The organism is Leptospira fainei serovar Hurstbridge str. BUT 6, assembly GCF_000306235.2.
GTDB classification, from domain to species: domain Bacteria; phylum Spirochaetota; class Leptospiria; order Leptospirales; family Leptospiraceae; genus Leptospira_B; species Leptospira_B fainei.
The window spans coordinates 749240-805964 of sequence record NZ_AKWZ02000010.1 but is presented as its reverse complement, the minus strand read 5'-3'; the positions used below and the strand labels follow the sequence as shown (position 1 = coordinate 805964).

Here is a 56725-nt window from a genome sequence, read left to right as displayed (position 1 = left end):
GTCGGGAGAAACGGAACGTTTTTGCTTCGTGTGAATTAATTCCCCGAATTCGGATTCCAAAACCGTTCGAACATATGTTTCCGTCGGAAGAGTAAGAATAAAATTTAAAGCACCGGATTTTGCGAATATTTCAAAGTCGCCTTCGTACTTTCTTTTATTTGGATCGTTCGATAGAAAGATTTCATAGCTTCCTCCCGATATTCCTAGAAAATCAGTTTTATACTTTTCATTACCGATTACGACGGTTATTTTTTCGGCTTCCGCTTTTACTAGCAAATCGGCATTTATAGGTCCCGATCTTTTTTGATCGATGTCTATTCGGGCGTTTTTTACGGCGATGCGAACGCTTGTCGGGGAACTTTTACCGAGAACTCCGATTCGAAGTCTGGTTGGGGGATTCGTCGCAAAGACCGAACTAAAACATAAAATCGAGATCGAAAAAGCGATTCGAAGCATTTCATTTCACTTAATGATGATTGCTTTAGGAAATGTGGGGCAAGCGGATACGCATTGTCCGCAGCCTACGCAATCCGATGAGAAGGTCGGCTTATTCGACTTAAACTTGACCACGTTCGGAATCGGACATGATAACGCGCACGCGTCGCAAGTTTTCTCCCCCGTCCTTGCATTGATGCAGTGTTGAAACCAACCATTCGCTTTTCCGAATTTAGGATCTTCTTTTTTTTTGTAGGGTAGTAATGCGCCGGTTTCGCAAGCAGCAATGCAAGGATAATCTTTGCAAAGCATACACGCATTTAAATTCACATCCATTCTAGGCAGATGCTTGCCGCGGGCATCGTCCATTACCGGAAATAAAACGGAGTACGGGCAAGCGTAAATGCAATCTCCGCAACCTGTGCATTTGGATAAGAAGCGCTTAGCCGTTTTGTCCACACCCGGAGGATACTGTAAATTTCGGAAGGCTTTAAACTTCTTTCGTTTCGGTAACCTAGTTTGAGGAAGAGCGATTTTTTCCTGCTTAGGCGTTAAACCTTTTTTGTTAAGAGAAGGCGGTGAATCGGCGGGAGATTTTTCTTTCGTTTTTTGTTCCTGGATAACGTGTTTCCAGGCATCCGCAATTTCGTCGGCGCTTTCTTCTACCGCAGCAATCGCCTTAGAAAAGCTTTTGCGGAAGAAGTCCTTACGGTTCATTCTTCCCGAATCCTTTCGATATGAGCTCCTAAGGAACGAAGTCTAGTATCGATTTCTTGAAAGCCTCGATCAACCTGTACAATATTATGGATAAAGCTGGTTCCTTCCGCACATAAGGCGGCTATGATCATAGCCATTCCTGCTCGGATATCCGGACTCGCTACTTTCTGACCATACAATCTAGAATGTCCGATCACGATTGCTCGGTGCGGATCGCAGAGTATGATTTGCGCTCCCATTGAAATGATATTATCCACGAAGAAGAGTCGGGACTCGAACATCTTTTCATGAATTAAAACCGTTCCTTTGCATTGGGTTGCGGTAACGAGAGCGACGGAAGTCATATCCGCGGGAAATCCCGGCCACGGGGAATCATCTATCTTAGGAGTGGCGCCGTGATAATCGGGAATAATTTCCATTTGCTGATCCGAAGGAACTAATATCCCTCCGTCTTGCGGACGAACTTCGATTCCTAACCGCGAATACACCATTCTAATCATTCGAATATCTTCGAGATCTACGTCGGGAATAAAGATTTCTCCGCCGGTAACGGCGGCTAAACTGATAAAACTACCGACTTCCAGATAGTCGGAGCCGATTCGATGCGGTTCGGTCGGTGCAACAAGGGACGTCACCCCTTCGATCGTTAAAATATTTGAACCGATTCCGGAGATTTTTGCACCGGCGGCATTTAAGAATTTGCATAACTGCTGCACATGAGGTTCACTAGCTGCATGACGTATGATAGTCGTTCCGTCGGCCAATGCGGCGGCCATAACAGCGTTCTCGGTAGCCGTTACGGATGCTTCGTCTAAAAGAATATCCGTTCCACGTAGTCGATCGGCTTTGATTTCATACCCATCCGGAAAAACTTCGATCGAGGCGCCTAATGCCTGAAGTGCGAGAAGATGAGTATCCATTCGTCTTCGACCGATTTTATCGCCGCCTGGACGAGGTAAAAAAACTCTTCCAGTGCTAGCAAGAATCGGTCCTGCGAGAGTTACGGCGCCTCTGAGTTTTGAACAAAGTTCGTAAGGAAGATCCGACTTAATATTCCCTTTATTTCGAAATAAGAAAGTTCCTTCTCCTAGATCTTCTATTTCGAGTCCGAGATGTCTAAGAACTTCTAAAAGCATGAGAACGTCGGTTATCAGGGGAATATTCCGGATGGTGACTTCTCCGGGGGTCATGCATATTGCGCCTAAAATAGGAAGAGCCTCGTTCTTATTCCCTTGCGGGGAGACCGTTCCGTGGAGCGGATTTTTACCTGTAATTTTAAAATAAGAGGAACTCATTCGACTACCGACTTTTCAGATAGACTGCCGACCCGCCCCGTTCCGGCAAGCATTTCCGAAAAACCGATTTGCGTAGAGAGAAGATGAGCAAAAGAAATCGGTTCGTAACGATAGGCCGGAACCAAGAATCGATCTGTACGGTCGAAATCGGTTGACGTCAGTCTATTTTTTTCCGAAGAACGTTGGTATCCATGAATTCGTTTTTAAACAACTTTCGAAATTTTCAAAAGACCCGCTGGTTCGACCTTTTCTGTTATCTTTGGACCTCTGTCTTTGCCTTTTTAGCCTTTGCTCCGTTTTATCTAAGTCATTTTGTTTGGATCGCTCCGTTCGGACTTTTTTGGATCGCGCATAAGTATGCGGGACGATACAAGTTATTGCTTTTGCACGGAATTCTGTTCGGTGTTTTCTTCTATGTCGTAGCTTTTCACTGGATTTTCCATATGGCGCAAGTCTTCGGGAATTTTCCGGCTCCGTTGGCGGCTTTAATCTTGATTCTTGCCGGAGTTCTTTTCGGGGCGAAATTTCCGATATTCCTATTGTCCTACGCGTTCTTGACGAAGAAAATCGGAAGGCATAGCGTTTGGGTTGCGGGATTTTGCGGATTGGCCGCCGATATGCTCGGTCCTCAATTGTTTCCTTGGTATTGGGGAAATCTGGCTGCCGGGAATATTCTTCTCGCGCAAACCGTAGAGATAGCCAGCGTTTACGGATTAAGTTTTCTTGTTTTCGTAATTTCCTACACTCTCTTTGAAACGAATCTATTCCATTTACCTGAAATAATAAGATCCAAGGAAAAATCTTTGCACTTCGCGAAGTTTTGGGCCATCCCGTTCGGTCTATTTCTTTTATTTTGGATAGTCGGGATTTCCTTATACTTCAAATGGAAGGACGTGAAACCGAGCAAGACTCTCGAAGTATTGGTGGTTCAACCGGATGCGCCGATGAGCATTCGCGACGATCGGGGTCGTTCTCCGTTGCAAGTTATCGAAGAATTAATGGAGCGAATGGATACGCTTGTCGACGAGGCGGTTCGCAAAGCCGGGAAAAAACCCGATCTAATCGTTCTACCCGAAGCCGGAATTCCGTATTTTTCCGCAAATAAAACTCCGATAACCGAATTAAATCGGATGTATTGGTATCGATTCGAAGCATTGATGATCGCGTTTGCAAATCGATACAAAGCGAATGTTCTTTTTAACGAAATAGACGCGAAGTATAAGACGGTAAGTTCGGGAAAGGAATACTTGCGATATTATAATAATAACGTAATATATGACCCGAATGGAAATCGAAGAGAGGCGTATCAAAAGCAGTATTTGGTTCTTTTCGGAGAAACAATGCCTTTTGAGTTTATGTACGATCTCAGCCCTCAAACCGGGAAATTCGAACCGGGAGAATCGTTCAAATTATTGCCTTACTATTCCGGTATCGGAACGCTCCCGGCAATGCCGGCCCCGATTTACTGGAAGGATACCGAAGAATTGAACGCCGAGGCCACGAGGCGTTACTACGAATCCACTCGGATCGAATTAAAGGAGACCGGTTCGATTCTTCCCTTGATCTGCTATGAAGTGATTGTTCCTGAATTCGTTCGGAAGTTTAGACATTCCGGAAATCCCGAATTTATTGCGAATCTTACGAATGATAAGTGGTACGGCACGACCACTGAAAGCGATCAACATTTCGAATTGGGAAGATTAAGGTCGATAGAATGGAGAAGATGGTTAGTCCGATCCACGAATTCGGGTATTTCAGGATTTGTGGATCATCTTGGTCGGTTTCTTCCCGGAAAATCGACAGGCTTAATGAGGGCGGAGACTACCTGGGAACAAGTGGCGGTTTTCGATTCTCAACCAGGCTTTTATGTTACCTACGGGAACTTGGTTCCTTGGTTGATGTTAATTCTTACTGGAATCTATTACGGGACCTTATTAGTTTCTTCAGGAAAGAAGAATCAGTAATATTACAGAAAAGCTACGGTGGACCTGGACTACCGTGGCTTCTACGATTCAATGACTTGTAGATTTCCTCGATTCGAAGGAATTTTACGGATTAATTAAATAGTAGGAAAAGATACCGTTGAAGCGATGATCTTTGGGCAAATGTCCGAAGCCGTCCGGTGGAACAGGGCATTCGAGCTTCGCTTCCGCTAAATAATAAAGTTGATACGGCTTTGCAAAAAATAGGCGTACGAAGAATCGTAACACTGACGAGATGTTCGATAGTACGTTTATTTTCCCGACAGTTTCCTTTCTTTGAACTAAAAGCGAACAAGAGCCGCTTTCGTTCATGTAAAATTTCTCCTGAACGGGAAGTAGATAATCCGAAAACGGTTCGGTTTCGGATTCCAAAATTTCGGATTTATGCACCTTGGCCGAGAAAAGTAATTTTCCCCCTGCATCGACGGCGCTTATAGTTCGGATTTCTTTATCAGGAAAAGTTTCATTCCCTATAAAGCCGCCGGTATATAATTTTTCACCTTCGCTATTCTGCGCCCTAAATAATTCCCATCTCCGACTATATTTATAAACTTCGTAGTTGGTGAGGAGATGTTCCATACCGCCTCGTCCATCTAAAGGTATTTTTTCGCCGTTAAGAATGATATACCCCCAGGTCGGGACGAAGGAAAAAGCCATGTCGGCCTGGACAAATCGATTTTTTTCAGGCAAATTTATTTTTCCTCCGGATAGAGAAACTGCCTTCCACCATCCTGTCTTGTAAGAAAGGAAGAGCTGAGTGTCTCCAATTTGCATGCGAATCTCCGGCCCTTCTCCTCCTTTTGCAACGGAATTATCGCCGATTTCTAGTTCGATTGCTCCGGGCTCCGCTTTTAGATCGTCCTTTGAAAACTCTTTTGTGAAAAACCTGGTCCCGTTCTCCTTATTATAGACTACCAAACTAATACCGCTATTTCGAGTTCCAGGACCGAGATTACTAACTAAGAAAGTCGCAAAAATATAAAGATGATCGTTCGTAAAAGAATAATTCCAAGCTTGAAAATATCCTTCTTGCGGATACGGATGATATGCCATTTCTCCTTTGCTAGTCTTTCTCGCTCGCAATGCTTTGTCTTCGCTGCTGATTTCACTGGAAAAGAGAAATCCTAACGTAAGTAAAATAACAGACGTTCTTATATATTTTGGAAAGAAAATTCCGTCGGAGAAAAACATGGGTTCCAATTCCTAATCCTTTTTTCTCCGGAGGCAAGTACTTCTTTCACGAATCGCTAAAGAAAATTTATAAAATACTAAGTGATCGTCCGTATAAATAAATCAAGCCTGCGACAATTCTATTTCTTCTAATTCCGAATCGGAGATTTGAACGCAGGAATCCTCATAAATATCGCTGAGACAGCGAATCGAAAATACCGGATGGTCCGTTACATTCTGTCCCGATAGTTCCTCTCGTTCTTGCCGAATTCCGTCGATATGAATCCAAGAATCAAATTCGCTTTTACCTTCGGAAGATATTCGAGCAAAGACTAAGAATTCATATTTACCGAATTTTTTGAAAAAAATTTCCGTGGTATCCGGGTCGGATTCCACCAATCGTTTTCGAAACGAAGTCGGATTGATCTTTTCGGGCCCCTTGATCGAATCATAGTATCGATTTAGGGTTTTAACGATTTTAAGAAATGCCTCCTTCTCTTTTTCCAGTTTCATCCATTTCAATTCGTGATCGATCGATTTAGTTCTTTTCAGTCTCATCAGTTACCTCGTATATCCCGGGTAAAGAGGCCTTGATGTTGCGTAAAAACTTGGAAGAAAAAAAGGACCCGATCGGATATTTCCCGTTCTTAGAGATGCGCGTTTTGAATCGGGATTTTCAAAAAAATCGGTTATAGGTTTTTTTACGGAAAAAAGACAAGAAATTCCTGTTTGAAACGACTTAGAGCAGGATCCTTTTTGGGAGGGGTTGCTATGAATTCTATCGATGACGACACATTTGATTTTGGATTTTTTCCATTTTGGATCATCTTCTTACCTTTTTCCGCGAAATAATTAAAAAAAACCAAGGAATTTTCTGAAGAGACAACTATTGTTTATGAGGAAAAAAAATCACCTTGGTGTCCTTGGATAAAATTTATCGAAGAGAGCGGAATAAGATCCTTGCTTGGGTAAGGTCGAAAGTTTCCGACCCGGAAGAGGCGGAAGATCTGTTACAAGAATCCTTCCTGATCGCGGTGGCGGAGATAGATTCGAACGGGTCCATCGAATACCTTTTGGCGTACATATACGCGGTTCTTCGTAATAAAGTCGGAGACTGGTATCGTAAAAAGAAAACCAGAAGGTATCTTGGCCCTCAGCTGGAAAGCGAATTCGATATCGAAGGAGCGATTCCTGAGCAAAGGATAGGACCTGAACGGGAATTTTATCAAAAACTGGTTTTAGAAGAACTTTCTCTTGCCGTTGAAGAACTTCCTGCCGAGCAAAAATCGGTTTTTATCGCAAATGTTTTAGAAGGAAAAACTTTTCGAAAAATCTCCGAGGAAACCGGCGTCCCGGAAGGAACGCTTTCGGCCAGAAAGGCATACGCAAAGGAATTTCTATCCAAACGGTTGAAAGCGCTAAAGTCACTTTTCCTCGAAGAATTTTAATAAGGAAAAAATTATGAACCATTCATGTTCGCGAAGATCTAGAACTGGCAGAATTTTTGCTTGGATACTTTTTATCCCGCTATTCTTTTTTGCCGCTGCAGCCGTCGTTTGGCAATTATGGAACTGGCTTTTACCCGATCTATTTGCCTGGAAACAGATTACCTATTGGCAAGCTTTAGGAATATTCGTTTTATCTCATTTACTTTTTAAAGGCGGGCATGGCCTCGGAGGCGGTCGCCACAAACGGTATTGGAAGCGTCGGATGAAACGTAGAATGCAACAGTCTATGGATAACCAATCTAGAACGACTAGAGGGGAATGAAATGAAGGAGCTGCGGATGGGTTTTTCGAAATTCCTTCCGTGGCTCCCGACCGATACTCGATCGAATATCTTCGTTCAATTTTGCGCAGCGTAAGAAAAATATGAAGCGGCAATCGTATGCTCCTTTGCAGCGTTCGAGACCCGGCCGATTGATCGGTTGGAAAAAGAACGATTCTTCATTGCAGGACGAATGAAAATCGTTTTTCACGGTCTCAATAAAGCGTACGTCGTTCGTCGGGAAGAGTGCCGTGTCTGAAGTCTTTCAGTGGCGGCCTGCCTGGAAAAGGCGGTTCGTCTCGTCCAGCTTTGCGGATAGAGATTGCCAAAAAAGGGAAACTCAAAAAATGTACCCATACCGCCATGGACACGGAATTATTGAGCCTGTTCTGGATCGAAAAGATCAAGCTCAGCCAATATACAATCCAAATCGTCAAGAATCTGAGCGACGTTCAGCTTGACCACCCGGACACATTGGGTGAAACCGTCCGTCGCTACCTAAATTCGATGGTGGCGTCCGATTTTCTCTTCCGATTATCCCTTCCAGTCTCTATCGGAATCAGTTCGATTCTTCCTATTCCTCGCCAACAAGAGTCTGAAATTGAAAAGGATTTGGTAAGAGTCAGGGATTTATTCGGTTCTCCACCCTTGCCGCCCGGATTAAAAGATATTATTGTCACTTCCGCAGAAGGTCTATATTTCGATGAATGCAATCCGAGTCTCCAGTCGGTTTTTGAGCGTTGGAAAAGGATCCTTATGAGGCTGGAAAAAACCATTCATAATGTGTCTCAAAAAGATTCCTTGAAGTATCGATATTTCTCGGTCCTTGGGATCGTTTCGTTGCCTGTCGCTATTAATTATTTCGGGACTCAGAACCTATATTATCTGAGAAACGGAATCTTAAAAATTAAAGAGAATCCTTCTTTCCCCAAGTCCTAAGGACGGAGAGAATGGACACCAAGCCTAAACTGTAATTTATCTACACAATACAAGGAGAACCCAATGGCTAAGATCAAGGTGAAAACTCCCTTAGTGGAGCTGGACGGGGACGAGATGACCCGCATCATCTGGAAAGAGATCAAGGATCGTTTCATTCATCCCTATCTCGACATCGAACTGGACTATTACGACTTAGGTGTCGAATACAGGGACAAAACAGAAGACAAGGTTACCGTTGATTCAGCCAATGCCATTCTTAAATACGGGGTGGGCGTAAAGTGCGCAACCATCACACCCAACCAAGATCGCGTAAAAGAATACAATTTAAAGAAAGAATGGAAATCTCCGAACGGGACTATTCGTTCCATTTTAGACGGGACCGTTTTTCGGAAACCGATCATCGTCAATAATATCCCTTCCGCAATCAGATCCTGGAAGAAACCCATCGTAGTCGGCAGGCATGCGTTCGGAGATTTATACAAAGACACCGAACTTTATATTCCCGAGGCGGGAAAAGTAGAGATAGTCTTTACTACCAAAGACGGTAAGGAAAAAGAAAGAGTTCTTATCAATGATTTCGACGGTCCCGGCGTCATTATGGGACAATTCAATTTGGATAAGTCTATCGAGAGTTTTGCACAGGCTTGCTTCAATTACGCGATTTCCGAAAAAATCAATATATGGTTTGCGACCAAGGATACCATTTCCAAGAAATATCACGCTAGGTTTAGAACGATCTTCGACCAAGTATCTCACAAGAGAGCGGACGAACTCAAAAAAGCCGGAATCGAATATTCTTATTTCCTAATCGATGATGCGGTCGCTCAAATCGTTAAAAACGAAGGGGGAATGCTCTGGGCGTTAATGAACTATGACGGCGACGTAATGTCGGATATGGTCGCATCCGGTTTCGGATCACTAGGCTTAATGACTTCAGTGCTAGTGTCTCCCGACGGAAAATTCGAGTATGAAGCCGCTCATGGAACTGTGACTCGCCACTACCGCAAATACCAAAAAGGTGAGAGTACTTCCACAAATTCGGTCGCGTCTATTTTTGCCTGGACCGGAGCCCTTGAAAAAAGAGGAGAATTGGACGGCACTCCGGATGTAGTCAATTTTGCGAGAAAATTGGAGAAGGCGGTGATCGACACTATAGAAGGCGGAGAAATGACGAAAGATCTTACCCTCTTAGCGACGAGTCCGAATCCGAAAGAATTGGATACCTTCAAGTTCATGGAGGCGATCCAAAAACGCCTTTAGGAATTTTTGGGATCGTTTTTCCCGTGAAACTTAAAAGAAATATCAGAAGGAGTCTGTACGGACTCCTTCTTTTTTTGCTAGTAGTCGGATCTTTGCCTGCTCAAAAAATTCAGCTTCCAAAAGAACCCACATCACCTACAGAACCCGGTCTCGATGTCCGAGGAGAATCAAAAGGAAATCCCGCCACTTCGAACCCCGCCGAAGGACCGAAGGTCAAAGGCTACTTTTGCGACGGGAGGACGATTGTCGGAACTTGGAAGTCGGCGCCGAAGGAATTCGCATTTAAACATAAACGGGAGAACGTAGTTTATTCAAAAACTTTGAAATACGACGATGTTTCTCGGATTCTGATCAAAAGCTGGAAACTTTTACCCGGAAAACCGAACGCTCAGGGCACGCCATTTAGGGTCGAGCCTTGGGAAGTTCAATATAGAACGAAGGGAAACGAAATCTTCGAACGAACCGGCGACTTAAAAAAGGAGTTCTCGGAAATCAAAATCGAAAACGAGTTAGGGGAAGCAACTCTGTACTTCTATTGGATGGATTTGCAATACGAAGATAAAAACTGGTATTCGAAGCTTCCGAAGCTGGAAGGGGATATTCGCAAGGAATGTTTTCCGGATGTGTTAGTGGGATTAGAATTCCTTACTTCTTAACTATGGTTTATAAATTTTATTATTTGATCAGGATCGTACGGTTTCATAAGAATCTTAACCCCTCAAGGTATTTTTGTCATAGCGAGTTCCGCTTCGTTAGAAGCCGTTATGATCCCCAGTCTTAACTCCGAGAGTCCCGGAATCCCTCGTATTTTTTTGCAGAGCTCGTCCCCGTCCATATTAGGCATATACATGTCGGTTAAAAGAACTCCGTATTGATGCGGGTTTTCGGAAAGTAAACGGAGGGCATGTTCTCCCGAAATTGCCGTCTGTACTTTAATACCGCGGGCTTCCAATAATCTTCTAAAAAGAACTAAATTTAATTCCGAATCGTCAACCAATAAGGAGATTTTTAGATCGGACTCTTTCGGAAATTTAATTTGCTTAACCGTGTTTTGCCGTTCTAACTTTAGATCTTTCAAAATGACGGCGAGTGTTTCCTTGAAGGAAATTAAATCCGAGTTTTTTTCTAAAAATCCGTTGGCGCCGACGTCATGCGCCTTAATTCGGTTCGCATCATTATATTCGGAGGTAACGAAGAGAATTCGAGCATTGAACGATGCGAACGGCTTTTCGTTTATTCTTTCCGTTCGGATTTTTTTACAGAGATCAAAACCGGTTCCGTCCTGGAAATGTACTCCTAAAGTGATAAGGTCAAATTTTTCTGAATATGCGATTTTGGCTGATTCGTCAAGGCTCGAGGTCTCCACGACTTGAAAGTCAGGATCCGCAAATTCGGATACGATTACTTTTCGAGCGACTCTTCCGGAATCGACTACCATGATTTTGAATTTGATCGTTTCCACGTCGTATTAAAGGGAAAGAAATTTCCTCCCGTATATATGATGGACGATTGAAATTCGGGTTCTTCAAGAAAAAAGGTCTAAGCGCTCACGAAAAGTCAGCTGTGAATAAGGCGAAATGGCATTAAAAGAATACTCTTTACTTTAGAATCTCTTTATAAGATCGGATCGCATCCAATATGCCTTCGTATATCGATTCAGGCCCTGTATAAGAAACGCCTTCTAAATCCTGCCAAATTGGTCCTTTTGAGATTTCTTCCCCCAAATTTAGATAGAAAATCGGCTGTCCTTTTCTTCCCCAAGGATCTTCTACAGGGAGTAAAGTTAAGGAGCCGAATCCGGAAAAAATAAGTCGATATTCGTCGGATCGATAGGAGAACTTATAAGATTTAGGCCAATCGCTTTCGCTCGTTTCTTTCCAAATGAAATATGGGGAAAGTTCCCGAACGGTCGCTAGTGTGGAATTTTTCCTGAATGTCATAGGATCGCTGGATTCGATTTTCAATTCGAGTTTAGCTCGATTCCAAATTTCGTCGAGTAGCTCGAGAGGTGTTTCTGAGAATTTCTTTCCTTGCTTGGCGAGTTCTTCTTCGATGAAGTTGATCCTATTCTTAAATTTCAAATTCGTTCGGGTAAGGGCCGACTCGGAAGATATGCCGAGCTTTCTCGCAAGATTGACGATGCTAAAGAAAAAGTCTCCTAATTCGTCTTCAATCCGAACTTGATTGGCCGAAATTTCCGGCGTCGCTTTGATCTCCGTGAGAAACTCGTCGAGTTCCTCGCGTAGTTTTTCTTCTACTCCTTTTAGATCAGGCCAATCAAAGCCGGCCTTGGCCGCTTTCTTCTGGAGTTTTTCCGCTTTTAGCAAGGAAGGAAACGTGTCCGGTACACCGCTGAGAACGGATGATTTCTTATCGAATACGTTATTTCCGTTTTTTCCTCTCGATTGCTTTTCTTTTTCCTTTAAGCTGTCCCAATTTGCGACGACCTCATCGGCAGACTTGAATCTAGAATTTTCAGGATCGAAAACATGCGGATGTCTTAAAACGAGTTTTTCGGAAACATCGTTTGCAACGTCTTCCAAGGTAAAGGCTCCTCTCTCTGAAGCGATTTGCGCATGGAGAACGATTTGGAATAGGAGATCTCCCAATTCTTCCTTTACGTGCTCGTCATTCTCGCTAAGAAGCGCGTCTACAACCTCGTGAGATTCTTCTAAAATGTAAGGCACTAAAGTGAGATGAGTTTGTTCTCGGTCCCAGGGACATCCGTCCGGACTTCTAAGTCTTGCCGTTATGTCGCGGAGATACGCGACAGCATTCGGAAAATCATTCGGATTCGGGGCTTTCATACTAGTCAAGCTTCGATAGTTTATTGGAATTCCTACCCTTTTTCCCGATAGAAAAACATTCTTGAATTGGTTGACGGGGCAGTTTCCGGGTTCACTCTATCCTAAAATCCCGGAAACTATCATGACTCAATCCAGAAATATCGTCGCTGTTGTTCTTCTTACTTTAGCGGTAGTGAGCCGCTTTCTCCCGCATTTACCGAATTTTACTCCTATTTTAGCAATCTCACTTTTTGGGGGAGTATATTTCACGAATCGTTGGGTGGCTCTTCTCTTACCGTTAGGAATTATGTTGGTTAGCGATGCAGTGATCGGCTTTCACTCATTAGTACCTGTGGTTTATGGAATGTTTATTCTTTTCGCTATCGCGGGCCGTCAGCTTCGCGAAAATTTAACGATCGGAAGATTAGCGATCACCGGCTTAGGCGGATCCTTTTCATTCTTTATAGTTACCAATTTTTTCGTATGGCTAACGTCCGGAATGTATCCCGCAGGTTTTTCCGGGCTCGTCGAATGCTATGTTGCGGCGATCCCTTTTTTCCAGAATTCGTTATTGGGTGATTTGGTTTATATACCGGCGCTATTCGGCTCGTTTTATTTAATGGAACGATCCGGAGTTGTTCCCGCTGAACAAGCCGCTTAGATCCAAGATGATCTACTTCGGATTGGAAAGCCTCCGTTTTCGGAGGCTTTTTTATTTCTTTAAAGAAGCAGAGAGGCTCCGAAATAAAATCCGTAGAATTTATCATGTACGTCCTTTTGTAAGGCTTGCATCGAAGACGTTTGATCCAATGTTTTGGAAACTTGATTTAGGAACAATCCGTCACCTGGAGCGCCTGGAAAAACCGATGCGTTATAATTATAACCGCTGACTCGGGATGTCATTTCGGTATACTGAAATCCTAAAGTAAATTTTAACCATCTTGTTCTTAGTAAGGAAATTCCCGCATCGATTTCATATCCCGTCCTTGAGAGTAGATTATCTTTTACGTTACCCGTCGGTCCTGTCGTAAGTAGATATGGATTCCCTCCGATTCCGCTGATCGTTCCTTGGCTATTCCGATCATAATGACCCAATGTCCTAAAATAATCGAATCGGGCATGAATGATCACGTTTGTCGCTAGATTTTTGAAAATTCGGAAACCTGCTTGGGGTCCAAGGCCGGTCGCTTTTTCCGACATAGAGCCGAATCCGTAATTTCCAGGTATATTTCCGTACTCCTTAGAATAAATGTCAACGTTCCGAACTCCGATGGAAGGACCGATTCTCGCGCCGGTCCCCGTTGGAAAATACCAGGCCAGATTTAAAGAGTAGTCCTGGCGTTTGTATTCGACCGAATGAAATTGAACGCCGGGCAAATTGGAAGACGAATGCACTCCATCGAATGTCGTATAAGAAGGCTTCATTCTTACATCTAGATAGTTCACTTCAATTCCAAAGGTTCGATTTTTATTTAGATAAGAAAGTCGAATCGGGTATGCGGTTCTAGTATTTCCCTGCGGGTTGGAGTAAAGAGTCATATTATTATTTAATAGATTCGGATTCGCTCCCAACCCGTTGGCCGCATTCAATGCCGTTTGGTATATTCCGGAATAATTGAGTAGTGCGTTCGTCGTGTTCGCGCCTATATTCTTATTTCGGGCAAGACTTTCCGATTCCCAGGTCGATTGCATTGCGACGGATTGTAATTCGAACGTCGCGGCATCGAACGGCTTGGTTAATTCACGATCCTGAATTGCGTTTCTGGCATCAACAGCTTGCCTACGTTTGTCCACCGCGAGCTGCGCTAACTTTCTTCTTTCTACAGGATTTTGAGAACGACCGGCCTGGTATTCCAGTTCATCCGCTTCCCGTTCTAACGCGTCAGGATCCGGAATTTTATCGTTAGAACCTTGAGCGTAAATAGGAACAAATATAAATATCTCAAGTACCATAAGGAAAACGAGAATAGTTCTTAGGATTGGTTTCAAGAATATGCCTCTTAGGTTTCGGTAATCGGGAAGCGTAAGTTTCTTAGACGAGGAACTCCAATCCTTTTTTGGGTTTGGAAATTAAAAAAAGAAGGATATATCTTCGTAAAGGAAAAGTGTTGGGAGAGAGCAGCATGAACTTTTCCTCGAATCGAATCAAAATCTTTGCGGGCTTATTATCCCTCTTTACGGCCGGATTTTTAGGCGTAATGAAATTTTGGGTGGGTTTTTCGCAGGACTCGCTCGCGGTACTTGCATCCGCATTGGATTCGGGATTAGACTTTCTTACGTCCTCGGTAAATCTTTACGCCTTGTATCAAGCGGCTAGGCCGGCTGATTCGGATCATAGATACGGTTACGGAAAAGCAGAGGCGATTGCGGGTCTATTTCAAAGTCTTTTAGTCGCTGCTTCGGGCGGTTGGATTCTCTTCCATGCGGCAGAACACGTCTTGCATCCTAGGTCGGAAATTCCGGAAATTTCTTCTTTCTACGTTATGTTTGTTTCTCTTACGTTAACCGGTGCATTGGTTCTTTTTCAAAGATCCGTGGTCCGCAAAACGGGATCACTTTTAGTCGCGGCGGACAGCTTGCATTATGTTTCGGATTTATTAGGAAATCTATTGGTACTATTCTCCGTTGCAGTAGCTATGAATACGGGCTGGGGTTGGGTAGATCCTCTGGCGGGCGCTCTTGTCTCCTTGTATCTGCTCAAGGGAGCTTGGAGTATTTTTCGGAATAGTACGGATATTTTAATGGATCGTGATCTTTCCCATGAATATAGGGATTCGATTTTACGGGTTGTGGAAAGCAGAGCTCCTCAAGTTCTTGGATACCATGATCTGAGAACTCGCTCCGCGGGGGAGCGTCGATTCTTGGAATTCCATTTGGAAATGCCTAAGAATTTAACGCTAGAGGACAGTCACAAAATTCTGGATTCGATTTTAGACGAGTTAAAGGAGGAATTCCCGTATACGGAAGTTCTTATTCATCCTGATCCCGTCGAAGTGAACCAAAGCGGTCGGACCTTACTGGATAAGGAGGCGCCTCGCTTTTATTAATCCGGTTGCCAGCTTTTGCAGAATATAAATTCTGTCAGGGTAATGAAGCCTGCCATTTGTGTTTTTTGCGGATCTAGACCCGGCACAGATCCGAAATATCTACAAGCTGCGGAGTTTGTCGGTCACCTACTCGTTTCGGAAGGACTTGATTTGGTGTATGGCGGCGCGACCTCGGGCTTAATGGGAACCGTGGCCGATTCGGTTTTAGAGAAAGGGGGAAAAGTCATCGGTGTTCTTCCGGAATTTCTTTCCAGCAAAGAAATCGCTCATAAGAAAATAACGGAATTGATTTTAGTGCCGACTATGCATGAGCGTAAATTGCTAATGTACGAAAAGTCTGTCGCCTTTATTGCACTACCGGGCGGAATCGGCACGCTAGAAGAGCTTGTGGAAGTAACGTCTTGGAATCAACTAGGTGTCTTATCCAAACCTCTCGGTCTTCTGGACGTGAACGGCTTTTTTCAACCTTTATTAAAACAGCTAGATCATATGGTTTTAGAAGGTTTTTTAGATTCTGAAACAAGAGACGGAATCGAGATCCATTCGGACCCCGACGTATTATTGGAAAGAATTTTGAAAAGAATCCGTCTGCTTTAAGATTCTCCTTCCTCAGGTTCGAGGAATTGCTTAAACACTTGATGCAGCATCGGGCTTTCGGATTTTTCTACGATAGCCAAAGGAGAATTTCCTTCTTTATCCTTGGAATAGGGGGATGCGCCGTTTTTTACAAGCAAGTCCGCTAAGTCCGCTTTTTCGGCTTGAACAGCCAATAATAACGGGGTTCTTCCTTGAGCGTCTCGAATTTCGGCTTCGTATCCATTGCTCAAAATACGTTCGACGATATCCGTTCTGCCTTCCGCCGCCGCTTTAAAGAATAAATTGACGGTCGCGGTATCGATCGTTTTGAGCGTATGATTAAATTTCATTCGATCGGCTTCTTCTTTGGCCGATTTTCCGCTTAAATTTCTAGCAAGAGGATCTGCGCCCCAACGCAGAAGTCTATCCAAACATTCTACGCTATCATACAAGGCGGAAAGTAACAGGGGAGTATTTCCATCCTGATCCCTGTTTTCGAGTAAGGAAAGAACCTCTTGGTTTTCGGAAAATAAATCTAGTATTTCAAAATCATTATGCAGGGCGGTTAAGTGAAGAATTGTCCGACCTTCGGAATTTTTTTTCTTGGGATCGGCGTTTTTATTTAGAAGGTATTCCGCGATTTCATAATTTCCAAGATCTACCGCTAGCAAAAGCGGCGAGTAACCCTCGCCGTTCCTGCCTTCGATATCCGGCACTGAGTCGGGAATTTCAAAAAGCAACTCGACTAATTCCAATCTACCGGAGCTTACCGCCTTGCTTAGCGGAGTATTACCGTCCATATCTCGGAGTTCCGGATCCGCTCCATATTCCAGTATCAGTCTGGCTAAATCCAATTGGTTGGATTCCAATGCAAGCAATAGAGCGGTCTCGCCACGCGAGCTGGTCTCATTCGGATCGGATCCGTATTCCAACAAAAGTTTGGTGGCTTCTTGGTTATCTTCCTTAATAGCCCAGTATAAGAGACCGCATCCGTAGGAATCTCTTAGTTCGGGGAATTCTTCGGCATAGCCGTCCCTGGCGGTCGCCTCCTCTAAAAGCGCGCGGAGGGTTCCGTTATTTCCCGTTTTCACGGCCCGAAAAAGATCGTTCCAATCCACGCCCAATTCTCCAGGAGGTAATACAATCCCATCGTCGTAACAAAAGAAAGCGGTATTCCGATTCCGACTAAGGAAACAGCCAATCTTGGTTTAAGTCCCCATTCGGCAGCAAGAAGACTTCCGGTTATCATTGGGGCCATACCGGCTTCCAAAATAAGGATTTTGAAATCCCGCAAATAGGTAGGCTGCGCTTGACGGAAAGTAGGATCAGTGAAGAAATAATAGCTACCAAAGCAAAACCATACCATAAACGGACCCAATAAGAGTTTATAAACGAGACCCCAAACTAGAGGAGCCGATAACGCTCCCGAAGAATTTTCGGCATCCGCGAGGTTATAATTAACCTTCCCAACTCGCGGAAGCTGATAACCGACCGAAAAAAGGGCCAAAGGGGTGAGCGTATCTCCGATTCGCGAGATTGCCTGTTCTAACGGCGCCGGAAGGGCCAAGGGTCGGCTGGCTAACGCCACTAGTAATCCCCAAAATGGCGGGAAGGAAAACAGCCTTTTTAGAAGATTTACCGATTCCGATTCTTTCTTCAGACTTAGCATAGCCTTAGTCCCGAGGTAAGTGCCCGGAAGAGAAAGGGCTAGAAATGTTCCCAATTGATTGATCACTACCGCTGTAGGAATTCCTTCTTTTCCGTAATACGCTTCGACTAACGGTATTCCTAAGAAAGAGGTATTTCCCAACCCTGCGGAGAGGTAGAGACAGGTCTTTGTAGCATCATCCCAGCCGAATCTTTTTCCCAAGAGGGAAAAGAAGAATATAGAAGTTCCGAACAGAAACCATGGCATCGCGGAGAGAATCAAAAAGTTTCCATCCAAGACAGCGTGGCGCAAAGGGACGAATTCCAAACATGGAAGCGAGATCGTAATGATAAAAGCGTTTAAAGATTTATGCGCGTCTGTCGGAAATTTTCCCCAATGACGTATTATGATACCGGCTAAAAAACAAACTCCTATAATGATGAAATTGGACATCGAGGGTTCCTTGTAACAGATAGGAGCCTATTCGGTCAAGGAAGGATTTGAAAGGTCTTAGTTCCAATATCGATTTCGTTCATTCGAATTTGAATGGAATATTTTCCCTTTATCGTTTGGGGAGGAAATTCCCAAGAAACGGAAGTCACACCAGCAGGTATCTTATCGCTGAACGATAAAGTAGGCTTTCTTTGTCCGGAGACGAAAAGTTCCGCTTCGAATACGTAGGGTCCGTTTTTATAAATGGGCATCGTTACATAGAATTTCCTTTTAAGCGAAACTCTATCTGCGCAGGAAGAATTTACTTCAGCAGTCGGGGCAATTTCACTAAAGCATAACTTATCCAAATCGGTGATCGGAAAACCCGGAAACTTCGGTTCGGTCATTTGCCAGTAAGCGTTTTCTTCCGTAAGATATTCGGCTTCTCCCGATTCGGTTTTAAATAAAGTCGGAAAAGTTTTTTTACGTCGATTTTCTTCCGGACGATATACTTCGAAATGCAAGTGAGGGCCGCTTGAATATCCCGTATTTCCCGAGAAGCCGATTTTTGAACCTGCCACCACTCTATCACCGGGCTTTACAAGTACTCCCTCTTTTTTTAAATGTCCGTAAATAGCAACAGTTCCGTCCGAGTGAGCGATGATAATCCGGTTGGCTTTGTCGATTAGAGTCGGATCAATTTTACCGACTGAAAATCGATCTTCCGTTTCGACAATAGTTCCGTCCCTTGCCGCTAAAACCGTCGTTCCTTCCGGCATGTAAAAGTCCAGAGAATACATGGCATCTCCGCGATGTTCATTTCCGGAATTGTATCCGACGGATATCCAGGATTTTCCTTCATACGGTAAATGATATACGTATGAATCGTCGTGAACCGCATTCAGTTTTCCGAAATAAGAAACGAAATCCACTCTAGGAGTTATCGGTTGAGTCGGGTCGATTTTAATTAGATCGATCGCTTTTTTCCGTTCCGATCCGTGGAGTACGATCGAAACGGGAGTTTTTGGGTCTGTGGAAACGTTCGATCCTGAAACCGCTAGATAGATCGTAAAAAACGCATCGGGTGGAAGTGTCTTCGCCTGAAGAAAAATCGAACCGTCAAAAATGCCGGGTTCAACCGTGTAACACACGTTTTTAGAATCGCAATATTCGCTCGGCTCGCCGATTAACGGAGACCGTAAGAATAAGGAAAATAATAGAATTGGCAGAATTCCGTTTCGCATAAGAGCCCGAAAAAGTTAGACTAACGGACACGACACTATTATACGAAGATTAATATTAAAACTCCAATCATAAATATTCGAATTTAAAGCGATTGGTGCATCATTCCGCCATCCGCATAAAATTCGTCTGACTCGGTTTTTTGGTTGGATTTATCCTAGCATCACGTTTTATGAAAATCTGGTTTTTATATCGGTTGGTAACCTTTCCGAATAATATTTTTCCATTCCGAAGGATAATCTTAATTAAACCGACTTGCCGCCGGTTTCTTCGTTACGTTTTTTCATGCGCCGATTTTTGCAGTTTGGCATCGTTAGCTTTAGCTAGGTGGCATGCTCACTGAAGAAACATGTGAGTAATATAACGGCGACTACGTTTCTCTTCTCTTTGTAAATTAACGCAAAAAGAGAATCAAATACTTGGGTATTCCGTGATAGATTCGAAATAGTTTTCGTTCCAAAGATAAAACGAAAAAAGGGAAGCCCGCTGCCGGAATTGAACCGGCGACCTTTTCATTACGAGGGAAATGCTCTACCCCTGAGCTAAGCGGGCATAATGGCGCGAAAAAACAATAGAATTTTCCGGTAGTCCGGATTTGGTCGAGAGAAAACGGTTTTACTCCGATTCTCGATCTTTTCGAGAGCTACGGAATTCCTTTACCATCATAGCGGTAATGCTGTCAAGAGGTTTCACTTGCTCTTTGAGTTCCGCGGTCTCGTGCCGGGAGGAAAAGCTAAAGCAGGAATTTCGAACTCCTTTATCTTTCATCCACCAATGCCTTCCGATTTCCCGCCTGCTTTTTGCATCAAGAGTGCCGGCATACATACGATACTCATCCAGCTCAGGAGGAAAATTGCGCTCCTTTAAGAAGAAGGCGTAGGCGGAAGAAAAACTTTGCGCCGCGTTCTGTAATAACTCGTTTATATGCAGGCAGCCTGCGGTTTTATCTTCCGGAAATTTGCGCATGATTTTACTGTAAGACATTTCTTCACCGATAAGATACGAATAAGTCTTGATCGCATGCGGACATGTTTCGTAAGGAACTCGATCCTCTTCTACGTCAAGATCGATAATCTTCATATTCGTTAAATTAATCAACATATACAGAGTCATGTCGTGATAGGAGTCTCGTTGGCTGGCCTCGATTAAGCAGGAGGGGGGACTTTCCTCGGGAAACCAGTAGTACCTACTTTCATATCTTCTCTGGAAGCCGCAATCTTTGAATCTGATTTTTTGTTTGAGTTGCGAAAGTGCCATTCTTCCCCCTAATTCAGTTTTTTTAAGACGTTCAAACCCAGAAAGGATTTTACTTTGCTTTTTTAGGAATCTTTCTTATTATTTTCCCTACCGCTGAAAGGCATTTTGAATATGAGTTCGTTTTTCAAAGATAAGGTTTTTCTCGTTACTGGTGCAAGTTCCGGTATTGGGAGATCGATTGCTAAAGAACTTTCAAATGCGGGAGCGGTCGTGGGTGTCATTGCGCGGCGTAAAGATGCTTTGAAAGAATTAAAAACTTCTCTTCCGAATTCCGATCAAATGATTATTCTTCCCGCAGACGTAACCTCGGAGACCGAACTGAAAAAAGCCGTGGAAGAATTTCGCAAAAGAGTGAAGCGTATAGACGGGTTCGTTCACAATGCGGGAGTTTCGATGCGCGCTTTGGCGTCCGAGGCGGATTTTAAGGTCTTTCGAAACCTAATCGAAACGAACTATTATCCGTTGGTATTACTGTATAAACTTTTGGAAAACGATCTTCGACAAACCGACGGTCATGTCGTTGCAGTCTCTTCCATCCAAGGTAAATTCGCGACACAATATCGTTCCGGTTATGCCGCGAGCAAGCATGCAATCCAAGCTTTCATGGATAGTATCCGGTTGGAAAATGCGGAATCGGGCGTGCATGTGTTAACGGTCTCGCCGGGGTTTGTTAAGACGGATATTTCCGTGAAAGCTCTGTCCGCCGACGGTTCTCCTCACGGCATCATGGATGAAGGGCAAAAAAGAGGGATGGAACCGGATGCGGTTGCGAAAATCGTTTTGAAGGGAATTGAAGCAAGAAAGAGGGATATATTCCCCGCCGGTTTTAAAGAAAAGTTCGGCCTATTTTTGAGTCGCTTCGCTCCCAAAACGCTGGATAAGCTTCTCTTAAAAAGTCGAGTGACTTGAATCGTATTTCTTACGGAAATTAACTTTTATTGATATCGGAAGAAGTATTATTTCTTCAACTCCATGATTAAGCGAATTCCCGCTTTTCGGTCCGTGGAAAGATTCGGAATCCCTCCAAAATCTCTCGAATAAGATTTTGCTTCTTCCTTATCCGAACTGAAGGAACCGCCTCGAATAACTCTCAGATGTTTACCGAATTTTACGGACGAAAGTCTGTGGGCTTTATAGGGAAGATAAGGGGAACTAGTCCATTCAGGAGCATTACCGCACATTCCCAAGGCTCCGAAAGGACTTTCTCCTTTTGTAGATAGCTCGAACACGGAAACGGTTTCCTTTTTGCCGCTTTCTTTCGTATTGCAAAGTACCGGGTCGTATTCGTTACCGAATGGATAATCTCGGGGGTTAGAAACGAATTCGTAACTCTCGTCCTTAAGCAGTCTCCAGGAAATTCCCGTTCCCCTTGCCGCTTTTTCCCATTGAAATTCGCTTGGGACCCTCTTACCGGTCCATTTTGCATAAAGCTCCGCTTCTCTGTAAGTAAGATTCACTACAGGGTGATAGTCTTTTCCTTTCGGATAAAAACCGTTTTCCCAATGCGGTGGAGGAGGCGTTCCTGTTTCCTTTAGGAATCTATAATATTCTTTGTTTGTGACTTCATGCTTGTCTATATAAAAGGAGGAAAGTTCCTCCAATGTATCTCGTCTGGGCGAATCGAAAAAAGGATTATAGCTGTCTTCCGAAGGTTCCGAACCCTGGCCAAAAAGGAAATATCCCATTTGTTCGTAAAGAGTCTTGCCGCCGGACTCGTATCCGGAACTTACGAGAACCATTTCTTTGCCGTCCTTAGGATGAAGGAGAATTTTTTTCGGTCTATTTCTGACGACATCGGTTGCATCGAAAGCCGCGGGATCTTGATAAAATTTTTCCTCTCCATAGTGCCCTACTAAAATCCCGGCGGCAACGAGCCGCTCGGGGTTTCCTGGAAGCAACGAAAAGGATCCTCTCATTTCGACGGATACCGGTTTTGTTTTGCGGCCAACTTTTTCGAATTCAATTTCTACATTCTCGATCGAGAAAGAGCCGATTTCCTCGAGCTTCGGTTTTCGGAGCAATGGAAATCGCTTATACATATCTAGAACTGCGCGAATTTCCTCCTCTTCACGATCCGCAAAGAAAGAATTTCGTTCGATTCGAATCTTAACTTTGCCCTTGTTACGGTAAACTCCGAGTATCTCTCCGGTCCAAAGGATCGTTTTTCGAGTATCGAGAGTTTTTACGGTTTCACCGTCTTGTGAATTCCCTTGATACGGCAGGAATAAAATGCAGCAAAGCAGAGCCAATAGATGACGGCTTTTGACAGGTATAACGGAGAAATTTCGCAGCTTCGTTCCGGAAAACATTCTGATAATCCCTTAATATTAATAATCGGCAATTTTTCATCTTGGGACAAATGTATTTTAAATTTGAATCAGGCGAAGATTGAGTTTCCCGCTTTTCGGAGGGCATGAATGAGTTCCTCGAAAACGATTGGTTTTGAAACATAATCGTTCATGCCGGCTCGCAGGCAGATTTCTCGGTCTCCTTGCATTGCAGCCGCCGTCATTGCGATAATGTACGGCTGTTCGTTCTGCGGCCAGGTATTTCGAATTACCTGAGTCGCTTGGATGCCGTCCATTTCCGGCATGTGTACATCCATTAAAATCACGTCGAATTTTCTTTCACGAAGCCGATTTAAAACCTGTTTTCCATTGATCGCAACTTCCGGATTATAACCGAGTTTTTGCATTATTCGCTTAGCTAGAGACAGGTTAATTTCGTTGTCTTCCGCTATCAAGACTTCGAACGGATAAGTTGATTGTAGTAAATCCTTTTGCTTTTCCAAGTAAGAGGCGGATCGATTCGCTTTTCCTTTTCCGGTTCCAGTGACCAGAATTTCCGTCACGATTTGTTCGAGCTCTTTCTTCTTAACGGGCTTATTCAATTGTCCTAGAAAAAGTTGGTCCGCGATTTCCCTTTCCTTCATATCCAATACTGAAGAAGAAAGCAAGATCAACGGAAAGAGGAAATTCTTACGTCTTAATTCTTGTGCGATCTGAACTCCGTTACTTCCGGAAAGATTGTAATCGAGTATTCCTAGCTCGGGCAGAATTCCCAATTCAAGTAAGGATAACGCTTCTTCTTTCGAAGAAGAGGAAAAGGTCATAAGCCCCAATGTTTGAAGCTGATGAGAAAGAATCCGAAGGTTTGTCGCATTATCGTCGATTAATAGAATTTTGCGATTTTCTAATCCGGGAAAATTTATATTTGCCGTAACCTGTTTTTTTTGTTCGACGCTTTCCGCTTGTATTTCGAATGAAAAAGTAGTTCCTTTATTAATTTCACTCTCCAGCCAAATCCGTCCACCCATCATCTTAATTAAACGATACGATATGGATAAACCTAATCCGGTTCCTCCGTATTTTCTAGTCGAGCTCGTATCCGCTTGGTAGAAGGGATTGAAAAGTTGCTTTTGTTTCTCTTTTGGGATTCCTATTCCCGAATCGCGAACGGAAAAGCGAATAGTATAGAAGGATTTATCTTTCTTAGAAACTTCTGCGGATAAAAAAACCTCCCCTTTTTCAGTGAACTTCAACGAATTTCCGAATAAGTTGATCAATACTTGTCTAAGCCTAAGCTTATCTCCGATTATCATTTCGGGGACGTTCGGATCTATATGACATATCAAATCGATCCCTTTTTCCGCTGCGCTTGATCTAAAAAGATCCAACGTTTCCTCCGCAGTTTCAAGAATCGAAAATTCTTTCGATTCCAAACTCAGGGTGCCGGATTCGATCTTCGAATAATCTAAAATATCATTGATGATGCTTAAAAGGCTTTCTCCGCTTTTTTGAATGATCTCAGCGTATTCTCTCTGATCTCCCGCAAGATCGGAATCCAATAGGAGTTCGGTCATTCCGATTACTCCGTTCATCGGTGTTCTAATTTCATGACTCATCATCGCTAAAAAATCCGATTTTGCTTGGTTCGCTTTTTCAGCTTCTTCCTTGGCTCTTTTAAGATCGTCCTCGTAGTTCTTCCGAACGGTGATATCAGTGAAGAGAGCGCAGATAGCATAGACTTCGTTTTCAACGCCTAATAGAGGCAAATTAATGCAATGAAAAGTACGTATCGAATCTTGGGTAGGTAGATCCAATTCATATTCTACCGGCACCGATCCACTGATAGACGTTTCGAGCATTCTCGAAATGTACTTCGTTTTTTCGGGTCCGAAGAGAAGATTCAAATCCAGAAAACTTTCATAGGTCGGGTTGAGGAATTTTTTTGCAAAGACCTGATTGTGAAATAATATTCTCCCTTCCTTATCCAGCATTGCGAATGCCGAAGGAAGTCCGTCAAGTATGGAGAGAAGTCTAGTCTCACTTTGGATTAATCGATCGGTCATCTGCTTTTTTTCACCGATGTCTTTACGAATCGTTTGAATGCTCAATAAGATGACTGATAAGGTTCCTAAAAGCAGAATAGAAATAACGATGAAAGTCATTCGAATCTGCGATTGTCTTTTTGCGCGTCTCTCTTCAAGAAGGAGCAATTCTTCGCCGCGCATCTGAGAAAGAATTTTTTCCACTTGTGTGATTCCGCGTTCTTGCGCGTTATAAACGGTTTTGATTTGGGCTTTTAAATTCTGGATTTCCACGAAAAGGCCGCCCATTTGGACGACCTGCAGTTGGTTATCGTGGATGAGGTCTTGCAAAAGCTTTGCTTCGGTTTCAAGATCCGCGACGATGTTTAAAAGCTCTTTCTGACTTTTGGGGCGAAGGTGGGGAGATGAGAGACGCAAATCCCTCGAGAGAGATTTAACATAATCGATCTTACTGATGACTTCGTATGTATGATGGATCCAGTTTCCGGTTTTTTCCAGTTCTCTGACGGTCCAAAATGATAGCAAAAATCCCGCGAGCATGAGTCCCGCAAGTAAGGTAAAAGCCAAACGAACTTTCCCTTCCAACAGCATGTGATTTTTTTTTCTAAAAAGGAGCATTAAAACCAGCAATTCATACTCCCATTGTGTCACTATAGCGAGCAATAGGGGGATTGACTTTTTTACATTATAGTTAGGGGTATCTCAACCTTTTTTTGGATAGGCTGATTCGTCGGGTCTTGACTTAGAATTCAAGTGAAACAGTTTGGTATTCCCGGCTAAACCTTTTTCTGCTACAATTAGGAAAGGTTAGGAAAACTGTTGTACGAACGGGCCGTCCGCTATAATATGAAATCCGTAATTCACGAAATCTATTTATCAGTTTCCGGAGAGGGCATATCTACGGGATTACCGACGATATTCGTGCGATTTGCAGGATGCTCCTTGCGATGCGGAATGACCGGTTCTAAAAAACTTTGGTGCGATACCGCATACGCACTGTCTCCAAATGCAGGACGGGAAATGAGCGTTGAAGAAGTGGTTTTCGAAATCCGAAGTCTTTCCGCTGTTTCCACTCAAGTACTTTTGACCGGTGGGGAACCTTTGGAGGCTGGGAACGGAAAGTTTTCTAAAATCCTAGCAAATCGATTGCGGGAAGAACGAAAATCTTCCGGGAATTTCCCGAGAGCAAGGGTGGAGACGAACGGAGCCGAATTGATTCAAGATCTGCCGGATATGGTTTTTACTTTAGATTATAAGCTCCCCGGATCCGGAATGGAAGATCGGATGCGGGTCGAAAACTTTGAAATCATTCGGGATAGAAATGATCCGTTGGATGAGATAAAATTCGTGGTTAGAGATCGGCAGGATTTTGAAAGAACCATCGATGTTGTGGATCGATTTCAATTGGAAGGAAACCTACTTGTGTCCCCCGTTTTTAAAGAGTTATCGCCCGAATTATTGGTGGAATGGATCAAGGAAATCGGTAAAAGCAATCTTCGTTTATCCTTGCAAACGCATAAATATATTTGGGGGGATAAGAGAGGGGTTTGAGTTTGGAGTCCACGCTACAGCTTAGCCTTGATTTTGATTCGGAATCACCTACCGGATACCGGGGCGACTCATGCTATCTTAGAAACGAGATCGATTTGGGAATCGGAAAGATAGAATCTTCCGAGGCGGGAAAATTATCCATTTTCTTTCCGAAGAAAGGAATTCGAAAATCGATTTCGGAAACTTCATCACAGCTACGGATTATCGGGGCCTATCCGACGCCGTTTTCCCAAGCGACGGGAACTCCCGAGCTTTTACATCTTTGTTTAACTGCCTTTGAATTAAAGCTTACTCATGCGTATGATAAGCTTTCCGCGCTTTCCAATTCTAGAACTAGATTACTTCCTCACCAAATCGAATCGACTTATATCGTTGTGAATTCTTTGAAGCCGCGCTTTATTCTGGCGGACGAAGTCGGTTTAGGTAAAACGATCGAGGCTGCGCTCGTTATGAAGGAGTTGATCTTTAGGCGCGGTTATAAACGGGTATTGATCGTAGCTCCTTCTCCATTATTAGTTCAGTGGCAACAGGAACTGAAGAATAAATTCAACGAAGATTTTGAAATCGTTAAAAGACGCAACTTTGTCGCTTCTGGAGAAAAAAATTGGAAGAATTTCAAGCATGTGATTACTTCCGTAGATTTTATTAAGAATCCCAAATATGCCGAAGAGATTTTAAAAACCAAGTGGGATATCGTAATTTTCGACGAGGCGCATAGACTGCGGCGAGATTATCATAAAGTCACCCGCGCTTACTTATTTGCCGAAAAAATAGCCCGCAAGTGTGAATGCTTACTTTTACTAACAGCGACTCCGTTTCGAGGAAAATTGGAAGAGCTGTACTATCTGATTCATCTTGTGGATTCCAATCTTTTAGGACCTTACAATACTTTCGTGAACGATTACGTATTGGGCAATAAGTCCGACTTAAAAGAAAAGATCTCTAAAGTTCTACTCAGAAGGAGAAAGGTCGAAGTCGGAGGTTTCACGAAGAGATTTGCAAAGACCGTTAAGATCGAACTTTCTCCTGCAGAAAGACAATTCTACGACGAAACGACCGAATACGTACGAAGAGAATATAATTTAGCGATGAGAACGCAAAACCGAGCCATCGGTTTTGTAATGATCGTCTTTCAAAAGCTGCTGGATTCCTCCGTTTTTGCGCTTCTCTCCGCACTTTCAAAACGAAAGTTCATGCTTGAGAACCGTTTGCATCATTTGAAATCGATCGAGAGCAAATTGGAGGAATGGGATTTTGACGAGACGGAAGGAGTTGAGGATTTCGTTTCCGATTTGGACGAATCCGCACCGAATGATCTAGCTAATCTCCGTCGCGAATTACTTTCGCTGAACCGTTTGATTCTTTTGGGGAAAAAAATCAAAGACGATCGAAAGACTCAAAAGCTAAAGGAAACGATCGCAAAGCTAAAGAAAGAAGGGCACCCGAAATTTATCATTTTTACCCAGTTTCGGAGTACGCAGGATTTTCTTGCCGCAAGCCTTTCCGATTATAAGGTTACTTTATTTCACGGATCGTTAAGCGCGGACGCAAAAGAGGAAGCGATTCTTGAATTTAGAAAATCCTCCGAAATTTTAATATGCACCGAAGCGGGAGGCGAAGGTCGAAATTTACAATTTGCGAATGTTTTATTTAACTACGATCTTCCTTGGAGTCCTTTAAAAATAGAACAACGAATCGGACGTATTCATCGTTTCGGCCAAAAGGATAACGTATTCATCTTCAATTTCGCCTCTAAGGACACCGTGGCCGAAAGAATATTGGAAGTGCTCTCGAATAAGATTCGATTGTTCGAAGAGTCGATCGGGAACTCTGACGAATTACTCGGCGCGATCGAGGATGAGCTGGATTTTCATTCCAATTTTATGCGCTTCGTGACGGGGAATAAGAAACTTAAAGAAGTCGAAGAGGAAATCGATCAAAGGATTAAAATCGCGAAGAAAGGCTTCGAGAAACTCGGTTCGCTGGTGACCCCGAAATTGATCGATTTTAATTTAGAGGATTATTACAAGACGACTCTGCAAGAACGATCATATACTAATTCGCACTTAGAGGAATTTTTTGTCCGTTATTCTAAGGCGTTTCCCGAGGAAGCTTCTTGTCGAGTCCAAACGGAAGGTCCACATTTGTATAAATTGGACGGCGAAATATATAAGGGTAAGAAAGCTACTTTTGATTCTGAATTAGCGCTTTCAAACGATAGTTTGGAATTTTTGGCATTCGGTCATCCGCTGATCGACAACGCCGTCCTCTCTTTTCTGAAAGACCGAAGGGGTTGGAAAACAGGATTCTACCGATCCACCGGAAGTTCACTGTACTTCGTATTTATGGTTGAGTTCAGATTTTCATTGGAAAGGAAGGAAATTTTCACGGTAGAAGTAAACCGTAGAAGCGGGAATGTGAGCGTTTTAGAAAATCTTCCGGAAGCGGTCCGCGAATCCTTGATCGCAGGTCCCGAAGAGTTTCCCGTTTCGGATTACGAGACAAACTTTATAACGGCCTGCGAAGCTTTGGACCAGGCGATGGAAGATCGTAAACGCGAACTGTATGAGCAAACGAAAGATCTCTTTCTAAAAGAAGAATATAAAATTCGAAACAGCAATCAAAATACCGTACGTCAATTGGAAGAGAAATTGATGCGACAGGAAGCCGCTTATAAATGGGAAGGAAAACCGGAAAAGAAATCGGCAATGAATCGGACGAAAAACGAGATTCAAAAAGTGAAAGAAGACTTTGAAGTTGAGCTAAGAAAGGTCCGAGTCGGGAAAGATATTCGTCATAGATTCGAATTGTTTCAGGCTTACTTTCCTTTATCACGATAATCAAGTTCCAAGATTATTGGAAATACGGGAAATAAACGTACCGGTTTCCTGCTGGACAGTCTTGTCGATTCCCGGCTTTTGTTAAAGTACTTCGTCGAAATTATCGACGCTGGGAGAGCCGAGACGTGAAATTATCCCTGGATTGGATGAACGATTATGCACCTCTGAAGGAGGTCCCGTTGGAAGAAATCCTGAAGAAAATCGCCGCATCTATTTGTGAGATCGACGGCGTTGAGGATTTTTTCCCGCATTTAGAGAAGATTGTTTTAGTCCGGATAGAATCGCTGGAAAAACATCCACAGGCCGATAAATTGCAGCTTGCGATCGTAGCGGATGGAAAAAGTAAAATTCAAATCGTTTCCGGCGCTACGAATTTGCGTGTCGGTGATTTGGTTCCGCTTGCCGTTCCCGGTGCGATACTCGACGGAAAAGAGATCAAGGACTCCGAACTTAGGGGGGTCAAAAGTTCGGGTATGCTTTGTTCCGAAAAAGAGCTTGGTCTCTCCGAAGAAGATTCGGGTGTGATGGTTCTTAGCGATCCGACTGCAAAGCCGGGTGACAATCTCCGCGAATTCCTCGGATTTAGAGATAAAATTTTCGATGTTGATAATAAATCCATCACGCATCGACCGGACCTTTGGAGCCATTTCGGTTTTGCAAGAGAACTGGCCGCCCAACTTGGACTCCCCATCAAATTCAATCCTTTGGAACAGGAATGGGAATTTACGAAGGAAGTTTCTTCACCGAAAGTTAAAGAAACGAAATACGCTCATTCTTATTTCTCAGTCGGAATTGAAGGTATTTCTATAGTCCCCTCCAAAAAACTTATTCAAGCTCGTTTAAAAAAATGCGGAATCCGAGCAATCAATAATGTCGTTGATGTTTCTAATTACCTTCTTTTAGAAGCCGGACAACCGACGCATTTTTTTGATCGAGATAAATTGCAAGGTCAAGGCGAAGTCGCTTTAGAAGTGGACTACGCAAAAGCGAAAGAATCTTTTCCACTTTTAGATGAGACTTCTCCCGAACTCGATCCTGAAATATTAATTATCCGTAATTCGGGAAAAGCGGTCGCGATCGCCGGGGTGATGGGAGGCGCAGAAACGGCAGTTTCTGCTTCGACGAAAAGTCTAATTTTAGAATCCGCAGTGTTCCCTCGGGAATTCGTTCGAAAATCGATTCGCAAAACGGGTATACGATCCGAATCCTCCGTTCGTTATGAAAAAGGGTTGGAAGCTACCACCTCCCTTCCGGTAATTAAACGTGCTCTTCAATTGTTAAGAGAAAACGGTTGTGAGACCGTTAGAGCCAGTGTTCCCGTTGGATATATTCACACTGCGGATAAAAAAGTTAATATCACGCTGAACCTCGACTTCCTGAACAAAAAGCTTGGAACCGATATCGATCGCAATACTGCCGATACGGTGTTAAAAAAACTTTCCTTTGCAACGGACTGGGATGGCGAGAAAGCGGTCGTCACGGTTCCAAAATATCGACATAACTATGATATTACCCTGCCGGAAGATCTAACGGAAGAGATCGGTAGATCCTTAGGATATGCAAGTATTCCTCGTCGTCCTCTGACGTCGGAGGTTAAACCTCCCGCAAGGAACTTGGCTAGAGAACTCGAAAGAATGTTGAAGAAGCAATTTTCTCAAGTTTTGGGATATAATGAAGTCTTTAACTACTCGTATGCCTCCGAAAGCGATAACTCAGTGGAAGAGGAGAGCAAAAATTTCGTTCGAATCAAAAATGCAATGCCCGACGATCAGGCGTTTTTACGCACTTCCTTGTATCCCTCCCTTCTAAAAAATATCCGATTAAATGCGGACCGGTTCGAGAATGTTCGAATATTCGAATTCGGTCGGACTTATAAAAAAGCTGCGGAACCTTTAAACGAATCCAAATGGTTTGCTTGGGCGGTAAGCGAAGGACGTAAATGGAATGAAAAGGATCTAGGACAACTAGAATCAGATTTCTTACAAGTACGTTCGGGGATTGAGAAGGTTCTTCGAAATTTGAATATTCGCAGTTACATTTGGAAATCGGAAGAGAAGCCTTTCTTTCATCCTAAAGCAAGTATAAGTTTGTTAATCGACGGTGAAAAGATCGGTGAACTCGGTTACGTTCATCCGGTTCTTTTGGATAAGATGGATCTAAAAAAGAGGACGATTCTCGGTAAATTCGATTTTGGGACCCTGTTAAGCGTATGGGAATCTAAAAGACAGACGAACTATTTCAAGGTGCCTTCTCATTTTCCCCAAACCGAAATCGATTTATCATTGGTGATGAACGCTTCGGAATCTACGTCCAATTTTGCCGAGTTAGTTCGGAAGGAATCATTTCCCGAATTAGAAGATTTACGGGTTACCGTAGTTTTCAGGGGAGGTAATTTGTCTGACGATCAAAAATCCGTATCTTACCGCTTCCGATTATTGAGTCAGGATAAGAACCTTACTCAAGAAAGAATTAAAGAGATAACGGATCGATTGATTGATATCGCCAAATCCGCCGGTTACCCACTTCGATAAGGATATTCATGAAGATCCACGAGACCGCATTTATTCATCCGGCTGCAACTTTAATCGGTCTCTTAGAGTTGGGACCGTACGCATCGGTTTGGCCCGGAGCAGTGCTTCGTGCCGATATGAATTCCATTCATTTAGGCGAAGGTGTAAATATTCAGGATAATACCACTCTCCATACGGACTCGACTCGGGGAATCTTTATCGACGAGTACACTTTGGTGGGCCATAATGCCATGCTCCACGGCTGCAAAATCGGTAAAGGATGTCTGATCGGTATAGGCTCCGTAATTTTGGACGAGGCCGAGATCGGCGACGGCGCAATGATTTTTGCAGGCTGCATGATTCGCGGGGGCAAGAAAATTCCTCCTCGGGCAATGGTCGTACCTAAAAACGGTGAAATAGTCATCTATCCGCGAAAAGCAAAACCGATAATGACCATCGCCGGTTGCCTCGAATATATCGAATTATCTAAGAGGTTCCTAACGAATCAATTCGGGCCATTCTCAAAAGAAGAAGAATTACATTTCGTTAAAGAAGCTGAGCAAATAGTCTCTCGCTTAGGCATATAAATTTCAATTAACCTTTATTTCCTTTTGATCCCGGATCCATTTCCTGAGTGAATTGATATTAATCAACCGCTTGGTCGACGCTCGGTGACAGCCTTCCGCTTCCCATTCTGTTAATTAACTTTACGTTGGAAAAGCAAATACCCCTTTTTGCTTAGAGGAGAAGACCGTGAAGGAAAGCACAGTCGGAAGAATTCGAACTATTTGGCAAACCTTTGACATGGCCCTAAATATTCCTGCGATCGATAAACAGCATATCTGGCTAATCGCTATGATCGTCGAACTAGAGGATGATTTGGAATCGGCCGATCCGGTCTCGATGGAAAGTAATTTTACGAGAACTTTAACTCGCGCCTTAGATTATACCATCGAACATTTCTCTCTTGAGGAGAAAGTTCTCGAAAGCATCAACTACCAAAAACTAGGTCAACACAGAATCCAACATACTCGATTTATTGCAGTTTTGAGAAGAAGGGCGAGAGAAAGAGTCACCGGCGATTATAAAAAGGCCGCTTTGAATCTTCTTAGAAATTTAAGAACCTGGTTGTTTCAGCATATTCTTTCGGAAGACCGTGCCTATCTCGATGCCGTGCAGATACATTATGATGAAATCAAAGATTGGATGAATGCTCAATTTTTGAATTCCCCTCATAGTGACGAGGTTGAGGATCTTTATAGAAGAGTGATGAGTTCCTCAGGTATGGGGAGAGAGTTCGAATTTCAAACGATCGGAGAAGATAATCTTAGAATTATTTCCGAACTTTGGTTCAGATATAAATTGAAGACCGGGATTGCTATAGTCGATATGCAGCATCTCTGGTTACTGCAACTATTGGTTAGAACCGAAAAATTACATCGTCAAAGATTAAAGCAAGAGATCAAAAACGATGTCCTAAGCGGTCGAATCAAGGAAGCTCTAACTGCCACGGTGGATTATATTAAAGAACATTTCAGTACCGAAGAGGCAATTATGAGAAAATTCAGCTTTCATGACACGAACTCGCATATCAAGCAGCACCGAGATTTTAACATAATAATAAACGATTTGATTCAAGGAAGTAGAAACGACGATACGGATGCCATATCGAAATTACTGCAGGATCTAAAGGAATGGTTGATCAGTCACATTGCAGTTGAGGACAAAAAGCTATTTTATTTCTTTCGATCACGCTTGGGAGAGGTGAACGAATATGTAAGGGAATTAAACCAGCAAGGAAAGATTCATATTTGGAAAGATGCGGTAAGCATATACAGACTTCTCGTCGAATACGAAGAGACGCCGACTCTTAAAACCTAATACGTGGAGGAATTTGTACCTTTACTTTCCTGTATTCCTTTCAAGGTAGAAAGAATTTTCGGGCCTTTTATCTTAAATTCGTCTTCGGGAGTCGATCCGGTTATGATGTATGCGTGACCGTCTTTTAGAAATATAAGTTGATAATTATGAATTTCTGTCGATTGTTCGAAATTTTCCAATAGGAACCGACCCTCGATTAAGGCGGCCTTGTGCTTTCCTATCGTCAGTCGTTGCGGTACGGAAAGCATTTCATAATTCTTATATAAGTTCGAATAGAGTGCCCCAATCGACGCGATGTAATCGTCCAGAGTCGCTTTTGAGTAACGGGGCGGAATAGGTTCGGAAACGAAGTTAATACTCGTGCGAATGCCGGGCCTAGTATATTCTTCCGAGTCGACAAGATAAAATAGAACCTTCAAATCCTTTTTTGAATTCTTTTTTGTAATAGGGGTTTGTCTTTCCTCGAATACGGATTCGCTATAAGTCCAACCTTCGTAATTAAGGATCAATCCTAATTCAGGTATTTCGACAGTCTTGGAGATTTCCGGGACCTTCTCCTTGCAAGCAAAGGATAGAATTATGATCGAAGAGCCGATAACGGTCAAATTCCGAATTTTCGATTTCATTTATAGACTTGACGTTTTCCCGGTCGCTAAACTGGATTCGATTTTTCTCGAAAGGCAAGTACTTTCCGCACTCAGACTCTTCGACGACGAAACAATAACCCGGACCATATCGAGTCGACAGCGCAGACTTTTACGTCTACTAGTCCGGTCTTAAGACCGATTTCTCGAATCTTATCCTCTTTGATATCCGTTACGACGCCGGAACTTCCCTTTGGCCAAGAAATCCAGACCATTCCTTTATCCGCTAAAAACGTTTCAAACTTGGGAAAGTACTTTTCCAGCTCTTTTACCGTTTTTGCAAAGAGATGAATGTAATCGAATTTTCCGGAAAGTTTCTTTTTAAATTTAATTCCTTCCGGCAGATCTTCCAGAAGTTTGAAAAAGTCCGCAGGTTCGCCGATCAGTATCGCTATTTGACCTTCCTTAAAACCTAATTTCTTAGCAAGAGGAGTTCCCGAATAACCGGCCATATTTTACTCCGATTGTACAAACCGATAGGCGAGACAAAAAAAGTCGATCAAGTATTTGATTATTATTGAAATGCAATCGATATTTAAACCTCGAGACGAGTTTAAAAAACGGAACGAAACTTTCATTTGGTTTATATTTTCTAGTGAAATTCAGAAACAATTATCTCATAAATTTGGGATGTATGATTTGATTAATTGAGCTAACCCTATCATACCGATCGACTTAACATACTTAATGAATGTAGGCCACGGAGGGATATTGCTCTTATATGGGTTTATGCTAGATCCAGCATATAGTCCTCCATCCATACCGGCATAAAGTCCGCCGCCAGGCCCGGTATAAAGTCCACCACCCGGTCCCGCATAAAGTCCACCGCCAGGCCCGGTATAAAGTCCACCGCCAGGCCCGGTATAAAGCCCACCACCTGGTCCGGTATACAGTCCGCCACCTGGGCCTGTATATAGCCCGCCACCCGGTCCGGCGTATGCGCCTCCACCGATGCCAGTGTAAAGTCCACCACCCGGTCCTGTATATAAACCACCTCCAGGACCGGTAAATTGATCGCGTGGCCAAGTTAGTTGTATCATGATTTATTTTTATTGGCTCCGATCGTTGAATCAGCGACGAAATACGGAGGAGATATTTCGGAAAAAAATCTCTCTTTTAATTTAAGAGCAAGATCATTTTAGAAATCGATTCGCAAATTTTACGGATATCTTCTTCTTACAAATACATAAAAAAGCCAACCTTTTTAGGGTTGGCTTCTCGAATCTTTTTAATGGTCTGCGATTACTAAGGATTTTTTAGTAAGGGAAACCGAGATAGATTTTGGAACGGGTAAAGATATCCGCCACGCAAAAACCGAATAAAAGGAGCAAGAATAGGAATCCGGATCCGAAGATGGCCCTATTCATTAGGTTATCATATTTTAAATGCATAAAGTAAGCTAAAACCAGAGAAGCTTTGATTGTTGCAACCAACATTGCAATGACAGTGTTAGCGGCCCCGAAGTCGATTCCGGCTACCCATACGGTGACGATTGTTCCGATAATCAGTGCTGCGAAAACTAAGCTATAAGTCTTAATGGAAATTAGGTGATGCTCTCCATGGCCCTCATCAGAGGTATGAGCGGCGGGGGTTGCTGCTACGGCGCCGCTCGGGTGCAATTTCGTTTTGCCTGCGTCGATCGCTTGCTGTAAGGCTTTACCTATGCGCGTGTCTTTATTCTTATCCAGATAAGACTTGAGCTTGTCTTCTTCCACGACTTGCGCGGCAAAATTGACCAGAAAGCCTGCGACCGTCGCATTAACGATGGCTCCGGCGCCGACAACAAGTCCTGTAAAAGGAATTAAAAATCCAATGCTAACGATAATGTAGAGAGCGTAGTTGAGAAACAGTTCCATCTAGTATCCTTATCCGACCCTAACGGATCTAAGGTCTTTTGCGGTCCCGTAGGGACTGGAGCCAGTCTCGGAGGTAGGGAAAGAATCACAAGTACATTTCAACTGCCGAAGGTCGCTCTCGACATTCCGGCGATTTCGTCCGCGAGTAAAAACGGATCTCGGACTTCCGTTTTCGGAATTCGAAACCAAAGAAGGACTTTCGGGTTCGGTTTGCCGGATTCGGAAAAAAAAGGGGATAGCGGGAAGATCTGCCAAGACCTATTCTTTTCCCAGTCGAAAAGCTTAGAATACGGGTCTCGTACATTTCGATTTTTATGCGAAACGAACAGCGCCAGATCTCTGTATCCGGGGAGTGAAAATTTCTTTTGAAGTTCACGAAGCACCCTACCCATCGTCCAACGAAAATTGACTTCTGAAATCTTCCGCAGACGGAGATTTGCGCCTTCCCGGTAGATAAAAGAGTCGATCGACCCAAAGCCGGAATACGTCGGCGCGAATTCTCGAAGCCGTTCGAGAATCCCTTCCATTTGATTTAAATATAATTCAGTATCCGAAACTTCGGCGATCCATGTTCCAGAATATTTTCCTTTTGAATTCGAGAGCAGTAAGGTGCTAGCTTCCAATTCAAAATCCCCTTCCTTTGCGGTAAAGAGCAGGCTGAAATCTTGAATTCTATCCACCCATGGCTCTAGAATCGACCCTGTATTCCTTGTTTTAAAAAAGTCCTTTTTGGACGGAGAACCTAAATCGACGGGCAGGACGAATTCATGCCTTCCGGAAAAACCGAAGTCCAGCTTTCGAACGTAGAGTGAAAAGTTTAGCGTCAGATTTTTTGCGTCTTGCCAAGCTTCTTCACTTTGAAAAGTCCAGGTCGGAAATTCTTCAATACCGTTATTTAGCTTCCAGATGGACTGTTGGATTTTGGAAGAAAGTCGGGAAGACTCGTCATACGATGAGGAATCCCGGGTAAAATAACCTTCGGTTGAAAGCCGGGAGATTCTTCCCCATTCTCCTAAATTAATCGGCTCGGAAATAAATTCGGGTTGAATCTGTTTTTGAAAAATGCGTACGGGTGTCGGAATAGACCATCCTTTCTTTTTCCAATAGGAATACCATGATTCTTCGGGCATCGAATGAGCTACAATATCACCGAGACTCTTTTCGGGTCCCGTCAAAACCAAAAAGCAAGATTCGACTACCGCATTCTGTCCTTCTAAGCCGATCGGAAAAATATCTCCGGTGAGTAGCTCTTCTTCAAAATAGGCATTTGGGCGGAAGATTCGTGTCATAATCCGATGTGGATCGGGGAAAAATTCCTTCTCCCGATCAAGAATAGGGTGTACTCTTTTCGATATATAAAGAGTAGGCAATCTGTATGAAAACCCGATTCTTGATTCTTTTCCTTTCTGTGCTGGTTTCTTTCCAGCTTCAGGCAGCTCCTAAAATTCTTACTATGGAAGAGAGAGAAGTGGAGCGCCAAATCGAAGCAATTCGAAAGGCAGGGTTTTCCGATATTGAAATTGATAATCTTCATGCCTCCATTGCGGAGAATATTTTCAAAATTAATAAAATCTTGCAGCTGGATACAACTAAAAAAGCTCTTCGTTACATCGGAGACGAACCTCAGGAGCTACCTCAATTCTTAAAAACCGATCGAGACAATAAACCTTATTTAGAAATCGACATGGGTTCCGGAGAATCTTTTTGGGATTTCCCAAAGACGTACTTATACAATGCAAGAATTTTCATCTACCCCGGAGGTACGCCGGAAAAATTAGATAAGATCATTATGCAGTTTAAGAGAACGAACTCCAACGGAGAAATTTTCGTTCGAGAGATGCGGCGAGTGATCAATTTGGATCCGAAAGGACCGCAGGTCAGCCAAGAAGGAAAGCGTACCCCTAACAATAATAAAGATATTAGACTGGAATATTATTCTAGTTATGATACGGAATTCATTTGGCCGGACACCCCAACTCAGCCTATTCAAGCCGGAGTGGAATCGAAATTGCACGATGAGGGGAATCCTCTTCCATATAATAAACAAAAACAGATTATTTTAACCTACAAGAAATATCTGCGAAAAGTGGATAAGAACGTCCGTTATAAACTACGCGATTTAGAGCTGAACCAAAAACGTCTCATTTCTAAAATGCTGGAATTCCAGTAAATTTTTAGAGATTTAATTTCCATCCGAAAATAGAGTCGGGGTTTACCGCATCGTCGATTCTATTTCACGGAGAATTTTCATCACTTGGCCTAATCGTATTATTACTTTTCGTTTAACAACCAACGCCTTTTAATTTTCGAAAGCCTTAACCGGTATCCTACCGAATCCTAACAAAGAATCGGGGAATATGGATTGACCGACGGCGTTGAACATAAAAGGTTTTTAATCGAAATCAAAATGAATAATCGGTTCTCAAAAAATTTCCCACATTTTCTTAGTCTCATCTCGGTTGTTTTTCTAACGAACTGTGCTTCCAGATTGGCTTCCGTTATCGAAAAGGGAAATAACGAGCAAGCCGTTAAAATGCTGGAAGCAGGAACGAATCCGAACGATTTACGAACTTGCGATACACCCCTTTATATAGCTGTGAAAAAAGGTGAATTATCGCTAGTTCAACTTCTTTTAAAAAAAGGAGCAAATCCGAATCTGCGTTCTCGGGAATGTAATTATAGGGATCTATTCGGCCAATACAAAGCCGCTAATCGGAGTCCGTTGGAAGCGGTTAAGACATTGGAGTTGGCTAAGATCATTTTGGAGGCCGGCGCGGATCCACGCTGGGGAAGCTACGAGGTTACTGATACGATAACAAATTGGACTCCGCTCTATCGAGCGATACTTGCTGAACGGTACGATATAGCTAAGTACCTGGTTGAAAAAGGTGCCAATATCAATTTATACGACGATATGAATGGAAAGCATGTTTTCCTACGATTGCTTTCGGAAAGGAAAGACTCGAGAGCGAATGCTTTGCGGAGTTTGTTACTGTCAAAAGGGGCAAAGGAATTAAGCTTTGTGACTTCGCCTAAAAAAAATATTTCGGATAGTCAGACTAGCTTATATCGGCATATTCCAACCGGAAATGTAACGATAATGACTCCGGAAATGGTTTCTTACCTAAAGGAATCTCCGAGCCATGCCGTTCCGATCACTTATTCTATCGCGGACGGGGGATATTACCATTATTCCGAGTTTGAGTGGGCGGACACCAAGCAAAACTTGCACGAGTGGCTGCTCCTAAAGCGAGCCGAATACGAGGCTTTAAAAAAGAAGAAATAAAATAATCGTTTTTCCCGCTTGCCTTTTCTAAAGAGGGAAGGTATCACTTTCCCCATGGCTCTCCATTCCGTTTTCGGTAAACTTCAATTTAAATTAGGGGAAGGCGATGTTTGTGTCCTTTCCTCACCTTACGAATTTGAACCTGCTCTTTCAAGTTTAGGAGGTCCTGTCGACCGTGCCTTACGCTCCGGAAAAAAATATCGTCTGATTCTAGCCTTTGTTCAAACGGAAGTCGAGATTCGAAACATCGCCTCGATGGTTCCAACATGCCTTGCCGAAGACGGTTTATTATGGTTGGCCTATCCTAAAAAGACTTCCAGGAAGTATAACGTCTCGATTCACAGGGATGCGGGCTGGGACCCTTTGGGGAAAGTCGGATATGAGGGTGTTCGCATGATTGCGATCGACGACGATTGGTCAGCGCTTCGATTTCGCCATTCTTCTCTGATAAAAACTCTCGATCGTGACCCGAGTTTGACTATCAGCGAAGATGGTAAAAAAAGAACGACTGCACGTAAGAAATCAACCGTTAAGAAGGCCGTCGCCAAGAAAAAAGCGCCTAAAAAGAAAGTTTTAGCTAAGAAAAAAGCCAAGAAAAAATAATAAGGAAACGGAATCGGATTATTGCGTTCGGCTCTATGACGTTGCTTGAAGAAGGCGGTTTTAGAATTCGGTGAGTTAGATTGGAACTCGAGAGAGTCGTAAGAATTCGCTTATAATCCTGAATCGCGTCTGACAATCAGATCGCTGATCACTTTTTCGTCCGTCAGGTATTTTCTGTTCAGATAAGAAATTGCGTAATTTAGGAATTTCGGGACTTCCTTACCCGCCTCGAGTAGGTCCAGTTTCGTTTGAGTGAGTTCATCCATGGTAACCAAAGCCAATCGTCTTTGGCTTTGGTGGGATTCGAATTCATCTTCTGTCTGAAATTCGATTCCTGCCATATGGGAAATATAACACGATTCGAAATTTCTGGCAAGCGAGTACTGGAAGGATTTCCAGGCTTAAAGAATTTCCGAATTAATGATGCGGATGTCGTTTATCATATTCATCCGACTTTTTAATTCCTCTTTCCTCGTTCACGAATAGATTTACTAGTAGTGCTATCAGAAAGAAAACGCTTACTGCCAGGAATGCGTTCCGTAGAGATAGTAGAGTCTGCAAAACGCTTATCGCCACTAGCCCGAATGCCGCTGCCACTTTACCTGAGAGTCCCCATAAGCCGTAAAATTCGCCGGATTTTGATTCTGGGGAAAAAATTCCCACAATGGCTCTGCTTGCGGATTGCGTCGAACCTAAACCGGTACCAGCCAAAATCGTAATTCCCACGAACGTCCATTGAACCGATGCATGAATACCGAAAGAGTTAATTGTTGCCGCAACTTCTCTGACCCAATAGATCAGCAATAGACAAACGATCCAAAGAACCAAAGTAATATTAAATGTTTTTAATGCACCAATCTTATCCTGGATAAAACCGAACAAGACCGCACCGACGGCCGCAAATAATTGAATGAAAAGAAACATCGCAATTCTATGCTCTTTTTCCATCTGGATTTCCTGGGTTCCGTAGATGAACGCAAAACTGATAACTACGCCTAACGCTGCCATTGCAAAAAAGAGGGAAACCAGATATATGGCCATATCTCTGAAGTGTTGAATATCTTTAATAGTACTTTGTACTCGGTCAAATCCGATCTTTAAATAGCTGACTCCTTCAGGTTTTGGGCTTCCTGTGGAATATTCCTTTAGAAGTAAGAAAGTCGGAATTCCAGCCATTAAAAAGAAGAAGGCGGTATACGGACCCACTAATCGCATATTATCATAGTTGGACGGGATCGGCTCCCCTAAGGTGTCGACAAGGGCGACGGCGGCAATTCCTCCGAAATAACCGATTCCCCAAGCGTATCCTGAAATTTTTCCCAGCTCGTCTTTAGGACCGAGAAAAGGAAGAAAGCTTGAAGTGAAATTTTCTCCTGAGGCGAAAAAGAAATTTGAAAGAATTATTAATAGAAAGGCCAATCCAAATTGACCGGGCGAGACCACGAACCAAAGAGCAGCCGTAGTAATCACACAAAGAATGTAGCTCCAAAATAAGAATGCTTTTTTCTTCGCGGAATAATCAGTTACCGCTCCGAAAATCGGTCCGGTTATGACCACAATCAGATAGGAAAACGCCAATGCGAGACCCCAAAGAAAATTTCCCGTTTCATAAGGATTATCCGAATTTGCCGAAGGTGGAACGATTAGTTGGCTGAAAACCACTCCGTAGGTAACGCTTATAATTACCGTTGTATAACTGGAGTTGGCAAAATCGAACATGCACCAACCCAAGATTTCTCTCATGGGGGCGCGTTTGGTAACATGCATATTCGGATTGATGTCCTTTGATGGAAATTTCAAAGGAAAATATGTGCTAAAACATCTCTGTCAACGAGAAATATTTTGCAAAAAATTCTCTTGCATGAAGTTGTTTCATCGGTAGTTTTGAAAGAAGCCTTCCATTTTGGAGTCCAATATTTAAACGGTTCATGAATTCTTCCGATTTTAATCAGATTGACTTAAATGCCTTAATGCGACCTCGCAAAGTCTGTGTTTGCAATCAGGTATCGGAAGAGGAAATAGTAAGCTCCATTCGCAGAGGCAACGATACACTCGGAAAGTTGATGCAGGACACGCTTTGCTGTACCGGATGCGGTACATGTCGAGGTAAAGTAACGAAACTACTTGCAGAAACGCTTTCAACCCGCGCCGAATGAACCTTCCATATCTATCCGTAAATATGGCAATGACTCTGGATGGAAAAGTTTCCCGCCCTGACGGAAAATGGTACGGGCTTTCTTCCAGAAATGATAAAAAGAGAATGGATGAAATCCGCGCCGTTTCCGACGGATTGATTCTAGGAAAAAATAGTTTAGTAAACGACGATCCTGTAACTCATTTACGGTACGTGGATCAAAAGGCAGAACCGCGTCCGATCTTACTCGTTCGCAACGGGACATTACCGGAAAACCGAAAAGTCTTTCAAAATTCCCAGAAGAAACCTCTCCTGTTCTGTACAAAACGCAATGAATCTATGATTCGCTCTAATCTTTCCGATCTATCTGAAATCATCGTATTAGGCGATGATGATATCGATGCGGAGAGTGTGATGCAAAAATTAAGCGATTTAGAGTTTAAGAATATTCTTTTGGAAGGAGGGCCGAGGCTTAACGATTCTTTCTTTCGAAAGAATCTTATCCAAAGAATTTACCTTACAATCGTGCCCTTCTTGATCGGTCAGTCTGGTTTGCCGTCGATAGCAGACGGGAAGTTAGCCTATCCATCGTTCGATAGCGCCCGATGGAAACTGACATCCTGCGAACGAAAAGAAGACGAAGTCTTTTTGGTGTATGATAAGCGAATATGATGATTTCTTCACATAATTCGGATTCGAATTTATATCGAAGAATAAAGCAAAGCTTCGTTCGAATAATTATTCTTCTTTTAACCGTCGGACTGATATATTTTCAAACTTTTCCGGAAAAGCAAATTTTGTTTTCAGAAAATCGGTTGGTTTATCTGCCTGAAAACTTGGAATCGGTGCTGCTGGAATCCGATTGGGTTCGATTAGACGAGCTTCCGTCCGGTAGCACTAATTATTTAGTCGAAGTCGAGGACGCAAGGTTCTATCGACACGCAGGTTATTCGCTTTCTGACATTCAGTCTTCCGTTTTGCAGGCTATAATTTTCTTCAGGAAATTGCGGGGCGCTAGCACTATCGATCAGCAATTGGCTAGAACGTTATTTTTGTCTCGGGATAAGACCTTATCGAGAAAGTTGAGAGAAATCCGAATTGCACAAAGCTTGGATTCCGAATTAGGTAAAAAAGGGATTTTAGAATACTATTTGAATTTGGTTTACTGGGGACGCGGCCTTAACGGAATTCATAAATCGTCGGAATATTATTTTAGAAAGCATCCCCGAAACTTGGAATTAAGGGAATTCAAAGCGTTGGTTCAAATATTAAAAAAACCCGATGCATATTCAAGGGAAGAAGTTCGCAGCTTAACAGAGCTTCTTTAATCGGGTAATCGTTCGATCTTATTCACTAAGGCCCATAGCTGTTCTTCACTCAATTCTTTGCCGAAAGAGGGCATGCTCCGGTTTTTTCCGTCGCGTATGGTCCTGAAAATTCCAGCTCTCATCTTGTCCCCGCCAAAGAAAAATCCCATTTTCATTCCGAATGTCCCGAACTTTCGGGGAATCGGCAGCAGGCCTTCCGGTGGTATCCCGGATGTCCCGTGACAAGCCGAGCATTTTTGCGTCCAGTAAACGTTCGCGAAGGATAGAAGCTCTTCGCTAAACATTTTCGGCTTTTTTGAAAGTTCCGGTTTCGGTTGAGATGAAAGGCAGCTAAAGAATAAAATACTCAAAACCGTCGCAGCAATTATCGAAACAATTTGAAGGAATCGCATAGATAAGTTTCGCCTCATCGACGTGCGGGCAGAAAACAATTTTCTGGTCTGATCGTTAAAATTCTAATTCTTTTCTGCAAAAATGATTCGACAAAACCGGTCGTAATTAAATACTGACCGTAGATTCTCGGTGATTATAGAGAGAGGGTCACACCCGTTCCCATCCCGAACACGGAAGTTAAGCCTCTCATCGCTGATGGTACTGCATGGTTCGCTGTGTGGGAGAGTAGGACGTCGCCGGGTTTTTGCAATTATTCATTTTATTAAAACCCGACTAAAAATGGTCGGGTTTTTTATTTCTCACCCTTTTTTTCGGTTTCGGGTACTCGGTTCATTTTACATTTTTAATATACTCCAACCTAAGCTTTAAATACGTTTATATAAATCTTTTATTTCGTTTATTATCGAATCGGTTCTTGGAATTCGAGATTTTTGTAATATTTTACTTCGTCCTTTCCTCTTATTTTCATTTCTGTTTTAGAACGTACATTCGATAATAGCTAATTTTATTCTCCTTTTTTGCTTTGTCGACTTGACTACTTCCGAAAGTGGAAGTAGAATTCGTTCCGCTTCTTAAAAGGGAACCCGAGGGAAGTGTTAGAAAAGAGATGGGATTCAATGTCTATCAAAGCGGGTTTTCAAGACGTACTATGGCGGTTGATTCCTGACTGTGTTTGGTCGGGGGGAATTCCCCTCCCGACCCACCTTTTTAAATGATACTATCTTTTGCGGCTTGAGTTGTAGAATTTTCTCCGTTTTTTAATTCGTAACTTTTTAAAATAAATATTTCCCTTAAAATAAATTTCCTAATCGCAAAATCCTCCTATGAGTTGATCCTGGGCCGACAGATTTTCTGGAGGACTCAATCTAAATGAAAAATATGCCGATTCGTGCGCTAAGATTTTTCCTTAGCCTGACACTATCTATATCGTTACTATTCGCTTTCGGCCCAGTGCGAGCCGAGTCTCAATGCCATGGTCTATCAAAAGGTCAGTGTGAAGCTGATTCAGATTGTACGTGGGTTTCCGGTTACCAGAAGCAGAGCGGCACAAATGTGGACGCTTATTGTAGGGCAAAGCCGGGTAAAGCGGGAGAAGGAAATCATTCCGATCATCATTCGAAAAAGAAAAAGGATGAAGGCGATGCGGTAAAGAAATCGGAGTCTAAAAAATCACACGAGAAAGACGACGAGGACGAGGAAAAAGATTCCAAAAAAGTTAAGAAGTCCAGAAAGGATAAGGATGAAGACGGGGACAAAGAATCCAAAAAGTCTAAGAAATCCAAGAAAGATAAGGATGGAGACGACGATAAAAAGCCAAAGAAATCCAAGAAGAAAAAAGGCGAATAATTTACCTCTTCTCCTTTATAAAAATTCCATATAAATACGAAAAGCCGGAAGAGAGTTCTTCCGGCTTTTCTTTTTCATGGACGGTTAAGAGATTCGTTAGTTTTCTAGATAGTCTTCGATCGGAAGACAAGAGCAAACTAGATTGCGGTCTCCATAAACGTTATCAATTCTACCCACGTAAGGCCAGAACTTATGTTCTTTCGTCCAGCTTGCGGGATATGCCGCTTTTTCACGAGTGTACGCGTGCTTCCAAGAATCTGATATGACCATCGCAGCAGTATGAGGAGCGTTTTTGAGAGGATTATCTTTCGGGTCGGCCTTTCCGTCCGCAATTTCTTTGATTTCGTCGTGAATCAGAATCATCGCTTCGCAGAAGCGATCCAATTCTTCCTGCGATTCGGATTCCGTCGGCTCGATCATCAACGTACCCGGAACCGGAAAAGACATTGTCGGAGCATGAAATCCATAGTCCATCAATCGCTTGGCAACGTCCTCAACTTCGATTCCCGATGTCTTCTTAAACGGACGAACATCCAAGATACATTCGTGGGCAACGAAGCCCTGCTTCCCCTTGTACAATACCGGGTAATAATTTTCTAGGCGCTTTGCTATATAGTTAGCGTTTAAAATTGCGACTTTCGTAGCATGCTCTAGTCCCTTACTGCCTAATAGGGCGATGTATACCCATGAAATCAGTACGATACTCGCGCTTCCCCACGGAGCGGCAGAAACTGCACCATGCATATTTCCTGTTCCGTTATCGATGAGTGGATGTCCGGGTAAGAAAGGAATTAAGTGTTTAGCCACACCGATCGGACCTACTCCCGGACCTCCGCCGCCATGCGGAATGCAGAACGTTTTGTGGAGATTCAAATGGCAAACATCGGCTCCGATATCGGCCGGCCTTGTGATTCCGACCTGCGCGTTCATATTCGCGCCGTCCATATACACTAGGCCGCCGTATTCATGAATGATAGAACAGATTTCCTTAATGGATTCCTCATACACGCCATGAGTAGAAGGATAGGTAATCATTAAGGCGGCTAAATCATTCGAGTGTTCCCTTGCCTTTTCCTTTAAGTCGGCCACGTCCACGTTTCCGTCGGCGTCACAAGCCACGACGACCACTTTAAATCCGGCCATTGCGGCCGAGGCCGGGTTGGTTCCATGGGCGGAAATCGGAATTAAGCAAATATTTCTATCTGCATCTCCTTTCGATAAATGATAATTTCGGATTGCTAAAAGACCTGCATATTCGCCTTGAGAACCTGCATTCGGTTGTAAGGAAATTCCGGGAAATCCTGTGACCTGAGAAAGCCAGGCTTCGAGCTGGCGGAAGATCGTTTTATATCCTTCCGTTTGTTCTGCCGGAGCAAACGGGTGCAAGGAAGAAAACTCGGGCCAGGTGACCGGAAGCATCTCGACGGTAGCATTCAATTTCATCGTACAGGATCCGAGTGGAATCATCGAAGTGGTCAACGACAGATCTCTCGATTCTAATTTGCGAATGTAGCGCAACATCTTAGTTTCAGTGTGGTATGAATGGAAAACAGGATGCGTTAAATACTCCGAAGCTCTTCGGAATTCGCTTGGAATGGATTCCTCGATCAGAGAAAGATCCAGTGAAGATCCGCCAAAGACCGATAACAAGTCCTCTAAATCCTTAATTTCAACAGTTTCATCTAGAGCGATCGCGATTTTCCCGTTTTGAAAATCTCGAAGATTAATGCCTTTATCGCGGGCGCTTTTTAGAACTGCTGCGGCCTTCGATCCGAGGTTGATCGTAATCGTATCAAAGTAAGATTTGTTTTCTATCTCGATGCCCAATTTAATCAGATTCTTGGCCAAGGTTTCCGTTAGTTTATGAATCCTTAATGCGATTTCTTTTAGACCGTTCGGGCCGTGATAAATCGCATACATCGATGAAAGGACCGCTAATAATACTTGCGCCGTGCATATATTCGAAGTGGCTTTATCTCGGCGAATATGTTGCTCTCTTGTTTGTAGAGATAACCGCAATCCCGGTTTTCCTTGACTGTCTTTCGAGACGCCTATCAAACGGCCGGGCATATTTCTTTTAAATTCGTCCTTAGTCGCAAAATATCCGGCATGCGGGCCACCGAATCCGAACGGCAAACCGAATCTTTGATTCGTTCCGACCGCTACATCCGCTCCGAATTCGCCAGGCGGTTTAAGAACGGTCAAAGACATCAGGTCGGCGGCACAGATTGTAAGAGCTCCTACATTATGCGCCAGCTCAAAAAATCGTTCGTAATTGTGAATGCTTCCATCCGTTCCCGGATATTGAACTACGACCGCAAAATAATCCTCGTTAAGTTCGGCGGTATTATGATCGCCGACGTTCACTTCGATTCCGAGTGGGAATGCACGGGTACGAATCACATCAATCGTTTGCGGATGGCAGAGTTCGGAAACGAACAGAAGTTTTGCAGTTTCCTGTTTCTTGACAGCGAACGCTAAAAAAACGGCTTCTGCAGCGGCCGTCGCTTCGTCAAGCAGGGAGGCATTCGCAATTTCTAAGCCTGTAAGATCCATGATCATTGTTTGGAAGTTTAATAGCGCTTCCAAACGTCCTTGGGAAATTTCCGCTTGATACGGAGTATAAGCGGTATACCAGCCCGGATTTTCTAGAATATTCCTTTGAATTACGTAAGGAAGGACGCTTCCGTGGTATCCGGCTCCGATATAAGAACGAAATATCTTATTCTTGGATGCGATTTCCTTTAGGTCCTCTAAGATTTTTCTTTCAGTTGAACGCTCCGGTAAATTCAAACTTTGTAATAGACGGATTCCTTCCGGAACAGATTTCGCAACCAACTCATCCAAACTCGGTAAATCGAGTAGGGAAAGCATATCCTTAGTCTGCTCTAAGTCCGGACCGACATGTCGCCGTAGGAAAGTATCCAACGGTGATAACTGATTTTCCGATTTTGTGTTTCCGGTCGGTTTCGAGGTAGCTGCGTTCATTTTCTTACCTAATCCAGTTTACTGACGAATTCTCTATAAGCTTCGGGATCTAAAAGTTTTTCGACTTCGCTGATACTAATTCCTTTTACCCGAATCATCCAAGCCCCGAAGGGGTTCGAATTTACTGCTGCAGGGTTGTTCCCGAGTGTTGAATTTATCTCGCTGACTTCTCCCGTGATCGGAGAATAAAGATCTTCCGCAGCTTTAACCGATTCGATGGTACCGAAACTATCAAACTGCTTAACGGATTTGCCGACTTTTGGCAAATCTACGTAAACGATATCTCCTAATGCTGCTTGGGCATAATCAGTAATTCCAATCAGAGCTGTTTCGCCTTCTACCTTGACCCATTCGTGTTTTTCCGTAAATCGGTATCCTGGTGGTGGGTTGGTTGCTGCCATTGAACTTTCCTTTAATTAGTTTTTTCGTATGCTTCCCGGGATGAAAGGTTGCGTGTATACAATTGCTTCTTTTGCCTGTCCGCGGATTTCAATGCGGATTTTTTGGCCGTGTTTTATCTTATTCGCGTCGATCCAAGCTAATCCCAGTCCTTTTTTTAAGGAGGGAGAAAAAGTTCCCGAGGTGGTGATGCCAATTTCGATCCCTTTTTCATCTAGGACTTTCATATTTTCTCGAGGGACGCCGGCTTCCTGCAATTCAAATGCGGTGACTTTCCGGTCGGTTCCGTTCTTTTTTTCGCCGGTAATGCGATCGTATTGAGGAAATTTTATTTCCTTCTCTTTAACGATCCAACCGATTCCGGATTGAACCGGAGTACGAGTTTCGTTTAATTCGTGGCCGTACAAAGGATATTTTGCCTCGATTCGAAGAGTATCTCTCGCTCCCAAACCGGCAGGAAGAAGCCCGAACGATTTACCGTGTTCGAGCAGATCCTTCCATAGCTTAATGCCGATTGGGATGGAGCTGTAAATTTCGAATCCGTCTTCGCCTGTGTAACCGGTACGGGAAAGAATCAATTCTTCTCCTTCAAACGGAAATAAAATAAACTTATAGTAACCTATCCCCGAAAGGTCGGCTTTCAAATACGAAGAAAGTATCGAGTCCGCTTTCGGGCCTTGTATTGCGATTTGATGCCATTGTGAACTTTGGTTATCTATCTTAATTCCGGATTTTGGGAGTTTCGAAAGGATATACTCATAGACCGCGTCCACGTTAGATGCATTGGCACATATCATATATTTACGATCATCGAATTTATAGAGAGTAATATCGTCTACTAATCCGCCGTGGTCGTTTAATATTGCATTATATTGGACCTGACCGCTTTGCATCTGAGCGACGGAATTACAAGTAAGGGATTCCAAATACTGAAGAACTTCGGACGGTTCTCCTTCTACAAAGATTTCTCCCATGTGCGAGACGTCAAAAAGTCCGGCCGCTTCTCGAGTGGCGTTATGCTCGGCAATAATTCCTGAATACTGGACCGGCATATCCCAGCCGCCGAAGGGAATCATTTTGGCACCTAATGCTCGGTGCTCCTCATGTAAGGGGGTCATTTTCCATTGGGACATAAGCGTATGCAGCCATCATTTCACCCTGGTCTGTTCGGGAAAAACCAATTTTGAAGGGTATTTTCTGTCTCATGATCTACGGTTTTGATTTCTAAATCGGACTTTTATTTGCCGAGGGCATACTGACGAAATTTGGGCGGATGAGGATGGAGATAAATAGAGGCCGATAGGGATGAAAGTATATTCATTATATTTAATATAACGAGGGTTGCGTTATTCTACGTTAATTCAGAAAAGCAAATGGTATTTACGATCCAAGAGTTTGCGGGTTTTCATAAAGGGAGGAAGAGATTTTAATTTTGAATAAAGTCCTTTTGGCAAAGAATTTCCTGTCTGCAATAGCAGCTTTAAACTGTGGCCATGCTTCAGATTTTTTATAATATAATTCTTAGTGAATCTGGCTCAAAAAATGGGCTATTGCGTTTTTTGTGCACGAAAAATAAGACAAAAAGAATATATGTGAAAAATTTTCCTTGAAGTCTTTAAAATGAATTGAATAGTCTGTAATTTCTTTGAACCACATGGCTGTTCTATTTTTGCCTTATTTTAGACGAATAAGGTGATCGTTTGTGGGATATCCTGCGCCGCACTATTACTTTTTCGCAGGCCATCTGTTATTGATTAGGTGTTCAAGGTTCGGTAATTTTGATTCCTTTAGCAGTTTTGCATACGATTTTCAATAAGATACAATTAAGCACGTCGGTGACCCTCGCCCAATTTGATCAAACAGGGCTTAAGTTTCCGTACGGCACATATCGAGTCACCTCTAGCGTATATGAATCAAGCTATCAGAATGTCGAAACTCGCGCTGCGAAAGTCGGCGATCCAACTACGGTCATTACTACTAAATTCGAACGTTACCGAGATACGATTTCTCTTAATTTTTTTTCCAATAGCAGTGTGGATGTAGCATGGCAATCCGCCGGTAAAATCATCAGTTGGTTTTCCGTAGATGATAACCGTGATTTTTGTAAGGCACAAGGGATCGTGCCTCGATTAACGAATCCTGTGATACAAGATTTCAGTTTTGTTCAGAGCCAGGGTCAGCAAGGTCAAGGTCAGGGCCAAGCAGCTTGGACTTATCAAGTAGGTTTCGATCTTCGATTCGATTATGTGAATCAATCGACAAGTGAAGTGGAAGGGATTTCAAAAATTCAAATTCAAGAACAATTCGGAAATCATAATCAAACAACGACGATAGGGGTGTAGAAAATGGCATTTATCAATGATATCGTGATCGATATCACGAGAGGAACGCAGGGTTTAGCTCAAAAATCTTTCCGGCCTCTGATTTTAAGAGCGGCCGATACGACGGCGACCGCATTAAAGAAAGTTATTATCTCGGAATTAACCGATTTAACCGCCGCAGGTTTTACCTCGTCGGACGACGTTTATAAAATGGCGGCCGCTATGTTGGCTCAATCGCCAAGCCCTGTCGACATCATGGTTGTCGTTTCGCACGATCCGATTGCGACAACCTTGGATGCGCTTCGCGATCTTGACGATAATTTCTATGCAGTTTGTATAACATCCAGGGCAAAGGCCGACCTTAATGCGGCTGGAACTTGGGCAAATGCGAATAAGAAATTCTTCTTTGGTTGTTCGTCGGATCTGACCGCTTTAAGTTCAAGAAATGTGGATCGCGAGTCCTATTTGATTCACGATAATCATCCGGAAGATTATCCGGAATGCGCTTGGGTCGGGCAGAATATTCCCAAGCAACCGGGATCGACCACATTTAAGTGGAAGAGATTGAACGGTCAGAACGCATCGACCTTTTCAAAGACCGATTTAACTACGATTCGTACTAGCAAAGGGCAAGCCCTTCAAGCATTATCGGGCGCAATTTACGTGAACGAAGGAATCGCGACTTCCGGAGAGTTTATCGACGTTATTGTGGGGCAAGATTGGGTGGAAGATCAGTTGAATACCGGTTTGCTTTCTCTCTTTTTAAATAATGATAAAGTTTCCTTGGACGATAGCGGAATTGCGCAAGTAGAAGGCGTCGTCCGCGATGTTTTAAAAAGAGCCGGGGACGCCGGAATTATCGCTAAAGCGGTATCTCCCGATGATTTGAAACTCTCGGATGACAAAGTTTATATGAACCAGGTCTTTGTTCCGACTCGTTCTCAGCTTTCCGTGAACGATAGAGCGAATCGGCAGCTTTCTGGCATCAAGTTCGTTTATTATTTGGCGGGCGCGATTCATAAAGTCAACGTGAACGGGCTCATCACTGTTTAAGGAGATAGAAAATGGCAGATAAATTCTTAGGTACTTATGATCCGAGCCAAGTAACGCTTTCGATTTCCGGAAGATTGGTTTCCGGTTTTTTTGACGGAACCTTTATCTCGATAAAGCGGACAGACAGCGAAAATTATAAGACGCATGTAGGTGCGAAAGGCGAAGTTTCTCGGACAAAGAATAACAATACCACCGGCTCGATAACTTTCACGCTGAAAGGGACCTCCCCGGACAATGCGTTCTTGGATCTGATTAAATACCAACCGTCGGCATTTCCCGTGCTTGTTAAAAATAACTCTGACGGAAAGTTCATGGCGGTCGCGAGTCAAGCCTGGATCAATACCGAACCGGATAAGGAATTCGGTTTGGAAGAAACGGGCGTCGAATGGGTTTTAATGTGCGCGGATTTAAATAAGTCGCACCTACCGAGTTAATTTAAGGAAATATAATGTCTACATATCAGGAACGAGTTTTAGTCAACGGAAACGAATACATTCTTCAGCATCCCGGAACTAAGGAATGGATTAAACTTAAATCCAAGATGTTTCGTATTACGGACGGTAATATGGATCTTTCCGTGGTTTTGGAATATTGCTTCGATCACGTAGTATTTCCTGATAAAGGAGCTCCGAAATTATCCATCGATGGTCCACTAGATGCGGACGGTCGACCCGTCCTGTTACAACGGAACGAATTGAAACAATGGATACGGGAACTGGAGGAGGTTTGGGAAATCATCCTACCACGATTTCTTAGAGGGGACTTGGAGCCCGGATTTTCCTGGCCAGAATCTAGACCAGAAAACGGTACTGCGGCTGGCGCAAATCAATCGGCTCGAGGAGTTTCGTCTAAGGCGTGAACTCGACGAAGAGATCGCAATTTGGAGGCCTGTCGTGAACGGAATTCTGACATACACGGAAGCATGCGAAATGTCTCCTCGCGATTTGGCAAAAGCTAATCTTCTTGTGGACCGGATGATGAAGGAGCAGCAGCAGGCTACAAATAAATTGCGTAGCCGGACGTAATATGGATGATACTTGGATCATAGAGATGCGAAAACTCGCGTCACAAGCAAAAAAGCTTGCCGCGGAGTTTAACGATCTAACTAAGCAAGCAAGGACCGTATCCCAGAATTTTAGAGGGTTAGCAAATGCTGCCAAACCTCTTTTATCGCAGTTCAATAATATTACGAAAAGTATAAAAACGATTCCTCAGGGTTTTAAGAAACTGGCGGATACCGCGGGACCTTTACTTACCCAGCTGAAAAATATATCCAAAAGTATTAAAACCACATCGGATAAATTCGCCTTCTTTAGTAAAACAATCGATAAGACATCGGCTAACTTAAAGCGGTCTGATTCTAAAACATCGAAAGGCGACGGAAAGAACGATGCACAAGGTAAAATCAATAGCTTCGCAAATTTTGCTAAGGATGCCTTTGGTGTTATCTCCCCCTTTTTAAAGGATTCAATAAAGATTTCTGGAGAATTAGAAAAACAGCGTGTACAGTTAAAAGAACTTGCCGGTCCCGGTTACGGACAATTGGAGAAATCTCTACGAAAAACTGCCGACCTATCTAAAAATGCATTTTCCGAAAAAGAAATGATGAACGCGAGTGCAGAGGCGTTAAAGAACGGTGCGTCCATTGAATTTATTAGTAATTCTCTAGAAACTTTTCAAAAGATTGCAGTGGTCACCGGGAAAAGTATTTCCGATCTATATTCTCTTCCAGAACATGAAAGAAAAAAGGTTTTCGAATCTTATACAAAGGATCAGAAAAAAGCTTCAGGATTGCAGGATCAATACAATCAAATGGTCCAATCCGGAATATTAGCAGAGCAGCGATTTGCTAATTCGATGGAAAAATTGCAAGGCGCTATCGGGAAAATGCTGGGCCCGCTTATAGGCCCACTCACAGATGCACTATCGTCTCTCATAAATTATTTTACTTACGGGGAAGTCGGAATAAAGCGCTTGCAAGCAATTATGATTGTCTTCCTACCGCTTGCCATTGGCGGGATGTTAGCGATGGCGGCTGCCGGTTGGTCTGCCATTTCTCCTTGGTTACCTCTCATTATTATTTTATTATCGGTAGGCGCTGTTTTGGCGGGCCTTTTCTTAGCTGTTGACGATTTTATCGGTTGGATGAAAGGAGAGAAAAGTGTAATCGGTGATTTCTTAGGGCCATTTTCGCACTTCAAAGAAACAGTTATTAACTCTTTTAAGGCAGGCATAAATTGGATAATGGACTCTTTTAATCATTTGATTAGCTTTTTTCGGGCGTACGGTCGATTAATCATTACTCTTATATTCCCGATCGCCGGTCTCTATCTGTACTTTGACGAAATTAAAGCAGCCTTCGGGCAGCTTCTATCTTGGGTTTCCGATTTGTTTAGTAAGGTATGGTCGTCATTGATTCCTGATCCGAATACGCTTCTGAATAGCATTAGCGCCGGAATCGGACTGGCTCCTTCTGAAAAGAAAGCATCCGGAGGACCAGTAACCGCCGGAAATTCCTATCTTGTCGGCGAACGGGGACCTGAAATCTTTTCTCCCGGTGCCTCAGGTAGAATTACTCCTAACGGTAGAATCGGCGGCGGTTCAACCTCAGTAGTCATTCAAAGCGTAGTCGGAACCTTAACCGTAAACGTTAGCGGATCCGCAGCGGCTGGACGCGAAATAAAAGATGCTGTCATGAGAGCGTTAGACGAGCTCTCTGAGGACGTATTACCGGCAAAATTGGGAATAACAATCAACTGATATGCCTGCTCTAACAAACAGAATTTCGAGCTACGTTTTCGGGGGGAGAAACCGCGTTGCTCTGCGTTCGCAAACCGACGACGTAACTTTCGATTCTACGATCAATATTACAAAAGATCGATCGGCGACTGCTACGACTCATGCGATCGAAAAGGGTGCGGATATTACCGATCATGTTAGCTCGGATCCTTTATCAATAAGCTTCACTGCAATTATTTCCGATGCAGATTATGATCCGCTTGATCCCGCTTCTTTTTTTAATAAGAAAGTCGGGGAGAGATTAACCTTGCTGAAGACTTGGGTTGATAGCAAGGAAGTTCTCAGCTTTTTCGGTTACGAAGAGGACGAAGTGATCGAAAACGTTATTATTGAATCTTATTCGGAAGAACAAAATGTAGATTTAGGGCAAGGACGACAAATTCAGTTTAAGCTGAAGCAGATTAACATTGTAGATTCCAAAACCCAGGATATTCCGTTACGTAATGGCGTTACTAAAAAAGGAAGTTCCCAACCTTCGACCGTTTCCACTACTGGAAATGCAGGCGTTAATAAGCCAATGTGCTCATCGATAGGCGGAGGATAGAACCATTGGATTTACAATACCTTCCGTTGACAGTTGATGAGGTCCCAGTTGAAAAGGATTTCCTCATCGGTGAAACCTATTCCTTTCGGTTTCTTTATAACGATCGGGCCGACTTTTATACCTGCACAATTTTGGATCTGGACGGAAATATTCTATTCATAACGAAAATATTATATGCGACCCCGTTAATAGATTCGGTAATAGATGGTTTAAACATAAATCGGCGAATACTACCGTTAAATCCTCAGGAGCTCGAGCAAGTTAGCGTTTTGCAAGGACAGGTTGTAAATCGAGCCTCGCTAGGTTCGACGATTCTACTCTTGCTGGGGAATATTATTTCACTATGACGGCGTTATATAATAGAGCGGCGACGGTAAATATAGGGGGAAGAGAATTCTCGTATCCTCCTTTCTCCATCGAATTTGTACAAGAGTTAAAATTCAAAAATCCTCAATCGACTACTCTTAAATTATACAATCCATCGCCGGACACTGTTGGGGTCTTCGATGCTAAAAAGAAAGGCCAAGGAAGAATTTATCCGAATGTAACTGTTTCGGCAGGCTATAAAGAGGATTATGGGACTGTCGTTTTTGGGGAAGCATTTGCTTATACCGTAGTTCAAGAAGGTTTAAATAGAATTTTAGAAGTGAAAATCTCGGATAAAACCAAGGATTGGGGCACAGCGATTTTAAATAAAAGTTATAAGAATGTAAACGCAGAATCGATCATTAGGGATGTCTGCAAAACTTTAAGCATTGCACCTGGAGAAATTAATTTAGGCATAGGAAAATTTTATGAGTCTATCGTTCTCCGTAGTTTCCGGGATTCGATCCAGAAATTGGCAAAAGACACGAATTCGGATTTCTTTTTTAAGAATGGCCTTTTGACGATAGTTCCATCAAATCCGAGCGTTAAAACTATTACGAAGCTGGACCCAAGTTCCGGGCTTCTGGAACGACCTCAGAAGACGTCTAACGGGTTTAAAATAAAAACATTATTTTTATATAATTTAACGCTCGCGAACGTGGTACAAATTAATTCCAAGGAAGTGAATGTTAGAGCGAGAATCACTAAAGTGAATCGCACGTTTTCCACATTCGGAGACGCTTATTGTGAATTCGAGGTAGTGCCGATATGAGTTTTGCCGAACTTTTGGAAACGTACGTGGATATGCGAGAAAGAGGGATTCAGGTCGGAATGGTCTGCAAGATAGAATCCTTTAACGCATCTACCATGAGGGCGGACATTCTCCCGTTGGTAAAAGAACAGAATATTTTGGACGAGGTATCGGATTATCCGGTGATTCCGGACGTTCCCGTTCAATTCGTCCAGATCGGCGCCGGTTGCTACATCAAACCGTTTTAT

At 43.2% G+C, this 56725-nt stretch carries 56 protein-coding genes, 1 tRNA gene and 1 rRNA gene (2 of these 58 cut by a window edge); 32 read left to right on the top strand and 26 right to left on the bottom strand.

Translation table 11 applies throughout. The annotated features are described in order from the left end of the window. The 3 genes in view from LEP1GSC058_RS12910 to murA are tightly spaced (at most 6 nt apart) and all read right to left on the bottom strand, a layout consistent with a single transcriptional unit that may run on beyond the window. Window positions 1-456, bottom strand: partial view of a SpoIID/LytB domain-containing protein gene (locus LEP1GSC058_RS12910; RefSeq protein WP_016549692.1) — the 5' portion only. Its footprint begins 717 nt before the window's first position; the window shows 456 of its 1173 coding nt (coding positions 1-456); its start codon is at window positions 454-456; its stop codon lies off the left edge, out of view. A 6-nt stretch (window positions 457-462) separates the two neighbouring features. Continuing rightward, entirely contained in the window at window positions 463-1152 is a 690-nt protein-coding gene (locus LEP1GSC058_RS12905) for a 4Fe-4S dicluster domain-containing protein (RefSeq protein ID WP_016550190.1), read from the bottom strand. Continuing rightward, window positions 1149-2447, bottom strand: a complete 1299-nt coding sequence (gene murA, locus LEP1GSC058_RS12900) for a UDP-N-acetylglucosamine 1-carboxyvinyltransferase (protein WP_016550110.1) — start codon at window positions 2445-2447, stop codon at window positions 1149-1151. Before murA ends, LEP1GSC058_RS12905 begins: the two co-directional genes overlap by 4 nt. Before the next feature lie 191 nt (window positions 2448-2638). Here murA and lnt point away from each other — a divergent pair, with 191 nt between their 5' ends. Then, window positions 2639-4411: an apolipoprotein N-acyltransferase gene (gene lnt / locus LEP1GSC058_RS12895; protein WP_016549843.1), complete on the top strand. Its 1773-nt coding sequence runs from the start codon at window positions 2639-2641 to the stop codon at window positions 4409-4411. 84 nt (window positions 4412-4495) lie between these two features. On the opposite strand, the gene LEP1GSC058_RS12890 is transcribed toward lnt, so the two are convergent. Next, window positions 4496-5620 (bottom strand): hypothetical protein, encoded by a 1125-nt coding sequence (locus LEP1GSC058_RS12890; RefSeq protein ID WP_016550378.1) that lies wholly within the window; start codon window positions 5618-5620, stop codon window positions 4496-4498. Window positions 5621-5722: 102 nt separating this feature from the next. Further along, window positions 5723-6157, bottom strand: coding sequence for an LIC_13246 family protein (locus LEP1GSC058_RS12885; protein WP_016550349.1), 435 nt, complete (start codon window positions 6155-6157; stop codon window positions 5723-5725). A 356-nt stretch (window positions 6158-6513) separates the two neighbouring features. Between LEP1GSC058_RS12885 and LEP1GSC058_RS12880 the strand changes: the two genes are divergently transcribed. The 5 genes from LEP1GSC058_RS12880 (at window position 6514) to LEP1GSC058_RS12860 (ending at window position 10221) form a co-directional block, all read left to right on the top strand. Beyond that, complete coding sequence (locus LEP1GSC058_RS12880) at window positions 6514-7047, top strand: RNA polymerase sigma factor (protein ID WP_016550117.1); 534 nt, start codon at window positions 6514-6516, stop codon at window positions 7045-7047. A 13-nt stretch (window positions 7048-7060) separates the two neighbouring features. Beyond that, window positions 7061-7369 (top strand): hypothetical protein, encoded by a 309-nt coding sequence (locus tag LEP1GSC058_RS12875; RefSeq protein ID WP_016549868.1) that lies wholly within the window; start codon window positions 7061-7063, stop codon window positions 7367-7369. A 360-nt stretch (window positions 7370-7729) separates the two neighbouring features. After that, window positions 7730-8305 (top strand): hypothetical protein, encoded by a 576-nt coding sequence (locus tag LEP1GSC058_RS12870; protein WP_016549403.1) that lies wholly within the window; start codon window positions 7730-7732, stop codon window positions 8303-8305. 63 nt (window positions 8306-8368) lie between these two features. Further along, window positions 8369-9565 (top strand): NADP-dependent isocitrate dehydrogenase, encoded by a 1197-nt coding sequence (locus tag LEP1GSC058_RS12865; RefSeq protein ID WP_016550611.1) that lies wholly within the window; start codon window positions 8369-8371, stop codon window positions 9563-9565. 23 nt (window positions 9566-9588) lie between these two features. Next, a complete protein-coding gene (locus LEP1GSC058_RS12860) occupies window positions 9589-10221 on the top strand; it encodes a hypothetical protein (protein ID WP_016549842.1) in 633 nt (210 codons plus the stop codon). A 62-nt stretch (window positions 10222-10283) separates the two neighbouring features. On the opposite strand, the gene LEP1GSC058_RS12855 is transcribed toward LEP1GSC058_RS12860, so the two are convergent. Together LEP1GSC058_RS12855 and mazG are read right to left on the bottom strand one after the other, a co-directional pair. After that, window positions 10284-11027, bottom strand: a complete 744-nt coding sequence (locus LEP1GSC058_RS12855) for a response regulator (protein WP_016549497.1) — start codon at window positions 11025-11027, stop codon at window positions 10284-10286. Between the two features lie 136 nt (window positions 11028-11163). Next, window positions 11164-12372 (bottom strand): nucleoside triphosphate pyrophosphohydrolase, encoded by a 1209-nt coding sequence (mazG, locus tag LEP1GSC058_RS12850; RefSeq protein ID WP_016550498.1) that lies wholly within the window; start codon window positions 12370-12372, stop codon window positions 11164-11166. 121 nt (window positions 12373-12493) lie between these two features. Between mazG and LEP1GSC058_RS12845 the strand changes: the two genes are divergently transcribed. Further along, window positions 12494-13012 (top strand): DUF6580 family putative transport protein, encoded by a 519-nt coding sequence (locus LEP1GSC058_RS12845; RefSeq protein WP_039948373.1) that lies wholly within the window; start codon window positions 12494-12496, stop codon window positions 13010-13012. Window positions 13013-13071: 59 nt separating this feature from the next. Here the strand turns inward: LEP1GSC058_RS12845 and LEP1GSC058_RS12840 are convergent, their stop codons facing one another. After that, window positions 13072-14340 (bottom strand): LA_2444/LA_4059 family outer membrane protein, encoded by a 1269-nt coding sequence (locus LEP1GSC058_RS12840; protein WP_039948372.1) that lies wholly within the window; start codon window positions 14338-14340, stop codon window positions 13072-13074. Between the two features lie 134 nt (window positions 14341-14474). On the opposite strand from LEP1GSC058_RS12840, the gene LEP1GSC058_RS12835 reads away from it, so the two are divergent. Both LEP1GSC058_RS12835 and LEP1GSC058_RS12830 read left to right on the top strand, forming a co-directional pair. Beyond that, complete coding sequence (locus LEP1GSC058_RS12835) at window positions 14475-15398, top strand: cation diffusion facilitator family transporter (RefSeq protein WP_016550198.1); 924 nt, start codon at window positions 14475-14477, stop codon at window positions 15396-15398. Between the two features lie 42 nt (window positions 15399-15440). Beyond that, complete coding sequence (locus LEP1GSC058_RS12830) at window positions 15441-15995, top strand: LOG family protein (protein ID WP_016551017.1); 555 nt, start codon at window positions 15441-15443, stop codon at window positions 15993-15995. On the opposite strand, the gene LEP1GSC058_RS12825 is transcribed toward LEP1GSC058_RS12830, so the two are convergent. The 5 genes from LEP1GSC058_RS12825 to LEP1GSC058_RS12805 all read right to left on the bottom strand — a co-directional run bounded on the left by LEP1GSC058_RS12825 (window position 15992) and on the right by LEP1GSC058_RS12805 (window position 20553). Further along, window positions 15992-17092, bottom strand: a complete 1101-nt coding sequence (locus LEP1GSC058_RS12825; protein ID WP_016550746.1) for an ankyrin repeat domain-containing protein — start codon at window positions 17090-17092, stop codon at window positions 15992-15994. The genes LEP1GSC058_RS12830 and LEP1GSC058_RS12825 overlap by 4 nt on opposite strands. Beyond that, entirely contained in the window at window positions 17062-18075 is a 1014-nt protein-coding gene (locus LEP1GSC058_RS12820; protein ID WP_016549644.1) for an AEC family transporter, read from the bottom strand. Before LEP1GSC058_RS12820 ends, LEP1GSC058_RS12825 begins: the two co-directional genes overlap by 31 nt. Before the next feature lie 35 nt (window positions 18076-18110). Continuing rightward, window positions 18111-19298, bottom strand: a complete 1188-nt coding sequence (locus tag LEP1GSC058_RS12815; protein WP_016550426.1) for a M23 family metallopeptidase — start codon at window positions 19296-19298, stop codon at window positions 18111-18113. A 478-nt stretch (window positions 19299-19776) separates the two neighbouring features. After that, window positions 19777-19848, bottom strand: a tRNA-Thr gene (locus tag LEP1GSC058_RS12810). 63 nt (window positions 19849-19911) lie between these two features. Then, window positions 19912-20553, bottom strand: coding sequence for a DUF2889 domain-containing protein (locus LEP1GSC058_RS12805; protein ID WP_039948371.1), 642 nt, complete (start codon window positions 20551-20553; stop codon window positions 19912-19914). Window positions 20554-20664: 111 nt separating this feature from the next. Here LEP1GSC058_RS12805 and LEP1GSC058_RS12800 point away from each other — a divergent pair, with 111 nt between their 5' ends. Continuing rightward, window positions 20665-21462 carry an SDR family oxidoreductase gene (locus LEP1GSC058_RS12800; protein WP_016549957.1) on the top strand — a complete coding sequence of 266 codons (798 nt, stop codon included), beginning with the start codon at window positions 20665-20667 and terminating at the stop codon, window positions 21460-21462. Window positions 21463-21509: 47 nt separating this feature from the next. On the opposite strand, the gene LEP1GSC058_RS12795 is transcribed toward LEP1GSC058_RS12800, so the two are convergent. Both LEP1GSC058_RS12795 and LEP1GSC058_RS12790 read right to left on the bottom strand, forming a co-directional pair. After that, a complete protein-coding gene (locus tag LEP1GSC058_RS12795; RefSeq protein ID WP_016550806.1) occupies window positions 21510-22862 on the bottom strand; it encodes an SUMF1/EgtB/PvdO family nonheme iron enzyme in 1353 nt (450 codons plus the stop codon). A gap of 68 nt (window positions 22863-22930) precedes the next feature. Then, a complete protein-coding gene (locus LEP1GSC058_RS12790; RefSeq protein WP_016551034.1) occupies window positions 22931-25474 on the bottom strand; it encodes a hybrid sensor histidine kinase/response regulator in 2544 nt (847 codons plus the stop codon). Window positions 25475-25729: 255 nt separating this feature from the next. On the opposite strand from LEP1GSC058_RS12790, the gene LEP1GSC058_RS12785 reads away from it, so the two are divergent. From LEP1GSC058_RS12785 to LEP1GSC058_RS12765, 5 genes are all read left to right on the top strand, one after another. Then, the gene (locus tag LEP1GSC058_RS12785; protein WP_039948369.1) at window positions 25730-26434 is read left to right on the top strand and encodes a 7-carboxy-7-deazaguanine synthase QueE; all 705 of its coding nucleotides are present in this window, start codon (window positions 25730-25732) and stop codon (window positions 26432-26434) included. A gap of 2 nt (window positions 26435-26436) precedes the next feature. After that, window positions 26437-29274: a DEAD/DEAH box helicase gene (locus tag LEP1GSC058_RS12780; protein WP_039948626.1), complete on the top strand. Its 2838-nt coding sequence runs from the start codon at window positions 26437-26439 to the stop codon at window positions 29272-29274. Between the two features lie 125 nt (window positions 29275-29399). Further along, window positions 29400-31805, top strand: a complete 2406-nt coding sequence (gene pheT / locus LEP1GSC058_RS12775) for a phenylalanine--tRNA ligase subunit beta (RefSeq protein WP_016549774.1) — start codon at window positions 29400-29402, stop codon at window positions 31803-31805. A gap of 8 nt (window positions 31806-31813) precedes the next feature. Next, window positions 31814-32371, top strand: coding sequence for a gamma carbonic anhydrase family protein (locus LEP1GSC058_RS12770; protein ID WP_016549802.1), 558 nt, complete (start codon window positions 31814-31816; stop codon window positions 32369-32371). Window positions 32372-32537: 166 nt separating this feature from the next. Next, window positions 32538-33665, top strand: coding sequence for a bacteriohemerythrin (locus LEP1GSC058_RS12765; protein WP_016550053.1), 1128 nt, complete (start codon window positions 32538-32540; stop codon window positions 33663-33665). Here the strand turns inward: LEP1GSC058_RS12765 and LEP1GSC058_RS12760 are convergent. The 5 genes from LEP1GSC058_RS12760 to LEP1GSC058_RS12740 all read right to left on the bottom strand — a co-directional run bounded on the left by LEP1GSC058_RS12760 (window position 33662) and on the right by LEP1GSC058_RS12740 (window position 37454). Further along, complete coding sequence (locus LEP1GSC058_RS12760) at window positions 33662-34291, bottom strand: LIC_13215 family putative lipoprotein (RefSeq protein ID WP_016551055.1); 630 nt, start codon at window positions 34289-34291, stop codon at window positions 33662-33664. The two genes, LEP1GSC058_RS12765 and LEP1GSC058_RS12760, sit on opposite strands and share 4 nt — an antisense overlap. Before the next feature lie 71 nt (window positions 34292-34362). After that, window positions 34363-34761 (bottom strand): hypothetical protein, encoded by a 399-nt coding sequence (locus LEP1GSC058_RS12755; protein ID WP_016549649.1) that lies wholly within the window; start codon window positions 34759-34761, stop codon window positions 34363-34365. A 165-nt stretch (window positions 34762-34926) separates the two neighbouring features. Beyond that, entirely contained in the window at window positions 34927-35349 is a 423-nt protein-coding gene (locus LEP1GSC058_RS12750) for a hypothetical protein (RefSeq protein ID WP_039948368.1), read from the bottom strand. A gap of 216 nt (window positions 35350-35565) precedes the next feature. Continuing rightward, a complete protein-coding gene (locus LEP1GSC058_RS12745; RefSeq protein WP_016550002.1) occupies window positions 35566-36165 on the bottom strand; it encodes a cytochrome C oxidase subunit IV family protein in 600 nt (199 codons plus the stop codon). A gap of 98 nt (window positions 36166-36263) precedes the next feature. Continuing rightward, window positions 36264-37454, bottom strand: a complete 1191-nt coding sequence (locus LEP1GSC058_RS12740) for a hypothetical protein (protein ID WP_039948623.1) — start codon at window positions 37452-37454, stop codon at window positions 36264-36266. A gap of 86 nt (window positions 37455-37540) precedes the next feature. Here LEP1GSC058_RS12740 and LEP1GSC058_RS12735 point away from each other — a divergent pair, with 86 nt between their 5' ends. From LEP1GSC058_RS12735 to LEP1GSC058_RS12725, 3 genes are all read left to right on the top strand, one after another. Continuing rightward, on the top strand, window positions 37541-38335 hold the full coding sequence (locus LEP1GSC058_RS12735; RefSeq protein WP_016549941.1) for an LIC13212 family protein: 795 nt from the start codon (window positions 37541-37543) through the stop codon (window positions 38333-38335). A gap of 318 nt (window positions 38336-38653) precedes the next feature. Continuing rightward, a complete protein-coding gene (locus LEP1GSC058_RS12730; RefSeq protein WP_232224690.1) occupies window positions 38654-39451 on the top strand; it encodes an ankyrin repeat domain-containing protein in 798 nt (265 codons plus the stop codon). Window positions 39452-39505: 54 nt separating this feature from the next. Then, the gene (locus LEP1GSC058_RS12725) at window positions 39506-40054 is read left to right on the top strand and encodes a hypothetical protein (RefSeq protein WP_016549620.1); all 549 of its coding nucleotides are present in this window, start codon (window positions 39506-39508) and stop codon (window positions 40052-40054) included. A gap of 110 nt (window positions 40055-40164) precedes the next feature. On the opposite strand, the gene LEP1GSC058_RS12720 is transcribed toward LEP1GSC058_RS12725, so the two are convergent. After that, on the bottom strand, window positions 40165-40386 hold the full coding sequence (locus LEP1GSC058_RS12720; protein WP_039948622.1) for a hypothetical protein: 222 nt from the start codon (window positions 40384-40386) through the stop codon (window positions 40165-40167). A gap of 85 nt (window positions 40387-40471) precedes the next feature. Continuing rightward, complete coding sequence (locus tag LEP1GSC058_RS12715) at window positions 40472-41821, bottom strand: MFS transporter (RefSeq protein ID WP_016549420.1); 1350 nt, start codon at window positions 41819-41821, stop codon at window positions 40472-40474. A gap of 161 nt (window positions 41822-41982) precedes the next feature. Here LEP1GSC058_RS12715 and LEP1GSC058_RS12710 point away from each other — a divergent pair, with 161 nt between their 5' ends. Genes LEP1GSC058_RS12710 through LEP1GSC058_RS12700 form a run of 3 tightly spaced genes read left to right on the top strand, consistent with a single transcriptional unit; the run spans window position 41983 to window position 43516 of the window. Then, complete coding sequence (locus tag LEP1GSC058_RS12710) at window positions 41983-42210, top strand: (2Fe-2S)-binding protein (protein WP_039948366.1); 228 nt, start codon at window positions 41983-41985, stop codon at window positions 42208-42210. After that, window positions 42207-42860 (top strand): RibD family protein, encoded by a 654-nt coding sequence (locus LEP1GSC058_RS12705; protein ID WP_039948365.1) that lies wholly within the window; start codon window positions 42207-42209, stop codon window positions 42858-42860. Before LEP1GSC058_RS12710 ends, LEP1GSC058_RS12705 begins: the two co-directional genes overlap by 4 nt. Further along, complete coding sequence (locus LEP1GSC058_RS12700) at window positions 42860-43516, top strand: biosynthetic peptidoglycan transglycosylase (RefSeq protein WP_016550610.1); 657 nt, start codon at window positions 42860-42862, stop codon at window positions 43514-43516. The genes LEP1GSC058_RS12705 and LEP1GSC058_RS12700 overlap by 1 nt, the downstream gene beginning before the upstream one ends. Here the strand turns inward: LEP1GSC058_RS12700 and LEP1GSC058_RS12695 are convergent. Further along, the gene (locus LEP1GSC058_RS12695; RefSeq protein ID WP_016549896.1) at window positions 43513-43908 is read right to left on the bottom strand and encodes a c-type cytochrome; all 396 of its coding nucleotides are present in this window, start codon (window positions 43906-43908) and stop codon (window positions 43513-43515) included. The two genes, LEP1GSC058_RS12700 and LEP1GSC058_RS12695, sit on opposite strands and share 4 nt — an antisense overlap. A 126-nt stretch (window positions 43909-44034) precedes the next feature. Between LEP1GSC058_RS12695 and rrf the strand changes: the two genes are divergently transcribed. Together rrf and LEP1GSC058_RS12685 are read left to right on the top strand one after the other, a co-directional pair. Next, window positions 44035-44151, top strand: a 5S ribosomal RNA gene (gene rrf / locus LEP1GSC058_RS12690). A 628-nt stretch (window positions 44152-44779) separates the two neighbouring features. Beyond that, window positions 44780-45256 carry a hypothetical protein gene (locus tag LEP1GSC058_RS12685; RefSeq protein ID WP_039948364.1) on the top strand — a complete coding sequence of 159 codons (477 nt, stop codon included), beginning with the start codon at window positions 44780-44782 and terminating at the stop codon, window positions 45254-45256. A gap of 96 nt (window positions 45257-45352) precedes the next feature. Here the strand turns inward: LEP1GSC058_RS12685 and gcvP are convergent, their stop codons facing one another. The 3 genes from gcvP to gcvT are packed head-to-tail and all read right to left on the bottom strand — an operon-like array spanning window position 45353 to window position 49776. Then, window positions 45353-48244 carry an aminomethyl-transferring glycine dehydrogenase gene (gene gcvP / locus LEP1GSC058_RS12680; protein ID WP_016550019.1) on the bottom strand — a complete coding sequence of 964 codons (2892 nt, stop codon included), beginning with the start codon at window positions 48242-48244 and terminating at the stop codon, window positions 45353-45355. Window positions 48245-48252: 8 nt separating this feature from the next. Then, window positions 48253-48645 carry a glycine cleavage system protein GcvH gene (gcvH, locus tag LEP1GSC058_RS12675; protein WP_016551005.1) on the bottom strand — a complete coding sequence of 131 codons (393 nt, stop codon included), beginning with the start codon at window positions 48643-48645 and terminating at the stop codon, window positions 48253-48255. A gap of 15 nt (window positions 48646-48660) precedes the next feature. Continuing rightward, window positions 48661-49776, bottom strand: coding sequence for a glycine cleavage system aminomethyltransferase GcvT (gene gcvT / locus LEP1GSC058_RS12670; protein WP_039948363.1), 1116 nt, complete (start codon window positions 49774-49776; stop codon window positions 48661-48663). Between the two features lie 645 nt (window positions 49777-50421). Between gcvT and LEP1GSC058_RS12665 the strand changes: the two genes are divergently transcribed. From LEP1GSC058_RS12665 to LEP1GSC058_RS12625, 9 genes are all read left to right on the top strand, one after another. Next, window positions 50422-50985, top strand: a complete 564-nt coding sequence (locus LEP1GSC058_RS12665; RefSeq protein ID WP_016549460.1) for a phage neck terminator protein — start codon at window positions 50422-50424, stop codon at window positions 50983-50985. A 3-nt stretch (window positions 50986-50988) separates the two neighbouring features. Further along, a complete protein-coding gene (locus LEP1GSC058_RS12660; RefSeq protein WP_016550423.1) occupies window positions 50989-52017 on the top strand; it encodes a DUF3383 family protein in 1029 nt (342 codons plus the stop codon). Window positions 52018-52028: 11 nt separating this feature from the next. Next, window positions 52029-52451 (top strand): phage structural protein, encoded by a 423-nt coding sequence (locus LEP1GSC058_RS12655; RefSeq protein WP_016549697.1) that lies wholly within the window; start codon window positions 52029-52031, stop codon window positions 52449-52451. Between the two features lie 14 nt (window positions 52452-52465). Then, window positions 52466-52876, top strand: a complete 411-nt coding sequence (locus LEP1GSC058_RS12650; protein ID WP_016551043.1) for a hypothetical protein — start codon at window positions 52466-52468, stop codon at window positions 52874-52876. A 167-nt stretch (window positions 52877-53043) separates the two neighbouring features. Next, window positions 53044-54777, top strand: coding sequence for an LIC12611 family phage tail protein (locus LEP1GSC058_RS20350; protein ID WP_016550158.1), 1734 nt, complete (start codon window positions 53044-53046; stop codon window positions 54775-54777). Between the two features lies 1 nt (window position 54778). Then, window positions 54779-55360 (top strand): phage baseplate protein, encoded by a 582-nt coding sequence (locus LEP1GSC058_RS12640; protein WP_016550417.1) that lies wholly within the window; start codon window positions 54779-54781, stop codon window positions 55358-55360. A gap of 5 nt (window positions 55361-55365) precedes the next feature. Next, complete coding sequence (locus LEP1GSC058_RS12635) at window positions 55366-55707, top strand: phage baseplate plug family protein (protein WP_016549883.1); 342 nt, start codon at window positions 55366-55368, stop codon at window positions 55705-55707. Beyond that, a complete protein-coding gene (locus LEP1GSC058_RS12630; RefSeq protein WP_016550176.1) occupies window positions 55704-56498 on the top strand; it encodes a phage protein in 795 nt (264 codons plus the stop codon). Before LEP1GSC058_RS12635 ends, LEP1GSC058_RS12630 begins: the two co-directional genes overlap by 4 nt. Then, window positions 56495-56725: the 5' portion of a Gp138 family membrane-puncturing spike protein gene (locus tag LEP1GSC058_RS12625; RefSeq protein ID WP_016549489.1), read on the top strand. 396 nt of this gene lie beyond the right edge of the window; the window shows 231 of its 627 coding nt (coding positions 1-231); its start codon is at window positions 56495-56497; its stop codon lies off the right edge, out of view. The genes LEP1GSC058_RS12630 and LEP1GSC058_RS12625 overlap by 4 nt, the downstream gene beginning before the upstream one ends.

Bases quoted from the DNA above. Each gene is read 5' to 3' on its own strand.
- LEP1GSC058_RS12905 (WP_016550190.1), bottom strand. From the start codon at position 1,152: ATGAACCGTAAGGACTTCTTCCGCAAAAGCTTTTCTAAGGCGATTGCT.
- murA (WP_016550110.1), bottom strand. From the start codon at position 2,447: ATGAGTTCCTCTTATTTTAAAATTACAGGTAAAAATCCGCTCCACGGA.
- lnt (WP_016549843.1), top strand. From the start codon at position 2,639: ATGAATTCGTTTTTAAACAACTTTCGAAATTTTCAAAAGACCCGCTGG.
- LEP1GSC058_RS12890 (WP_016550378.1), bottom strand. From the start codon at position 5,620: ATGTTTTTCTCCGACGGAATTTTCTTTCCAAAATATATAAGAACGTCT.
- LEP1GSC058_RS12885 (WP_016550349.1), bottom strand. From the start codon at position 6,157: ATGAGACTGAAAAGAACTAAATCGATCGATCACGAATTGAAATGGATG.
- LEP1GSC058_RS12875 (WP_016549868.1), top strand. From the start codon at position 7,061: ATGAACCATTCATGTTCGCGAAGATCTAGAACTGGCAGAATTTTTGCT.
- LEP1GSC058_RS12870 (WP_016549403.1), top strand. From the start codon at position 7,730: ATGGACACGGAATTATTGAGCCTGTTCTGGATCGAAAAGATCAAGCTC.
- LEP1GSC058_RS12865 (WP_016550611.1), top strand. From the start codon at position 8,369: ATGGCTAAGATCAAGGTGAAAACTCCCTTAGTGGAGCTGGACGGGGAC.
- mazG (WP_016550498.1), bottom strand. From the start codon at position 12,372: ATGAAAGCCCCGAATCCGAATGATTTTCCGAATGCTGTCGCGTATCTC.
- LEP1GSC058_RS12845 (WP_039948373.1), top strand. From the start codon at position 12,494: ATGACTCAATCCAGAAATATCGTCGCTGTTGTTCTTCTTACTTTAGCG.
- LEP1GSC058_RS12835 (WP_016550198.1), top strand. From the start codon at position 14,475: ATGAACTTTTCCTCGAATCGAATCAAAATCTTTGCGGGCTTATTATCC.
- LEP1GSC058_RS12830 (WP_016551017.1), top strand. From the start codon at position 15,441: ATGAAGCCTGCCATTTGTGTTTTTTGCGGATCTAGACCCGGCACAGAT.
- LEP1GSC058_RS12820 (WP_016549644.1), bottom strand. From the start codon at position 18,075: ATGTCCAATTTCATCATTATAGGAGTTTGTTTTTTAGCCGGTATCATA.
- LEP1GSC058_RS12815 (WP_016550426.1), bottom strand. From the start codon at position 19,298: ATGCGAAACGGAATTCTGCCAATTCTATTATTTTCCTTATTCTTACGG.
- LEP1GSC058_RS12805 (WP_039948371.1), bottom strand. From the start codon at position 20,553: ATGGCACTTTCGCAACTCAAACAAAAAATCAGATTCAAAGATTGCGGC.
- LEP1GSC058_RS12800 (WP_016549957.1), top strand. From the start codon at position 20,665: ATGAGTTCGTTTTTCAAAGATAAGGTTTTTCTCGTTACTGGTGCAAGT.
- LEP1GSC058_RS12795 (WP_016550806.1), bottom strand. From the start codon at position 22,862: ATGTTTTCCGGAACGAAGCTGCGAAATTTCTCCGTTATACCTGTCAAA.
- LEP1GSC058_RS12790 (WP_016551034.1), bottom strand. From the start codon at position 25,474: ATGCTGTTGGAAGGGAAAGTTCGTTTGGCTTTTACCTTACTTGCGGGA.
- LEP1GSC058_RS12785 (WP_039948369.1), top strand. From the start codon at position 25,730: ATGAAATCCGTAATTCACGAAATCTATTTATCAGTTTCCGGAGAGGGC.
- LEP1GSC058_RS12770 (WP_016549802.1), top strand. From the start codon at position 31,814: ATGAAGATCCACGAGACCGCATTTATTCATCCGGCTGCAACTTTAATC.
- LEP1GSC058_RS12760 (WP_016551055.1), bottom strand. From the start codon at position 34,291: ATGAAATCGAAAATTCGGAATTTGACCGTTATCGGCTCTTCGATCATA.
- LEP1GSC058_RS12755 (WP_016549649.1), bottom strand. From the start codon at position 34,761: ATGGCCGGTTATTCGGGAACTCCTCTTGCTAAGAAATTAGGTTTTAAG.
- LEP1GSC058_RS12750 (WP_039948368.1), bottom strand. From the start codon at position 35,349: ATGATACAACTAACTTGGCCACGCGATCAATTTACCGGTCCTGGAGGT.
- LEP1GSC058_RS12745 (WP_016550002.1), bottom strand. From the start codon at position 36,165: ATGGAACTGTTTCTCAACTACGCTCTCTACATTATCGTTAGCATTGGA.
- LEP1GSC058_RS12740 (WP_039948623.1), bottom strand. From the start codon at position 37,454: ATGACACGAATCTTCCGCCCAAATGCCTATTTTGAAGAAGAGCTACTC.
- LEP1GSC058_RS12735 (WP_016549941.1), top strand. From the start codon at position 37,541: ATGAAAACCCGATTCTTGATTCTTTTCCTTTCTGTGCTGGTTTCTTTC.
- LEP1GSC058_RS12725 (WP_016549620.1), top strand. From the start codon at position 39,506: ATGGCTCTCCATTCCGTTTTCGGTAAACTTCAATTTAAATTAGGGGAA.
- LEP1GSC058_RS12715 (WP_016549420.1), bottom strand. From the start codon at position 41,821: ATGCATGTTACCAAACGCGCCCCCATGAGAGAAATCTTGGGTTGGTGC.
- LEP1GSC058_RS12710 (WP_039948366.1), top strand. From the start codon at position 41,983: ATGAATTCTTCCGATTTTAATCAGATTGACTTAAATGCCTTAATGCGA.
- LEP1GSC058_RS12705 (WP_039948365.1), top strand. From the start codon at position 42,207: ATGAACCTTCCATATCTATCCGTAAATATGGCAATGACTCTGGATGGA.
- LEP1GSC058_RS12700 (WP_016550610.1), top strand. From the start codon at position 42,860: ATGATTTCTTCACATAATTCGGATTCGAATTTATATCGAAGAATAAAG.
- LEP1GSC058_RS12695 (WP_016549896.1), bottom strand. From the start codon at position 43,908: ATGCGATTCCTTCAAATTGTTTCGATAATTGCTGCGACGGTTTTGAGT.
- LEP1GSC058_RS12685 (WP_039948364.1), top strand. From the start codon at position 44,780: ATGAAAAATATGCCGATTCGTGCGCTAAGATTTTTCCTTAGCCTGACA.
- gcvP (WP_016550019.1), bottom strand. From the start codon at position 48,244: ATGAACGCAGCTACCTCGAAACCGACCGGAAACACAAAATCGGAAAAT.
- gcvH (WP_016551005.1), bottom strand. From the start codon at position 48,645: ATGGCAGCAACCAACCCACCACCAGGATACCGATTTACGGAAAAACAC.
- gcvT (WP_039948363.1), bottom strand. From the start codon at position 49,776: ATGTCCCAATGGAAAATGACCCCCTTACATGAGGAGCACCGAGCATTA.
- LEP1GSC058_RS12660 (WP_016550423.1), top strand. From the start codon at position 50,989: ATGGCATTTATCAATGATATCGTGATCGATATCACGAGAGGAACGCAG.
- LEP1GSC058_RS12655 (WP_016549697.1), top strand. From the start codon at position 52,029: ATGGCAGATAAATTCTTAGGTACTTATGATCCGAGCCAAGTAACGCTT.
- LEP1GSC058_RS12650 (WP_016551043.1), top strand. From the start codon at position 52,466: ATGTCTACATATCAGGAACGAGTTTTAGTCAACGGAAACGAATACATT.
- LEP1GSC058_RS20350 (WP_016550158.1), top strand. From the start codon at position 53,044: ATGGATGATACTTGGATCATAGAGATGCGAAAACTCGCGTCACAAGCA.
- LEP1GSC058_RS12640 (WP_016550417.1), top strand. From the start codon at position 54,779: ATGCCTGCTCTAACAAACAGAATTTCGAGCTACGTTTTCGGGGGGAGA.
- LEP1GSC058_RS12630 (WP_016550176.1), top strand. From the start codon at position 55,704: ATGACGGCGTTATATAATAGAGCGGCGACGGTAAATATAGGGGGAAGA.